We start from the raw sequence: 55975 nt of genomic DNA, 5'->3' as shown, positions 1-55975 counted from the left end.
CCAGGGTCCAGGGATAGGACACGCCGCCGCTGATGAAGTTGTGCGCGACCTTGGCGAAGGGCGCGTCGAGATCCGGCGACGGGTCCCGTTCCTCCTGCAGCGGCGGCCCGCCGCGGAACAGGGTGCGCCAGAACGGCCGTCCGGCGCGGCGGCTCTGCAGCAGGAACTGGGCGGAGGCCCAGACCTCGTCGACCGAATAGGGCATCATCAGCACCGTCAGCACCGTCTGGGCGATGCACAGCAGGCACAGGGCGCCGATGACGGTCGGCTGGATGATGATGAAGCCGACGCTGACCATGCCCAGCGGCACGATCAGCAGGCCGAAGATCAGCACGATCCAGGGCATGGTGCGCCAGCGCCGCCGATCCCCGATCGCGCCGGTCAGGATGTCGAGCAGATAGGCGAAGGCGCCGAAGCCGGCATCGGCGATCGGGAAGGCCTTCGAAACGTCGGAGGTGATGACCGCCGCGGTGCCGTTCTCCGCCCCCGTCGTGCCGCCGCTGAACACCGGATCCCAGACCGAGTCGATATGGCCGAGCTGATAGGCGGCCAGATAGCGCGACACCAGGAGCCCGATCAGCGCCATGGCCAGGATCGGCACGCGCTGGGTGTGGGTCGAGGGCGAATAGGACCAGCCGAGCGGCAGGTCGGAGGGCGAGGCCAGTGCGCCCCGGCTGATCCCCGGCGGCGCCGGCACCATCACCGCGAAGGCGACGACGAAGGCGCCGATCAGCGTGTCCAGCGCATAGGCGGTGGGGCTGACGGTCCAGAACACCAGCGGCGCCAGGGCCAGCCAGATCCCGACCGCGGCCGTGACCCATTGCACCCAGGAGCGCGGCCGCGCCATCGCCAGGATCGAGAGCAGGATGATGGCGGCGCCCGAGATCATGTCGCTGGCGGCCAGCCAGGCGTCGCGGATCTCCGGCGGCGGCAGCGGATGGCCGGCGGCCGGAGGCGCCGGCGCCGCGCCGGGCTCGAACACGCCGTGGGTGAAGGGGCCGATGAGCAGCCAGAGGCCGAGCGCCATGACCACCAGATGCGCCCACAGCGTCCGCATGTGATGCTCGGCGAGATCCGCCTCGACCTCTTCGTGGCTCCGGGCGGCGGGCGCGCCGCTCTGCTCGATCCTGTCGAGCACCGGCTCGGAGGCCGCGACCTTGGCCGCGTTCAGCTTGTTGGCCCGGTACCAGCCGGGCGGATCGGCCTTCAGCGCCGCCAGCATGGCGGGCAGCACGGCTGACAGCGAATGGCGGGGCTGCCAGCCGAGCAGCGCCCGGGCGCGGGAGATGTCGAGCGCGTAATGGTCGCTCGCCTGGTCGATCATCCAGGGCTGGATGAAGGGATCGTGCCCCAGCACGTCCTCCTGCAGCCACTGCCCGGTCTTGGCCAGGGTCTTGGGGATCTCCTGCGTCTCCCAGGCCTCGCCGTGCAGCTCCCTGCCGATGCGGCGCTGGAGGTCGCCGTAGCTCGGCGTCTCCTCCTCGCCGAGCAGCAGGGTCACGTCGGGCGGCAGGTCGCGGCGGCGCTCGACCAGCCGGTCGATCGCGTCGACCAGGTCCTCGAGATGCAGATAAGGCTGCCCCTTGTCGGGATCGCCCGGATACAGGCCGCTGACCGGATGGCGCTCGAAGATGTTGGCGATCTGCTGGGCCAGGAAGGCGGCGTGACACTGCTCGTCATAGACGCCGGCCAGCCGCAGGATCGCGATCGGGACGTCGCCGTGCTGCTGCCGGATCAGCGCCTCGGTGTCGGCCTTCGACTGCGGATAGGGCGTCTTCGGCCGGATCGGCGACTCCTCGTCGATCCGCTCGCCGATGGCGCAGGGCGCATGGACCAGCATGGTGCTGGCGAAGACGAACTGCCCGGTCTCGAACTCCTGCAGCCCGCGCAGCAGCCGCTCGGTGCCGCGGATCGTCACCGCCTCGTATTTCGGACTCGGCTCGCCCGACAGGTCGTAATAGCCGGCGAGATGGATCACCGAGGCGATCCGGCCACCATGGCCGGCGCGGATCCGCTGCAGCGCCGCCGCCACGCTGGCATCCGAGGTCAGGTCGACGCGGATCGCCTCGAAGGATGCCGCGGGTGTCGGCGGCAGGACGGAATCCAGCCCGACCACGTCGTAGCGTTCCGCCAGCCGGCGGATGATCGCCCGGCCGAGGAAACCGCTGCTGCCGGTGACGACGACGGTGCCCTTCGCGCGGGGCGGCTGGTCGGATGGCCGAGTCTGGGGGCCGGGTGGCGTCGCCACGTTGCCTCCGTTGCTGCTTCGCGGATGGGCCGGTGCCCGCACCGAGTCCAATCGCGGCCGGCCGCGGGCGGTTCCCGGAATGATCTCCCGGCGCGGAACAGGACTCGCCAATCCGGCGCAGGCTGCTAGGGTCCGCGCCATGTCCCGATCCATCACCATCATCGGCGGCGGCCCCGCCGGCCTGATCGCCGCGCAGCGCCTGGCCGAGGCCGGGCGGCAGGTGACCGTCTACGACCGCATGCCGACGGTCGGGCGCAAGCTCCTGATGGCCGGGCGTGGCGGGCTGAACCTGACCCATTCCGAGCCGCTGGACCGCTTCGTCGCCCGCTACGGCGCGGTGCAGGGCTGGATGGAACCGCTGGTGCGCGCCTTCACGCCCGACGACCTGCGGGCCTGGAGCCTGGATCTCGGCGTCCCGACCTTCGTCGGCTCCAGCGGCCGGGTGTTCCCGGAGAGCCTGAAGGCCTCTCCCCTGCTCCGCGCCTGGCTGGGCCGGCTGGCACAGCTCGGCGTCGAGGTCCGGACCCGGCATGACTGGATCGGCCTCACCGATGACAACCGGCCGATCCTGCGCGGGCCGGAAGGCGAGTTCGAGGCCGAAGCCGACGCCACCATCCTGGCCCTCGGCGGCGCCAGCTGGCCGCGGCTGGGCGGCGACGGCGGCTGGGCGCCGATCCTGGCGGCGCGCGGCGTCGACATCGCGCCGCTGCTTCCGGCCAATGCCGGCGTCGAGATCGCCTGGTCGTCGCATCTGCGCGACCGCTTCGCCGGCACGCCCTTGAAGCGCATCGCCCTGTCCTTCGCCGGCCGCACCGTGCGCGGCGAGGCGGTGATCGCCGCCACCGGCCTGGAAGGCGGCGCCGTCTACGCGCTCGGAGCCGAATTGCGCGAGGCGGTCACGCGGGACGGCGGCGCGGTGCTGGCGCTCGACCTGCGGCCGGACATGACTGCAGCGGAGATCGCCGGCCGGCTGGACCGCACCGGCAGCAGCGACAGCGCCCCGAACCGGCTGCGCCGGGCCCTGTCGCTGACCGGCCCGGCCTATTCCCTGCTGCGTGAGGGCTTTCCGCCCGAGGCTTTGGCGACGCCCGAAGCAATGGCCGCCGCGATCAAGGCGATTCCACTGCCCATCACCGGCATCCGGCCGCTCGACCGCGCCATCTCCACCGCCGGCGGCATCCGTCTCGACGCCCTCACCTCCAATCTTGAGCTGAAGGCCCTGTCTGGCGTCTTCGTCTGCGGCGAGATGCTGGACTGGGAGGCGCCGACCGGCGGCTACCTGCTGCAGGGCTGCTTCGCCACCGGCGTCGCCGCCGCCCGCGGATTGGTCGGGTCGCCTCCCGCATCGACTCACCCGGGTACAACCGACTAGCCTGGGCCTCTCTCACATCCTGGAAGGATGACGCCATGGCCGACCCGGTTCTGACCGGCACCACGGGCCCGGTCATGACGATCCGGCTCAACCGGCCGGAGAAGAAGAACGCGATCAACCGCGCCATGTACGAGGCGCTGACCGCCGCGCTGCGCGCCGCGGCCACGGCCCGGTCGGTGCGCGTCGTGGTTCTCCGGGGCGGCGACGACTTCTCCGCCGGCAACGACATCGCGGATTTCCTCGCCAGCGGCAGACCGGCCGGGATGCAGCCGGTGCTGGATTTCCTCGATGTCCTGGCCAGCTTTCCCAAGCCGCTGGTCGCCGGGGTCCGCGGCGCCGCGATCGGCATCGGCACCACCATGCTGCTGCATTGCGACGTGGTTCTGGCCACGCCCTCGGCCCGGTTCCAGCTGCCCTTCGTCCAGCTCGGCCTGGTGCCGGAGGCCGCCTCCACCCTGCTGCTGCCGGCAGCCGTCGGCCGGCTGAAGGCCGCCTGGTGGCTCCTGACCGGCGAGGGCTTCGACGCCGAGGCCGCATTGGCGGCGGGGCTGATCACCAAAACCGTCGCCGAGACCACGCTCGACGCCGAGCTCAACGCCCTTGCGGCGCGCCTTGCCGCCATGCCCCCGGCCGCGATCCGCCAGACCAAGGCGCTGCTGCAGGCGCCGCACCGCAGCGCCGTGCGCGAGGCCATGACCCGCGAGGTCGAGGCCTTCGGCGCCCAGCTCAAATCCGCCGAGGCCAAGGAGGCCTTCACCGCCTTCATGGAGAAGCGGAAGCCGGATTTCAGCCGGTTCGACTGAGTCGGCTCGCTATAGCCAATTCTCGAGCCTCAACTCCGGGACCCGGGAGAATTCGCGTTCATTGTCCGTCACCAGCGTGGCATCGATCGCGAGTGCCTGTGCGGCGATCCAGGTGTCGTTCGCGCCGATCGGCGTCCCCTGCCGCTCCAGCAATGCCCGCACCTGGGCATAGCGACGCGTGGTGTCATAGTCGATGCCGACCAGCGGCAATCTTCGGGCCAGGGCTTCGAGGCGCGCGCGGTTCCGCTCTCCTTGCGCGCTTTTCTCCGCACCGAATTCCAGCTCCCCCAGCACGATGGCCGAGAGGCGCAAGGCGCCCAGCGGCATGTCCTCCAACCGCTGCCGCACACTCGGGCTGCCCTTCAACGCGGCGATCAGGATGTTGGTGTCCAGGAGGTGGAGCCCGGCCATGGCTTAGTCGTCCAGCGACGCCACGGTCTCGGCCGGTCCATCCTCCGGCGCCTGCAGGTCGACATCGTTGTCGGACCAGAAATCGCGAAAGGCGTCGGCCGCGACGCCCTGGCGCTCCGGTACCAGCCTGGCCACGACCTTCCCATGCCGGGTGACGGCGACCTCCTCACCCGCCTCGACCTCGGCGAGCAAGGCCGAGAAGCGGGATTTCGCCTCGACCACGGAGACACTCTTCACGGCGTCACCCCAAAATGACCATGTGGCCATAATATGGGGTGCGCCTGCGCCCCGTCAAAGGATCGTCTTCACAGCAGCCCGCGCTTCACCAGGCTGGCCATCAGGGCCCGGGCGCCGAAGGTCCAGGGCGCGATCTTGTCGGTGTGGTTCACCCGGTTCACCAGCATGCCAAGCGTTGGGGTCGAGATGGTGACGATGTCGCCGATCTTGTGGGTGAAGCCCATGCCCGGCGCGTCGCGGTCGTCGGTCGGGGCGAACATGGTGCCGAGGAACAGCACCGCCCCGTCCGGATACTGGTGGTTCGGGCCCAGCAACTGGCCGGCGAGATCGAGCGGGTCGCGGCTGATCTTGGAGATCGAGCTGTGGCCCTTGAGCGTGTAGCCCTCCGGCCCGTGCACCGCCATCGCCAGATCCGCCTTGCGGATGTCGTCGATGCCGAAGCCGCCGTCGAACAGCCGGATGAAGGGACCGATCGCGGAGGAGGCGTTGTTGTCCTTGGCCTTGCCGAGCAGGAGGGCGCTGCGGCCTTCGAGGTCGCGCAAATTGACGTCGTTGCCGAGGGTCGCGCCGACGACTTTGCCGCTCGGCGCCACCACCAGCACGATCTCGGGCTCCGGGTTGTTCCAGGTCGAGATCGGCAGGATGCCGATCTCGGCGCCGAGGCCGACCGAGGACATCGGCTGGCTCTTGGTGAAGATCTCGGCGTCCGGGCCGATGCCGACCTCGAGATACTGCGACCAGGCGTTCTGGGACAGCAGCACGTCCTTGATCCGCTGCGCATCGGCCGAGCCGGGCTTAATCGCGGCGAGGTCGTCACCGATGATCGAGACGATGCGCTGGCGGATGGAGTCGGCCTTGGTGGCGTCGCCGCGCGCCTGCTCCTCGATCACCCGCTCCAGCATCGAGGCGACGAAGGTGACGCCCGCCGCCTTCACCGCCTGCAGGTCGATCGGCGCCAGCGGCCAGGGCTTCGACGTGTCGCGCGAGGTCTCGTCGGCATTGGCCAGCAGGTCGGCGACGCTGCCGATCACCGGGCCGTCGGCCTTGGCCAGCGCGGCCGGGTCGGCGGCCGAGATCAGGTCGGCGACGGTCGGCGCGGCCCGGGTGATGTCGATCACCTGGCCGCCGCGCAGCGCCACCACCGCCGGCCCCTCGACCCGCGGCAGCCAGACCCGGCCGACCAGCGTGGCGCGGTCGGCATCCGCCGGCAGGCAGGTCGCGACGGAGATGTAGTCCTTCATGGGTGTCCCTTCCCGCGTAATCTGGCTGTGCGCTTCGGGCGCACATCAACTTCAACGAAAATCGTAGGTTGGGTTCGCGTTGCGAACCCAACACCAGCATCGCCCTTGCTGCGAGATGTTGGGTTCGCTGCCGCGAACCCAACCTACTCGGCGAGCCCTACATCACTGCGCCGATCTGCCAGGGCACGAACTCGTTGTCACCGAAGCCCTGGGCCTCGCTCTTGGTCTGCGTGCCCGAGGCCACGGCCAGGAACATCTCGAAGATGCGGCGGCCGGCCTGCTCGATGGTCTCGTCGCCGTCGATGATGGTGCCGCAGTTGATGTCCATGTCCTCCTCCATGTGCCGGTACATGGTGGAGTTGGTGGCGACCTTGATGCAGGGCGCCGGCTTGAAGCCCGAGACCGAGCCGCGGCCGGTGGTGAAGCAGACGATCTGCGCCCCGCCCGCCACCTGGCCGGTGGCCGAGGCCGGGTCGTAGCCGGGCGTGTCCATGAACACGAAGCCCTTGGCCGTCATCTGCTCGGCGTATTTGTAGACCTCGACCAGGTTGGTGGTGCCGCCCTTGGCCGCAGCGCCCAGCGACTTCTCCAGGATCGTGGTCAGGCCGCCGCGCTTGTTGCCGGGCGACGGGTTGTTGTTCATCTCGCCGCCGTTGCGGCTGGTGTAGCCTTCCCACCACTTGATCCGGGCGATCAGCTTCTCGCCGACCTGGCGGTTGACCGCGCGCCGGGTCAAGAGGTGCTCGGCGCCGTAGATCTCCGGCGTCTCCGACAGCACGGCGCTGCCGCCATGGCGGACCAGCAGGTCGACCGCGGCGCCCAGCGCCGGGTTGGCCGAGATGCCGGAATAGCCGTCCGACCCGCCGCATTGCAGCGCCACCATCAGCTCGCTGGCGGGCACGGTCTCGCGCCGCGCCTTGTCGGCCTCCGGCAGCATCTCCATCACCTTGGCGATGCAATGGTCGACCGTCTTCCGGGTGCCGCCCAGATTCTGGATGTTCATGGTCTGGAACAGCGGCCCGCGCTCGATCTGATAGGCGTCGAGCAGGAAGTCGATCTGGTTGACCTCGCAGCCCAGGCCGATCATCAGCACGCCGGCGAAGTTCGGGTTGCGGGCATAGCCCCAGAGCGTGCGCTGCAGGTTGTCGTAGCCCTCACCCGAATCCGCCATGCCGCAGCCGGTGGAATGGGTGATCGCCACCACGCCGTCGACATGCGGGAACTGCTCCAGCACGCCGGAGCGCTCGAAATGCGCGGCGATCATCCGGCTGGTGGTGGCCGAGCAGTTCACCGACGACAGGATGCCGATGTAATTGCGGGTGCCGACCTTGCCGTTGGCGCGGCGGTAACCCTGGAAGGTCGCGCGCTCGGCCTCCGGCAGATAGTCGGTCGGCTTGGCGTCGGCGCAGAAGGCGTAGTCGCGCTCGAAATCGCCCATGGCGCAGTTCTGGACATGGACGTGCTCGCCGGTGCCGATCGCCTCGGTGGCGAAGCCGATGATCTGGTTGTAGCGGCGGATCGGCTCGCCCTGCGCGATCGGGCGGGTCGCCATCTTGTGGCCGGCCGGGATGTGGCCGGCGGTGGTCACGCCCTCCTCCGGGATCGGGGTGCCCGGCGTGATGTCGGCGCGGGCGAGGACGACGTTGTCGTCGCGGTTCAGGCGGATGAAGAGGCTGGGGCTGGGCATCGGTTTCGCACGTGTTCTTGGGCTTGCCTGGCGGATCTTGGGCGGCCGCTACTTTACGTCGGACTTTTGGGCCGCGCCATCCTCCTGAAGAGATGGGAACGACATCGGCCGGAGAGGATAGCGGCGCATTCAGTCTGATGAATTGACGATGAAAGAGGATTCGGCGCAACATCGTACCTGAAAGAAATGTCGGACGAGTTTGAATCGTTCGCGGGCGACAGACCCATCAGGGAGGACCCTATGCTGCTTCACCGTTTCGCCGCGGTCGCCGCGGCTGTCATTCTCTCCACCACGGCCCTGACCGCGCCCGCGGCCGCGGCGCCGAAGACGGTGGACGGGCCGGGCTATCTGCCCGAATGCTTCGCGCCCTGGGCCAAGGACACCAGGTTCTTCAAATGGGACGCCCGCCCGGGGCCGTACCGCATCGCGCTGGTCAACGGCTTCGTCGGCAACATCTGGCGCATCCAGATGATCCAGACCGCCAAGGCCTATGCGGCCCTGCCCGACGTCGCCAAGGACATCAAGGAGTTCAAGGTCGTCTCCACCGGCACCGACGCCGCGGCGCAGCTGGGCACGATCGAGGACTTCATCAACCAGGGCTTCGACGCCATCGTCACCATCGCGGTCAGCCCGACCGGCTTCGACCGGGTGATCAAGCTGGCCAATCGCAAGAACGTCGTGCTGATCCCGTTCGACAATGTCCTCGACACCAAAGAGGTGATGCAGATCAACGAGGATCAGACCGAGATGGGGGTGATGTCGGCCAAGTTCCTGATCGAGCACATCCCCAACGGCGGCAAGATCCTCGAGGTCCGCGGCCTGCCCGGCAACTCGGTCGACCGCGACCGGCACGAGGGCTTCCAGAAGACGATGAAGGAAGCGGGCAAGCCCTTCGACATCGTCGAGGTCGTCGGCAACTGGGCGCCGGGCGATTCGCAGAAGGCGACGGCCGACGCGCTGGCGGTGCACGGCCATTTCGACGGCATCTTCACCCAGGGCGGGTCGAACGGCACGGTGCAGGCGCTGATCGACGCCAAGCATGCCTTCGTGCCGATGGCCGGCGAAGGCGAGAACCTGTTCCGCCAGCAGATCGCCCAGTATCAGGGCCAGGGGCTGAAGGGCCTGTCCTACGGCCAGTCCCCGGCCCTCGTCGCCATCGCCACCAAGGCGGCGATCGCCGCGCTGAAGGGCGAGACGATGCCGCAGATGGTGTCGATCCCGATCCCGGTCGCGGACTACAAGACGCTGAAGGACGGCGAGAACTACTGGTCGAACCTGACGGTCGACTTCTTCGCGCCGAACGCGTTCGAGCCCTGCGGCATCACCTTCACGGCGCCGCAGATCATGGCCCAGACCGCCGAGAACAAGTAAGCGCGGTGGCGCCGGACATGAAGGCCGGCGCCGACACGCCGCCGCTGGTGCGCCTGACCGGGGTCAGCAAGCATTACGGCGGCGTGCACGCGCTGCGCGAGGTGGAGTTCGCGGCCCGGGCCGGGTCGATCCACGGAGTTCTGGGCGAGAACGGGGCCGGCAAGAGCACGCTGATCAAGATCATCGCCGGGGTGGTGCAGCCCAGCGCCGGCGAGATGCTGATCGACGACCGCCCGGCCAGCTTCGCCTCGCCGCAGGCAGCGAATGCCGCCGGCGTCGTCTGCGTGTTCCAGGAGCTGTCGCTGCTGCCGGACCTGTCGGTCGCCGACAACATCTGCATCACCCGGCCGCCCCGGCGCCTGGGCCTGATCGACCGCCGGGCCCAGCGGCGGCGGGCGGAGGAGCTGCTGGCGCGGATCGGCTGCTCCGACATCGATCCGCGGCTGCCGGTCAAGGCGCTGCCCCTGTCGCGCCGGCAGATGGTCGAGATCGCCAAGGCGCTGGGGCGCGACCCACGCCTGCTGATCCTCGACGAGGCGACCTCGGCCCTGACCGCGGCGGATGTGGAGAAGGTCTATGCCCTGCTGCACCGGCTGCGGCGGGAGGGGCTGGGGATCCTCTACATTTCCCACCGCATGCCGGAGATCAAGGCGCTGTGCGACACCTGCTCGGTGTTCCGCAACGGCCGGCACATCGACACCTTCCCGGCCGGCGCGCGCAGCGACGACGAGGTGGTGCGGATGCTGATCGGCCGCGAGATCCACAACGTCTATCCGCCGAAGCCGGTGCGGGCCGAGGCGCCGGTCCCGGTGCTGGAGACCCGCGGGCTGCGCTGGGGCCAGCGCCTGTCGGACATCTCCCTGACCGTCGGCCGCGGCGAGATCGTCGGCCTCGGCGGGCTGGACGGCCAGGGTCAGCGCGAGCTGCTGCTGGCGCTGTTCGGCGTGCTGCGCGGGGTCGAGGGCAGCGTGATGGTCGACGGCCGGCCGGTGCGGATCGGCAGCCCGAGCAAGGCCAAGCGCGCCGACATCCGCATGGCGCTGATCCCGGAGGACCGCAAGACCGAGGGGCTGCTGCTGCCGATGTCGGTCGGCGAGAACATCACCCTGGCGGCCCTAGGCGGCATGGCCCGTGGCGGCGTCATCGACCGCAAGCGCGAAGCGGACAGCATTGCCCGCATGGTCGAGGCGCTGCGGATCAAGATCGGCTCCGCCGACGCCGCGGTCGGCACCCTGTCCGGCGGCAACCAGCAGAAGGTGGCGATCGCCAAATGGCTGCTGACCGAGGCCCGCATCGTCCTGCTGAACGACCCGACCCGCGGCATCGATGTCGGCACCAAGCAGGAGATCTACCAGCTGCTGCACGACCTGGCCGCTGCCGGCACCTCGATCCTGTTCTACTCGACCGACTATGACGAGCTGATCGGCTGCTGCGACCGGGTGCTCATTCTCTATGGCGGGCGGGTGATCCGGACGCTGGAGGGCGAGGCCATCACCGAGACCAACATCGTCGCCAGCGCGCTCAACCTCGAAACCAATGGCCAGGCGGCGGAGGCGGTGCCGGCATGATCCCCCTCCTCCACCGTGCCTCGCGCCAGGGCGGCCTGCTGCTCGCCATCGCCCTGTTCGTGCTGTTCTACGGTCTCTACTCCTACCAGCATCCGCGCGGCGGCAGCGCCGACCTGATCGTCCAGAACGCCAACGAGACCTTCACCCTGGCCCTGGTGGCGATGGCCCAGACCGTGCCGGTGCTGCTGGGCGGGCTCGACCTCTCCGTCGGGCCGCTGATGACGATGGTCAACTGCCTGGCCTCGCATCTCCTGACCGGCAGCGGCTGGGAGCTGGCCTTCGGCATCGTGCTGTGCCTGTGCGCCGGCCTGCTGGCCGGCTTCGTCAACGGCGCGCTGGTCGTCTACGGCCGGATCCAGCCGATCATCGCCACGCTGGCGACCGGGGCCGTGCTGATCGGCATCGCCCTGTTCCTGCGCCCGACCCCGGGCGGCGCGGTCGACAGCGACCTGTCCTGGGCCGCCACCAACACGCTGTTCGACGTGGCCGACACCTATGGCTGGTGGGGCGGCGACCTGCCCGGCTGGTTCGTGGCGATCCAGGCCATCCCGGTGCCGATCATCCTGATCGTGCTGGTGGTGCTGCTGGTCTGGCTGCCGTTCAAGAACTCGGTGACCGGCCGCGGCTGCTACGCCATCGGATCGTCGGAGCAGGCGGCCTTCATGTCCGGCGTCGCCATCGACCGGTCGAAGCTTGCCGCGTTCACCCTGGCCGGGCTGTTCGCCGCGATCGCCGGGGTCTACCTGGCGCTGCAGACCGGCAGCGGCAACGCCGACATGCCGATGGCCGGCGGCTACACCCTCAACTCGATCGCCGCGGTGGTGATCGGCGGCACCTCGCTGTTCGGCGGATCGGGCGGCGCCGTGGCCTCGATCGTCGGCGTCATGGTGCTGCGCGCCATCTCCTTCTGCTTCCGCGTGGTGCCGGAGGACAGCATCCTCGGCTTCCTGGCCAACCCGCTGCTGCAGCCGCTGTCCGAGGGCATCATCCTGCTGGCCGCGGTCTCGCTCGGCGCCGCCCGGGTGTTCACGGTCAGGAACCGCCTGCAGCTGTTCGGGTAGCGGAGGACCGATGCAAGCCTATCTCCGCTCCATCGACCGGCCGATCCTGGTGGCCTGCGGCTTCGTCATCCTGATCCTGGCGGCGGGCACCGCCTACACCGCGATCACCCAGGGCACGGCCACCTTCCTGTCGCCGACCTATCTGCTGCAGCAGCTCAAGGTCGCCTCCTTCCTCGGCGTCGTTGCCGCCGGGATGATGCTGGTGATCCTGATGGGCCATATCGACCTGTCGGTGCCCTGGACCGTCGCCGCCTCGGCCATGCTGGCGACCGCGGTCGGCGGGCCCGAGGCGATCCCGGTCGGCCTCGCCATCGGCGCCCTGGTCGGGCTGTTCAACGGGCTCGGCGTCGCCTTTCTCCGGGTGCCGTCGATGATCTTCACCCTCGGCGTCAACACCGTGCTGCGCGGGCTGATGGTGATGCTGACCGGCGGCTTCTCGCCGACCACCATGGCCACCCCGCCGATGCAGTTCCTGGCCAAGACCGAGCTGCTGGGGATCCCGATGGCGGTGTTCGTCTGGGCCCTGCTGTCGCTCGGCATCGTCTTCCTGCTGACCCGCACGCCGATGGGCCGCTATATCTACGCGATCGGCAACCGCGAGGCCGCGGCCTATCTGTCCGGCGTCAACACCCGGCTCGTCATCCTCGGCGCCTTCACCCTGTGCGGGCTGTGCTCGGCCTTGGCCGGCATCCTCCTCGCCGGCTATTCCAGCAAGGCCTATCAGGCGATGGGCGACCCCTATCTCCTGCCCGCCATCGCCGCGGTGGTGATCGGCGGCACCAACATCCTGGGCGGCCAGGGCCGCTACGCCGGCACCGTGGTCGGCACCATCCTGATCGTGCTGCTGCAGAGCGTGCTGTCGGTGATGCAGATGCCGGAGGCCGGGCGGCAGATCATCTACGGCCTCGTTATCATCCTGATGCTGGTGCTGTATGGGCGCGGTGGCCGCTCTACACTCTGACCGATTTTTCATCCGCCGAATCGTTGACGGCTTCCGGCGGGGCGCAACACTCCGGCCAGTTATGTCCGATCAATAGGACCGTCCGGGCGAGGCCCGGGCCAAGGGAGGAAACCGGGATGCTCGACCCCTGTTTCGAGGTGCTGGACAAGCGCTTCGCGGGCTATGTCATGGGCAATGTCCATATCGACGTGCTGGCCAGCGACATCGGGCTGCGCTGGTCGGAAGGGCCGGTCTGGTTCGGCGACGGCCGCTACCTCTTGTGGAGCGACATCCCGAACAACCGGATCATGCGCTGGGACGAGACCGACGGCAGCGTCAGCGTCTACCGCAACCCGTCGAACTACACCAACGGCCACACCCGCGACCGCCAGGGCCGCCTGATCTCCTGCGAGCATGGCGGCCGCCGGGTCAGCCGCACCGAATATGACGGCCGCATCACCGTGCTGGCCGACAGCTATAACGGCCGCCGCCTGAACTCGCCGAACGACGTGGTGGTGAAGTCGGACGACACGGTGTGGTTCACCGACCCCTCCTACGGCATCCTGTCGGAATATGAAGGCCACCAGTCCGAACCCGAGCAGGATGGCTGCCACGTCTACCGCTTCGACCCGAAATCGGGGACGCTGAAGGCCATCGCCACCGATTTCGACAAGCCGAACGGCATCGCCTTCTCGCCGGACGAAAAGCTGCTCTACGTCGCCGACACCGGTGCCACCCATACCCCGGACGGGCCGAAGCACATCCGCCGCTTCCAGGTCCGCGACGACGGCACGCTGGCCGGCGGCGAGGTCTTCGCCGACTGCACCTTCGGCCTGTTCGACGGATTCCGCATCGACCATCACGGCAACATCTGGACCAGCGCCGGCGACGGCGTGCATTGCTACGCCCCGGACGGCGCGCTGATCGGCAAGATCAAGGTGCCGGAGGTGGTGGCCAATGTCTGCTTCGGCGGAGCCAAGAAGAACCGCCTGTTCATCTGCGCCACCACCTCGCTGCGCGCGGTCTACCTGAACACGCGGGGCGTGCAGACGCCCTGACGGCCCTTTAGGCCATGACCGCCCTGCCGCGGACCGCGGCCGCCCCCGCCGCCGGCATGCTGCTCATGCTGGCGGCGATGGGCAGCTTCACCGCCATGGACACCGTGTCCAAGGTGCTGACCGGCGACTATGACCCGATCCAGGTGACCTGGGCGCGCTATACCTTCCATGCGCTGCCGATGCTGCTGATCGCAGGCCCGGCCAGCGTCCGGCGGATGGCGGCGACGGCCCGGCCGACGCTGCAGGCGGCGCGCGCCCTGGCGCTGCTGGCTTCCGCCATGCTCGCCATCCTCGGCTTCAGCCTGATGCCGCTGGCCGACCTGTTCGCGATCAACTTCATCGCGCCGCTGCTGGTGATCGTGCTGTCGGTGCTGTTCCTGGGCGAGCATGTCGGCCCGCATCGCTGGGCCGCGGTGGCGGCCGGCTTCATCGGCATGCTGATCATCGTCTGGCCCAGCGGCGACGGCGTCGGCATCCTCGGCGGCCTGGTCGCCTTCGGGGCGGCGCTGTTCTGGGCGATCGGCCTGGTCGCCACACGGCGCCTGGACGGCGAGGATCCCCGCACCACCCTGTTCATCACCGCGCTGGTCGGGACGGTGCTGCTGAGCCTGGCGCAGCCTTTCGTCTGGACGCCGCCCGACGCGGCCGGCTGGGGCCTGATGCTGGCGATGGGGCTGCTGGGCCTGCTGTCGCACACCCTGCTGATCGCGGCTTTCGGCCAAGCCCCCGCCTCGACCCTGGCGCCGTTCCAGTACAGCCAGCTGATCTACGGCCTGGCCTTCGGGTGGGTCGTGTTCGGCGACGTGATCGGCGCGCGCCCGCTGCTGGGCTGCGCCGTCATTGTCGCCGCCGGCGCCTATGTCTGGTGGCGGGAGCAGCGCAGTCCGGGCTGAGGCTATCCCCTCACATAATCCGGGAAGCGGGCGCGGATCTCGTCGACCTGGGCCAGCGTCCCGGACAGATGCTGCCGCAGCGCCTCCTGCGCCCGGTCCGCGTCGCCCTCGGCGATGGCGTCGAGGATCCGGGCGTGGTCGTCCAGGATCGACTGGGCTTTGCCCGGCGCCGGCAGGTGCAGCCGCCGCAGCCGGTCGAGATGGCCGCTGCGGCTGCGGATCAGCGCCCACAGGCCTGGCACCTCCGCCGCCTCGCAGAGCTGGCGGTGCAGCGACTGGTCGGTCTCGGCGAAGGCCTCGAGATCCTGGGCGTCGAGCATGCTGCGCTGGCGGGCGATCAGCGCCCGCAGCCGCGGCACGAAGGACCGGTCCTCGCGCTGCGCCAGGCTCCGCACCACCTCGAGCTCGACCGACCGGCGCAGGAAATGCGCCTGCCGTGCCGCCGGCAGGTCGACCGGGCTGACCACCGTGGCGTGCTGCGGGAAGATATCGACCAGCCCCTCCTCCGCCAGGCGCAGCAGGGCGTCGCGGATCGGCGTCTGGCTGACCCCGAATTGCGCCATCAGCTCATTGCGGGCCAGCACCGAGCCCGGCGCCAGGACCAGCGCGATGATCTGCTCGCGCAGCCGCTCATAGACCTGCGGGGCCGCCTGCCGGGCGCGGTCGAGCTGGATCGCCGTGACGGTCATGCTGTTGGAATCCTCGTTCTCTCCACCCGCGATTTGAACCGGGCCGGGCCGCGCCCGCAATCGCGATGATAAACTCGGCTTGGCCATCGATGCACTAATGTATTAGTGTTTCACCGACTCGAACCGAGGTGCCCGCAAGAGCCCGAAGCCGGACCAACCGGCCGGGGACCGGAGCGCCGGATGTGGAGGAGACACGGATGAAGTGGATGCGACTCTGCGCAGCCGCCCTGGCCCTGGCCGGGACCTTTGCCGCCGCGGCGCCGGCCCTGGCGCAGGACAAGACCGAGATCACCATCTCGCGCCAGCCCGGCATCCTGTACATGGCCGCCCATGTCATGGAGAAGCAGAAGCTGGTGGAGAAGCAGGCGGCGGCGCTGGGCCTGCCCGACCTCAAGGTCAGCTGGACCACCTTCTCGGGCGGCGGCGCCCAGACCGACGCGCTGCTGGCCGGCGGCGTCGACATCGTCAACACCGGCGTCGGCAACCTGCTGCTGCTGTGGGACCGCACCCGCGGCGGGGTGAAGGGCATCGTCGCCTCCTCCGCCCTGCCCCTGAACCTCCTCAGCCGCAACCCCAACATCAAGTCGCTGCAGGATTTCGGGTCGACCGACAAGATCGCGGTGCCGACGGTCCGCGTCTCGACCCAGGCGATCCTGCTGCAGATGGCGGCCGCCCAGGCCTTCGGCGAGGACCAGTGGGCCAAGCTGGACGGCAACACGGTGCAGCTGGGCCATCCCGACGCGGCGGCGGCGCTGGCCAACCCGCAGCATGAGGTGACCAGCCATTTCTCGGCCCCGCCCTTCGACTACTTCGAGCTGAAGAACATTCCCGGAACGCATGTGGTGCTGCGCTCGCCCGATGTCATCGGCGGTCCGCTGACCCAGGCGCAGTTCTTCACCACCACCCGCTTCGCCGACGCCAATCCGAAGGTGGTCGAGGCGGTGAAGGCGGCAACGCTGGAGGCGGTCGACTTCATCCACAAGGACACGCGCGCCGCGGTCGAGATCTACCGCGAGGTCACCGGCGACAAGACCAGCGTCGACGACCTGATGGAGATGCTGAAGCAGCCTGGGATGATGGACTTCATCGCGGCGCCGCAGGGCACCATGAAGTTCGCCCAGCACCTGTACCGGATCGGCACCCTGAAGACCGAGCCGAAGGCCTGGACCGACTACTACCTGCCCACCTCCCAAGACCTGAACGGCAACTAGGATGGCGTTGCTCGACGTCAGCGGCGTCACGCTGCGCTACAAGACGCCGTCGGTCCAGGTCACCGCGACCGAGCGGGTCAGCTTCCAGGTCGACCGGTCGGACCGCTTCGTTCTGCTGGGGCCGTCGGGCTGCGGTAAGTCCACCCTGCTGAAGGCGGTCGGCGGCTATATGCGGCCGAGCGAGGGCGCGATCCGGATCAAGGACCGCGAGGTGGCGGAGCCCGGCGCCGACCGGATGATGGTGTTCCAGGAGTTCGACCAGCTGCTGCCCTGGAAGACGGTGCTGGAGAACGTGATGTTCCCGCTGCGCACGGCGCGGAAGCTGCCGCGCCGCGAGGCGGAGGACCGGGCCCGGGCGTATATCGAGAAGGTCCATCTGACCCGGGCGGTCGACAGCTATCCGCACACGCTGTCGGGCGGCATGAAGCAGCGCGTCGCCATCGCCCGCGGCATGGCGATGGAGCCGGACATCCTGCTGATGGACGAACCCTTCGCCGCGCTCGACGCCCTCACCCGCCGGCAGATGCAGGACGAGCTGCTGCAGCTTTGGCAGGACACGCGCTTCACCGTCCTCTTCGTCACCCATTCGATCGCCGAGGCGATCCGCATCGGCAACCGCATCCTGCTGCTGTCGCCGCACCCGGGCCGGGTCAAGGCCGAGGTGCGCGACGTCGACCGGGTCTCGGCCGAGGACGGCAGCGCCGGCCGGCTGGAGCGGCAGATCCACGACCTGCTCTTCGCCGAGCCGGGCCATAGGGAGTGAACGCGATGGCCCAGATCCTGATGGCGGACACCGAATCGACCGCCGCCCCCCAGATCGGCGCCGTCGAGCGCAAGCTCGGGATTGTCGAGCTGCTGTGGGGCAGCGCCTTCATCCGCAAGACCCTGCTGATCCTGGTGCTGGCCGCGATCTGGCAGGTCTATGCCTCGATTCTCGACAACCCGCTGCTGTTCCCGACGCTGGGCGACACGCTGTCGGCCATGGTCGACGGCTTCACCCGCGGCCCGCTGGCGCTGCGGGCCTGGACCTCGATCAAGATCCTGCTGATGGGCTATGCCGCCGGCATCGCGCTGGCCGCGACCCTGACGGTGCTGGCCATCAACACCCGGGTCGGCACCGATTTCCTCGAGACCATGACGGCGATGTTCAACCCGCTGCCGGCGATCGCGCTCTTGCCGCTGGCGCTGATCTGGTTCGGGCTCGGCACCGGCAGCCTGGTCTTCGTGCTGATCCATTCGGTGCTATGGGCGGTCGCGCTGAACACCCATGCCGGCTTCCTCGGCGTGTCGCAGACCCTGCGCATGGTCGGGCGCAACTACGGCCTCCGGGGGCTCGGCTATGTCGCCCGCATCCTGGTGCCGGCCGCCTTTCCGTCGATCCTGACCGGGCTCAAGATCGGCTGGGCCTTCGCCTGGCGCACCCTGATCGCGGCCGAGCTGGTGTTCGGCGTCTCCTCCGGCCAGGGCGGGCTGGGCTGGTTCATCTTCGAGAACCGCAACCTGCTCGACATCCCCTCGGTCTTCGCCGGGCTGCTCACCGTCATCGTCATCGGCCTGGTGGTCGAGAACGTGATTTTCCGCTCGATCGAGCGGCGGACGGTGCGACGATGGGGCCTGCAGAATTGAGTCCCAGCCACCGATCCTCTCCAGACGGCAGCGAGCCATGACCGACACGCCCCGCAAGACGCCCGACACTCTCCGCAGCGCCCGCTGGTTCGCGCCCGACGACCTGCGCGCCTTCGGCCACCGCTCCCGCGCCATGCAGATGGGCTACGGGCCCGAGGACTGGGTCGGCCGGCCGGTGATCGCGCTGATCAACACCTGGTCCGACGCCAACCCCTGCCACGCCCATTTCAAGCAGCGGGTCGAGGATGTGAAGCGCGGGGTGCTGCAGGCGGGCGGCTTCCCGATCGAGCTGCCGGCGCTGTCGCTGTCGGAAAGCTATGTCAAGCCGACCACCATGCTGTACCGCAACCTGCTGGCGATGGAGGTGGAGGAGCTGCTGCGCTCGCATCCGGTCGACGGCGCGGTGCTGCTGGGCGGCTGCGACAAGACCACCCCCGGCCTGCTGATGGGCGCGACCAGCGCCGGCCTGCCGGCGATCTATCTGCCGGCCGGGCCGATGCTGCGCGGCAACTGGAAGGGCAAGGTGCTCGGCTCCGGCTCCGACGCCTGGAAGTTCTGGGACGAGCGCCGGGCCGGCAACATCAGCGACCAGGACTGGCTGGACATCGAGGGCGGCATCGCCCGCAGCTACGGCCACTGCATGACCATGGGCACGGCCAGCACCATGACCGCGATCGCCGAGGCGATCGGCATGACCCTGCCCGGCGCCTCCTCGATCCCGGCCGCGGATGCCGGCCATATCCGGATGTCCTCCGCCTGCGGCCGCCGCATCGTCGAGATGGTGTGGGAGGACCTGGTCCCGGCCCGGATCCAGACCCGCGCCGCCTTCGAGAACGCGATCGTGGTGGCGATGGCGATGGGCTGCTCGACCAACGCCATCATCCATCTGGTCGCCATGGCGCGGCGGGCGGGCGCCGATATCGGCCTGGATGATTTCGACGCCGCCAGCCGGGTGGTGCCGGTGATCGCCAATGTCCGGCCCAGCGGCGATCAGTACCTGATGGAGGATTTCTTTTATGCCGGCGGCCTGCCGGGGCTGATGACCCGGCTGCGCGACCACCTGAAGCTGGACGCGCTGACCGTCAGCGGCCGCACCGTGGGCGAGAACATCGCCGGCGCCGAGATCTACAACGAGGATGTGATCCGGCCGATCGACAACCCGCTCTATGCCGAGGGTGCGCTGGCGGTGCTGCGCGGCAACCTGGCGCCGGACGGCTGCGTCATCAAGCCCAGCGCCTGCGAGCCGCGCTTCCTGAAGCACAGCGGCCCGGCCCTGGTGTTCGACGACTATCCGTCGATGAAGGCGGTGATCGACCGCGACGACCTGGACGTCACGCCGGACCATGTGCTGGTGCTGCGGAATGTGGGGCCTCAAGGGGGACCGGGCATGCCGGAATGGGGCATGCTGCCGATCCCGAAGAAGCTGGTGAAGCAGGGCATCCGCGACATGGTCCGCATCTCCGACGCGCGGATGAGCGGCACCAGCTACGGCGCCTGCATCCTGCACGTCTCGCCCGAATCCTATGTCGGCGGACCGCTGGCGCTGCTGCGCACCGGCGACATCGTCACCCTCGACGTCGCCGCCCGCCGCATCGACATGGAGGTGCCGGAGGCGGAGCTGGCGCGCCGCCGGGCCGAACTGCAGCCGCCGCAGCCCCGCTTCGAGCGCGGCTATGGCTGGATGTTCAACCGCCATATCCGCCAGGCGCATGAGGGCTGCGACTTCGACTTCCTCGAGACCGGCTTCGGCGCCCCGGTGGGCGAGCCGGACATCTTCTGACGACCCGAGAGACCGACGCATGAATCGCAGCAGACGGGAGGTGATCATGGCCGGAGCCGCCATTGCCGCCGCATCGTTCACGACCGGGGCCCGCGCGGATTGGGCACCGTCGACGCGCTACCCCGACCCGGCGGTGCAGGTCCTGGATCCCAGCTTCGCGCCCTACAGGCTGTTCAACGCGGCGGTAGAGCGCATCGCCACCGGCTGCCGCTGGTGCGAGGGGCCGGTCTGGTTCGGCGACGGCCGCTATCTTCTGTGGAGCGACATCCCGAACAACCGGATCCTGAAATGGGACGAGGAGACCGGGGCGGTCAGCACCTTCCGCAAGCCCTCCGGCTTCGCCAACGGCAACACCCGGGACCGCCAGGGCCGGCTGGTCACCTGCGAGAATATCGGCCGCCGCGTCACCCGCACCGAATATGACGGCACGATCACTGTCCTGGCCGACCGCTTCGAGGGCAAGCGGCTGAACTCGCCCAACGACATCGTGGTCAAGTCCGACGGCTCGATCTGGTTCAGCGACCCGCCCTTCGGCATCGGCGGCAACTACGAAGGCCGCAAGGCCGAGCCGGAGCTGCCGAGCAACCTGTACCGGCTGGATCCGGAGACCGGCTCGCTCGCGGTCATGGCCGGGGACCTGAACGGGCCCAACGGCCTCGCCTTCTCGCCTGACGAAAAGATCCTTTACGTGATCGAATCCCGGGCGACGCCGAACCGGCTGATCCATGCCTATGACGTGGTCGACGGCGGCCGCGGCATCGCCAACCGCCGGGTCGCGGTCGATTGCGGCAAGGGCACCGCCGATGGCATGCGCGTCGATGTCGACGGCAACCTGTGGTGCGGCTGGGGCATGGGCAGCGACGAGCTGGACGGGGTGATGATCTTCAATCCCGACGGCAAGCCGATCGGCCGGATCGCCTTGCCCGAGCGCTGCGCCAACCTGTGCTTCGGCGGCGAGATGCGCAACCGCCTGTTCATGGCCTCCAGCCAATCCGTATACGCGCTCCATGTGGGCACCCAGGGCGCCGTCGGCGGCTGACCCTTCCGAACGAGGATGATCGAATGACCGGATTGAAACCCGAGACCCGGGACAAGCTGAAGACCGTCAGCACCGCCACCCTGACCACGGCCCTGTTCAAGCGCGGCCTGCGCAACCAGTTCATCCAGGATGTGCACCCGCTGAACCCGTCGGGCGCGCCGATGGTCGGCGAGGCCTTCACCCTGCGCTACATCCCGGCGCGCGAGGACCTGAACCCGCTCAGCGTGTTCCAGGACCGCGCCCACCCGCAGCGCAAGGCGGTCGAGGACTGCCCGCCCGGCGCCGTCTTCGTCATCGACAGCCGCAAGGATCCGCGCGCGGCCTCGGCCGGGTCGATCCTGGTGGCGCGGCTGATGAAGCGCGGCGTCGCCGGCGTGGTCACCGACGGCGGCTTCCGCGATTCGCCGGAGATCGCCAAGCTCGGCATCCCCGCCTATCACAACCGCCCGGCGGCCCCGACCAACCTGACCCGCCACCAGGCGCTGGACATCAACGTGCCGATCGGCTGCGGCGACGCGCCGGTGTTTCCGGGCGATGTGGTGGTCGGCGACGGCGAGGGCGTGGTGATCATCCCGGCGAACATCGCCGACGAGATCGCCGACGAGGCGGTGGAGATGACCGCCTTCGAGGATTTCGTCACCGAGGAGGTGATGAAGGGCCGCTCGATCCTCGGCCTCTACCCCGCGACCGAAGAGCAGACCAAGCTCGACTTCGCCGCCTGGCGCAAGGCGAACGGGCGGTAGGCAGGACCGGGGGCGGCGCGACCGCCCCCTTCCCCCCTCACACCACCGGGGTCAGCAGCGGCTGGCCGGCGAAATGGGCCAGCAGGTTGCGGACCACGAGGTCGGCCATGGCGTTGCGGGTCTCGACCGTGGCGCTGCCGACATGCGGCTGCAGCACCACGTTGTCGAGGGCGTAGAGCGCCTCCGGCACCTTCGGCTCGTGCTCGAACACGTCGAGCCCGGCGGCGCCGAGCCGGCCGTCGACCAGGGCCGACACCATCTCCGGCTCATCCACCACCGTGCCGCGGGCGATGTTGACCAGGATGCCCTCGGGGCCCAGCGCCTCGATCACCGCGCGATTGACGATGTGATGGGTGGCGGCGCCGCCGGGGCAGCACAGCACCAGCACGTCGCTGTCGCGGGCCAGGGCCACCAGGTCCGGATAATAGGGATGGTCGATCTCCGGCTTCGCCCGCGGCCCGTGCCAGGCGATCGACAGGCCGAACACCTGCGCCCGCTCCGCCACCGCTTGGCCGATCCGGCCCATGCCGACCACGCCGAGGCGCTTGCCGCGCAGGCTGCGGGCCAGCGGCAGGCCGCCCTGGGTCCATTTGCCGGCGCGGACGAAATGGTCGCCGACGCAGAGCCGCCGCGCCGTCGCCAGCATCAGCAGGAGGCCGAGATCCGCGACCTCGTCGTCGAGCACGCCGGGGGTGTTGGTGACGCGGACGCCGCGCGCCTTGGCATGGGCGGTGTCGACCTTGTCGTAGCCGACGCCGAAATTGCCGATGATCTCCAGCGCCGGGAACCGGTCCATCAGCTCCGCCGAGACGCCGGGGCCGGTGACGATGCCGCGGACCTCCGGCGCCACCCGCCGGATCAGCGCCTCGCGGTCCTCGGCCTCCCACAGCCGGTGCACGGTGCAGTTCGCCTCCAGCTCGGCGAAGGGGCCCGGCATCAGGCCGGCCAGGGCGAGGACGACGGGTTTGGTCATGGTTTCCTCCATGGCCCCGGTTCGGCGGGCCGGCGCCCAGCCTATCGTACAAGTCCGACGATTCAAGGCCTTCCGGCGACCGTTTTCACCGGCCGTCCCATACCTGCCATGCTGGCGCCACGTTCCGCTGCGCTTGATGTCGCCGAGGTGCCGATACGATACACTGACGGAACAACGACATGAGTCGGCTGTTTTGAGTTCTGAATATACGCAAGAAAAGGCCGGGCCATCTTGACCCCCTTGGAGATCTTCGAGTTCAGCGTATACGGTCTACTGGCCATCGCGCTGACGCTATTATGCCTCCTGTCCTGCAATCTCCTCTGGCTCGCGGTCACCTTCTGGCGACATCAGTCGCAGGGGCAGAGTCTGCCGAGTCAGGGGACGGCCGCGACGCCGGACGCTGACCTGCCCAGGGTCCTGATCCAGGTCCCGGTGTTCAATGAACGGCATGTGGTGCGCCGCATCCTCGGCGCCGCCGCCGCGCTCGACTGGCCGCAGGACAAGCTGACGATCCAGCTGCTGGACGACAGCATCGACGAGACCCGCGAGATCGCCGAGGCGGCGGTGCAGGAGCTGCGCGCCGCCGGCGTCGACGCCCACCGCCTGCACCGGACCGACCGCACCGGCTTCAAGGCCGGGGCGCTGCATGCCGGGCTGGGCGTCACCGATCATCCCTATGTCGCGATCTTCGACGCCGACTTCATTCCGCGGCCGGACTTCCTGCGCCGCACCGTCGGCGTGCTGGAGAACGACAAGCGCCTGGCCTTCGTGCAGGGCCGCTGGGAGCATCTGAACGGTGACGAGAACCGCCTGACCCGCGCCCAGACGCTGATGCTGGACGCGCATTTCGGCATCGAGCAGCCGGCCCGCAGCATGACCGGTCTGCCCCTGCCCTTCAACGGCACCTGCGGCATCTGGCGCCGCGCCGCGATCGACGACGCCGGCGGCTGGAAGGCCGACACGCTGACCGAGGACCTGGACCTCAGCCTGCGCGCCCATCTCAAGGGCTGGCGCGCCCGCTACCTGTCCGACATCACCGTGCCGGGCGAGCTGCCCTCGTCCATCGCCGCCTGGCGGGTGCAGCAGTTCCGCTGGACCAAGGGCTTCGCCCAGGTCGCCTGCAAGCTGCTGCCGACGATCTGGCGCTCCGCCTTCCCGCCAAAGACCAAGGTCGCGGTCAGCCTGCAGCTGCTGCAGTGCCTGTTCTACCCGCTGGGCGCGCTGGCCATGGTGAACACGCTGATGTTCCTCGGCATCGGCTTCGACCAGCCGGTGGCGCTGACCGTGCTGGGCGTGGTCTCGACCGTGCTCGGCATCTCCGGCACCGCCGCCTTCCTGGTCTCCGGCCGCTGCGCCGTGCGGCGGGAGCGGCTGGGCCAGGCGGTGATGGACATACTGGCCACCATGGCGCTGAACGCCGGCCTGTCGCTGTCGAACTCGGTGGGCGTGATCGAGGCCTTCATCGGCCGGCGCAGCGGCTTCGTGCGGACGCCGAAGAAGGGCAGCTCGCGCCGGTCCGGCTATCGCAGCGGCGCCGGCAGCGGCATCCCGGAGACGGCGGCCGGCGCGGTTCTGCTCGGCATGGTGGCGACCGACCTGGCCTGGTACCTGCCGTTCCTGGTCGTGTCCGGCACCGGCCTCCTGATCATGGGCACCGCGCTCCTGGCCGAGCGCTACGACCTGCGGCTCGACCCGCGCGCCCTGCCCCGCACCATGCCGGGCGTGAAGCTGGCGCCGCCGGCGGCCCGGGCGCCGCAGCCGAACTCGCGCAGCTAGCATCGAGGCGGACCGGGTCGTTCCATCCCGGCCCGCCTCTTTTTCGTCCCAAGCTGATACTATCGTCGCCGCGCGATCCGGCCCATGAGGCCCGCGGATGGAGGGGACCATGGCCCTGTGGGACAAGATTGCCGGCGAATTCATCGACATCATCGAATGGACCGATGATACCCAGGACACCATCGTCTACCGGTTCGAGCGGCACAACAACGAGATCAAGTACGGCGCCCAGCTGACCGTGCGCGAGAGCCAGGTCGCCGTCTTCGTCAACGAAGGCAAGGTGGCCGACGTCTTCCAGCCCGGCATGGTCACGCTGGAGACCAGGAACCTGCCGATCCTGTCGACGCTGCAGGGCTGGAAATACGGCTTCGCGAGCCCGTTCAAGGCCGAGGTCTACTTCCTCAACACCAAGCGGTTCACCGACCTGAAATGGGGCACGATGAACCCGGTGATGCTGCGCGACCCGGAATTCGGGCCGGTGCGGCTGCGCGCCTTCGGCACCTATGCCATCCGGGTCAAGGACCCGGCCGCCTTCATCCGCGAGATCGCCGGCACCGACGGCCGCTTCACCACCGACGAGATCACCGAGCAGCTGCGCAACCTGATCGTCACCAGCTTCGCCGGGGCGGTGGCGAAGTCGGGCATCCCCGTGCTCGACCTGTCGTCCAACTACGACAAGGTCGGCCAGGTCATCCGCGACGCGATCCAGCCGGAGTTCGACGCCTACGGCCTGGAGGTGGCGGCGCTGCTGGTCGAGAACGTCTCGCTGCCCGAGGAGGTGGAGAAGGCGCTGGACCGGCGCAGCAGCATGGGCGTGGTCGGCGATCTCGGCCGCTACACCCAGTTCCAGACCGCCGAGGCGATCAAGGCCGCGGCCGAGAACCCGGGCGGGGCCGCCGGCATCGGCATCGGCATGGCGACCGCCGGGGGCCTCGCCTCGGCCATGGGCGGCGCGGTGCAGCAGGCCTCGGCCCCGGCCGCCGGGTCGGCGCCGCCGCCGTTGCCCGGCGCCTATCACGTTGCCGTCGACGGCAAGCAGGCCGGCCCGTTCCCGGCAGCCGAGCTGCAGGGGCTGGTGCGCGACGGCCGCCTGACCCGCGACAGCCTGGTCTGGACCCAGGGCATGGCGAGCTGGGCCAAGGCCGGCGAGATCGCCGCCCTGGCCACGCTGTTCGCCGACCAGCCGCCGCCGCTGCCGCCCGCCTGATCCCGGGTCATGTCGGACCTGGCTTTCGCCTGCGCGTCCTGCGGCGCGCAGCTGGAATACGCGCCCGGCACCCGGGCGCTGAAATGCCCCTATTGCGGACACGAGAACCCGATCGAGGCCTCGCCCTGGACGACCGTCGCCGAGATCGACTACGCGGTCGGCTTGGCGGATGCGGAGCAGCAGGCGCCGACCGAGACCGTCTCGGTCGTCTCGTGCAAGCGCTGCGCCGCCGAATTCCAGCTGGACCCCGCGATCCAGGCGTCGCGCTGCCCGTTCTGCGGCACGCCGATCGTGCTCGAGCCGCGCGACGTGACCCATCTGACGCCCGGCGCGGTGCTGCCCTTCGGCTTCGACGCCAAGGCGGCGCGGGCGAAATACGAATCCTGGCTGTCCGGCCTGTGGTTCGCGCCCGGCGACGTGAAGCGCCTGGCCAAGGCCGACAACGGCTTCATCGGCATGTATGTGCCGTACTGGACCTACGACGCCGCGACGCAGAGCGACTATAGCGGCCAGCGCGGCATCACCGTGGTGCGGACGGTCCGCGACGGCAACCAGACACGCACGGTGACGGAGACGCGCTGGACGCCGTGCAGCGGCCGGGTCGCGCGCGACTTCGACGACGTCACGGTGGTGGCCAGCCGATCGCTGCCGGAAGGCTATCTGGACCGGCTGGAGCCGTGGGACCTGGGGGCCCTGGTTCCCTATGATGGGCGCTATCTGAGCGGCTTCGGGGCCCAGCACTATCAGGTCGGCCTGGCCGACGGCTTCGAGACGGCGAAGACGAAGATGGAGTCGGTGATCCGTGGCGATGTCCGCAGCGACATCGGCGGCGACCAGCAGATGATCAGCTCGCTGCAGACCGATTACGCCGGGGTGACCTTCAAGCATGTGCTGCTGCCGGTCTGGCTGAACAGCTTCCGCTACGGCGGCCGGACCTACAGCTTCGTGATCAACGGCCGCACCGGCGAGGTGCAGGGCCAGCGGCCGTGGAGCTGGGTCAAGATCGGCCTCGCCGTGCTGGCGGTGCTGGTTGCGGTTCTGGTCTTCTTGATGCTCACGAACAAGGGTTGAGCCTTCTTTTTTTGTCATGCCCGGGCTTGACCCGGGCATCCAGGGCGGCCAGAGCAGTTCGCGGCGGCCCCTGGATCGCCGGGTCAAGCCCGGCGATGACAAAAAAAGGGGACCGGTCTCTATCGTTTGCGTGAGCATGCTGGACGTCTCCCACCATCTCTGGATCCTGGCCGCGGCCCTGCTGCTCGACGCGCTGGTCGGCGACCCGCCCTGGCTGTGGCGGCGGCTGCCGCACCCCGTCGCCCTGATCGGCTGGGGGATCGGCTGGCTGGACCGGCGCCTGAACCAGGACGGCGACGCCCCGGCCCGGCGCCGGGCCGCCGGCATCACCGCGACGCTGCTGCTGGTGCTGCTGGCCGGCGGCATCGGCTGGGGCCTGTCCGCCCTGCTGCGCGCACTGCCCTTCGGCTGGGTGCTGGAGATCGTCGTCGCCGCAATCTTCCTGGCCCAGCGCAGCCTGCACGACCATGTCGCCGCCGTGGCCGCGGCCTGTGAGCTGGAGGGGCTGGAGGGCGGGCGCCGCGCCGTGTCGATGATCGTCGGCCGCGACCCGCAGAGCCTGGACCTGGCCGGCGTGTGCCGCGCCGCGATCGAGAGCGACGCCGAGAACACCTCTGACGGCGTGTTCGCGCCGGCTTTCTGGTTCGCGCTGCTCGGCCTGCCGGGGATCCTGGTCTACAAGGTCGTGAACACCGCCGACAGCATGATCGGCCACCGCACCGCCCGGCACGAGGCCTTCGGCTGGGCCGCGGCGCGGCTGGACGACGTGCTGAACCTGGTCCCGGCGCGGCTGTGCGGCGCCCTGCTGGCCCTGGCCGCGCCCTTCGGCGGCGGCCACGTCGGCGCAGCGTGGCGGGCGATGTGGAGGGACGCGCCGAAGCACCGCTCGCCCAATGCCGGCTGGCCGGAGGCGGCAATGGCCGGCGGCCTCGGCCTCGCTTTGGCCGGGCCGCGCCAATACCACGGCACGGTGGTGCCCGACGCCTGGATGGGGGATGGCGGCCGGGCGGAGGCGACGCCGCGCGACATCCGCCGGGCTTTGGCGGTCACCAGCGGCGCCGGGGTGATCATGGTGTTGGTGACGGTCGCAATAGCACTGATTCTGTAGGTTGGGTTCGCGACGCGAACCCAACATCCAACCGCAGGATCGGCGTCGAGATGTTGGGTTCGCAAGGCGAACCCAATCTACGCGGGAAGCCCTGCAATCCGGGCCAGCGCCGCCATGTCCAGATGCCGTTCCAGGTGGTCGGCCAGCCCGTCCAGCGTGGCGTCGACCGTGGCGTCATAGGCCAGGCCGGCCTGTGGGCGCGGCCCGAGCCCGGCCAGGAAGGCGGCGCGGAAGCCGTCGGCGGCGAACAGGCCGTGGACGTAGCAGCCGGCGATGCGGCCGTCGGGGGAGACGGCGCCGTCCGGTCGGCCGTCGAGGTCGAGCAGCGGGCGGACCAGGGCCGGGCCTTCAGTGCGGCCGACATGCATCTCGTAGCCGCGGATTGCCGTGCCGGTCGGCCGGTGGGTGCCGGCGACGGCGACCAGGCTCTTCTCCGGCGTCATCACCGTCTCGAGATCGAGCAGACCCAGCCCGTCGGCGGAGCCGGGCGGGCCGTCGATGCCGTCCGGGTCGTGCAGCCTTCGGCCCAGCATCTGGAAGCCCGCACAGAGGCCCAGCACCCTTCCGCCGCGCCGGACATGGGCCATCAAGTCGATGTCCCAGCCCTGGGCGCGCAGGAAGGCGAGGTCGCCGATGGTCGATTTCGACCCCGGCAGCAGCACCAGGTCGGCATCGCCGGGCAGCGCCTCGCCGGGCGGCACCATGCGCACCGCCACGTCCGGCTCCAGCCGCAGCGGATCGAGGTCGTCGAAATTGGCGATGCGCGACAGCACCGGCACGGCGACGGTGATCGCCCGGCCGTGCGGCGTCTCGATCTCGGCCAGGGCGTTGGCGTCCTCGGCCGGCAGAAGCGACGCCTGCGGCCAGTGCGGCACGATGCCGAGGCCGCGCCAGCCGGTGCGGTGCTCGACGATCCGCACGCCGTCGGCGAACAGCGCGGCGTCGCCGCGGAAGCGGTTGACGATGAAGCCGCGGATACGGGCGGCCTCCGCCGGCCCGATCACCGCATGGGTGCCGACCAGGCTGGCGATGACGCCGCCGCGATGGATGTCGGCGACCAGCACCACCGGCAGGCCCGCGGCCTCGGCGAAGCCCATGTTCGCGATGTCGCCGGCGCGGAGGTTGACCTCGGCCGGGCTGCCGGCGCCTTCGACCAGCACCAGGTCGGCCTCGGCCGACAGGCGGCCATAGCTGTCCAGCACCGCCGCCAGCAGCTGCGGCTTGCGGGCGGCATAGTCGCGGGCCTTCAGCGTGGCGACGCGGCGGCCCTGGACGATGACCTGGGCGCCGGTCTCCGTCTCCGGCTTCAGCAGCACCGGGTTCATGTGCACGGTCGGGTCGACGCCGCAGGCCCGCGCCTGCAGCGCCTGGGCCCGGCCGATCTCGCCGCCATCGGCCGTCACCGCGGCGTTGTTCGACATGTTCTGCGGCTTGAACGGCCGCACCCGCAGGCCGCGCCGGGCGAAGGCCCGGCACAGCCCGGCGACGATCAGCGACTTGCCGACGTCGGAGCCGGTGCCCTGAATCATCAGGGCGGGGACGCGAGACGTCACGGCCGCGTAGGTTGGGTTCGCCGCGGCGAACCCAACATCCAACCGCCTGCACCGGCGTCCCCATGTTGGGTTCGCGTTCCGCGAACCCAACCTACGCATGCGGAGGACATCAGAACTCGATCCCGGCCTGCGCCTTCACGCCGTCGCGGAACGGGTGCTTGATCATGGTCATCTCGGTGACCAGATCGGCGATCTCGATCAGCTCGTCCTTGGCGTTGCGGCCGGTGACGATGACATGGGTGTCGGCCGGCTTCTCGTCGCGCAGGAAGGCCACCACCTCGTCGACCGGCAGGTAGTCGTAGCGCAGCACGATGTTCAGCTCGTCCAGCAGCACCAGGCGGTAGGACGGATCGCGGATCATCGCCTTGGCGGCCTCCCAGGCGGCGCGGGCGGCGGCGATGTCGCGCTCGCGGTCCTGCGTCTCCCAGGTGAAGCCCTCACCCATCGCGGCGATGGTCACGAGGTCCGGGAACCGCTCCAGCACATGGCGCTCGCCGGTGTCCCAACTGCCCTTGACGAACTGCACCACGCCGGTGCGGAAGCCGTGGCCGATGGACCGCAGCACCATGCCGAAGGCGGCGGTCGACTTGCCCTTGCCCTTGCCGGTGTGGACGATCAGCAGGCCCTTCTCGATGGTCTTGCCGGCCAGCATCCGGTCGCGCACCGCCTTCTTCTTCGCCATCTTCTCGGCGTGGCGGGCGTTGATCTCGTCCTCGGTCATGCCGTCGGTGTTCATCGGCCGGGCTCCTTCGTCAGCGCATCGAGCTCATGGTAGACGGCATTGGCGCGCGGCTGCCACAGGCCACGATCCAGCGCCTCCTGCAGCCGCTCCGCGATCTCGCGCGCCGCCGCGGGGTTGGCCTGCTCCAGGAAGGCCCGCACCTCGGGGTCGCCGAGCATCGCATCGTAGACCAGGTCGAACTGGTGGTCGGCCACGGCGTCGGTGGTGGCGGCGAAGGCGAAGAGATAGTCGACCGTGGCCGCCATCTCGAAGGCGCCCTTGTAGCCGTGGCGCATCACGCCGCGGATCCATTTCGGGTTGACCACCCGGGCCCGGACCACGCGGGCGATCTCCTCGCGCAACGTCCGGATCACCGGCCGCTCGGGCCGCGAATGGTCGTTGTGCCAGACCGCCGGCCGGGCGCCGGAGAGGTGGTGGATCGCCGCCGCCAGCCCGCCCTCGAACTGGTAGTAGTCGTCGGAATCGAGCAGGTCGTGCTCGCGGTTGTCCTGGTTGTGGACAACGGCTTCGACCTTTTGAAGCCGGCGGGCGAACAGGTCGTGCGCCGCGGCGCCCTCGGCGCCGTCGCCATAGGCCCAGCCGCCCCATTCCAGATAGGCGCGGCCGAGATCGGCCTCGTCGCGCCACAGCTTCTCGTCGATCAGCGCCTGCAGACCCGCCCCGTAGGCGCCCGGCTTGGAGCCGAAGACCCGGAAACCGGCGCGGCGGCGGGCCTCGACCTCGGGCATCCCGCCCTCGACCAGCGCCGCCGTCTCGGCCCGGACGCGGGCGGCCAGCGGGTTCGCCTCCTCCGGCTCGTCCAGCGCCGCGACGGCACGGACGGCGCTGTCGAACAGGTCGATCTGGCTGGGGAAGGCGTCGCGGAAGAAGCCGGAGACGCGCAGGGTCACGTCGACCCGCGGCCGGCCCAGCACCCCTTCCGGCATGATCTCGAAGCCGGTGACGCGGCGCGACGCGGGATCCCAGCGCGGCTGCACGCCCAGCAGCGCCAGCGCCTGGGCGATGTCGTCGCCGCCGGTGCGCATGTTGCTGGTGCCCCAGGCGCTGAGCGCCATGGTGCGCGGCCAGCCGCCATGCTCCTGCCGGTGCCGCTCGACCAGCAGCGACGCGGATTTCCAGCCGAGATGCCAGGCCGCCGGGGTCGGCACCGTGCGGCTGTCGACCGAGTAGAAGTTGCGGCCGGTCGGCAGCACGTCGAGCCGGCCACGGGTCGGCGCGCCGGAGGAGCCGGGCTGAACAAAACGCCCATCGAGGCCGCGCAGCAGACCGTCGATCTCGGCAGCGCCGGAGCGGTCGACGGAGGGGGCGACCGAAGTTTCGATCTCGGCGAGGACGGCGGCGGTGGCGGTCCAGCCGGGCTCCAGAGGCCGGTTGCCGGCGACAAGATCGCGCGCAATCTCCTCCAGCCGCTCGACCGTGTCGCCATGGGTCCGCCAGCCCGTCTCCGGCCCCAGCACCGCCGGCCGCGGCCCGGCCCAGGCGTCGCCGAAACGGCAGTCGAGCGGGTCGAAGCCGAGGCCGAGGTCATTCGCCAGCGCCCGGATCAGCGAGGCGTCGCCGGCCTGCCCCGCCCCGCGCGGCACCCGGGTCAGCGCCACCAGCAGGTCGGTGCGCTGGTCGCCCTGCGGCGAGCGGCCGAAGATGTGCAGCCCGTCCCGGATCTGCATCTCCTTCAGCTCGCAGAGATGGTTGTCGATCTGCGCCAGGGCGGAGTCGGAATCGGCATCCGCCGCCACGCCGCAATCGCGGTCCAGCCCGGTCGACCGGGCGAGATCGAGGATGCGGTCGCGCAGATGCTTGAGCCGGCGCGGGTCCATGCCGGCGGCCTCGTAATACTCGTCGACCAGCGCCTCGAGGTCCTTCAGCGGGCCGTAGCTCTCGGCCCGGGTCAGCGGCGGCGTCAGGTGGTCGATGATCACGGCGGCGGCGCGGCGCTTGGCCTGGGTGCCCTCGCCCGGGTCGTTGACGATGAAGGGGTAGAGATGCGGCACGGGGCCGAAGGCGGCCTCCGGGAAGCAATCCTGCGACAGCGCCAGCGCCTTGCCCGGCAGCCATTCCAGGTTGCCGTGCTTGCCCATATGGACGATCGCCTGGGCGCCGAAGCCCCGCCGCAGCCAGGCGTAGAAGGCCAAGTAGCCGTGCGGCGGCACCAGGTCGGGATCGTGATAGGTGGCTTGCGGGTCGATGTTGTAGCCGCGCGCCGGCTGCACGCCAATGACGACATGGCCGAAGCGGTGCACGGCCAGGCGGAAGGCGCCGCCCTCGACGAAGGGATCGGCTTCCGGCGCGCCCCAGCGGGTCGTCACCACGGTGCGAACGGCCTCGGGTAGGCTGTCGAAATAGGCGCGGTAATCGGCCAGCGGATAGGCCTCGCCACCGGCCCGGTCGGCACGGGACTCCAGCGCATTGGTCGGCCCGGCAGTCACCCGGGCCATCAGCGCCGCCGCATCCTCGGGCAGATCCTCGATGGCATAGCCGGCGGCGGCCAGGGCGCACAGCACCTCGACGGTTCCGGCCGGGGTGTCGAGGCCGACGCCGTTGCCGAGCCTTCCGTCGCGGTTCGGATAGTTGGCCAGCACCAGCGCGACCTTGCGCCCGGCCGGCGGCGTGCGGCGCAGCTCGGCCCAGGCGGCGGCGAGGTCGGCGGTGAAGCCGATCCGGTCCGGTACCGGGCGGTAGGACACCACGGTGCATTCGGTCACCTTGTCCCAGCGTGCTTCCGACTTGAAAGACACGGCGCGGGTCAGCACCCGGCCGTCGATCTCGGTCAGGGCGACGTTCATCGCCAGATCCTGGGCCGACAGGCCGCGCGTGCCGTCGCGCCAGGCCGCCTCGCCGCCGCCGGCGAACACCACCTGCAGCACCGGGCAGTCCGCCGCGTCGAACGGCGTCGGCTGGGCTGGCCCGCCGGGGCTGGACACGGCGAAGCTGGTGGCGTTCAGGATCACCGAAGGCGGGTGACGGGCGAAGGCATCGGTTATCAGCTCGGCCGAGACCGCATCCTTGAGGCTGGAGACGAAGACCGGCAGCGGGTTCAGCCCGCGCCGCCGCAGCGCCGCCGCCAGCGCGTCGACCGGCGCCAGGTTCCCGGCCTGCACCAGGGCGCGATAGAATACCAGGCCGATGACGGGGGCACCGTCCTGCCACCGCCCGGCGATCTCCGCAAACGACGGATGGCGCAGGTCCGGCCAGTACAGCCCCGCCCGCAGCAGCGGCCGGGGCTCGGCCCAGGGCAAATCGTGGCCGGCCAGGGTGGCGGCATAGGCCAGGAAGCTGCGGGCGTTCTCGATGCCGCCCTCGACCAGATAGCGCCACAGCCGTCCCCTCGCCTCCGCCGGCAGGGTCGAGAGGCTGTCGAGATCGGCGTCGGGCTTGTCGTCGCCCGGCAGCACGGCCAGCGCGATGCCCTCGCGCCGGCAGGCGGCGTGCACCTGCTCGATGCCGTAGCGCCAGTACCCTGCCCCGCCCAGCAGGCGCACGACCACCAGCTTCGCCCGGCCCACCACGTCGTCGACATAGGTGTCGACCGACAGGTTGTGGCCGAGCTGCAGCAGGTTGGCCAGGCGCAGCCGGGGAAAATCCTCGCCGAGACCGGCCCGCGCCGCCGACAGGCAGGCGAGTTCGGTGTCCGCCGCGGTCAGGACGACGATATCGCCCGGGCTCTGGCCCAGATCGACCGCCTCCGACCCGTCGGCGATGCTGCCCGGCCTGGCGGCGAGGAGATGCATCAAGCCGCCAGCGCGGCGGTGATGGCGGCGCGGTCCAAGCCGCGCTCGCCGATCACCACCAGGGTGGTGCCGCGCGGCTCCTCGGTCCGCCAGGCGCGGTCGTAATAGTGCTGGATACGGCCGCCCACTGCCTGCACCACCAGGCGCATCGGCTTGCCCGCGACCTCGGCGAAGCCCTTCAGCCGCAGGATGTCGTGCGCCTCGATCACCGGCTTCAGCTTGCGCGCCAGGGCGTCCGGGTCGGACACCACGCCGAGGTCGACATGGAAGCTCTCGAAATCGTCGTGGTCGTGCTCCTCCTCCGCATCGTGATGCGAGGGGCGCGCCGCCAGGTCGTCCTCGGCCGCGGCGCCGAGGCCCAGCAGCACCGCGGCGTCGATGGCGCCGTGCCGGGCCTTGACCACCTTCACACCCGGCCGCAGCTGGGACGCGAGGTCGGACGACACCGTCGCCAGTCCGGCCTCGTCCAGCAGATCGGTCTTGTTCAGGATCACCATGTCGGCGCAGGCGAGCTGGTCCTCGAACAGCTCCTCCAGCGGGCTGTCATGGTCCAGCGCCTCGTCAGCTGCGCGCTGGGCCGCCAGGGCCGCCTCGTCCGGAGCGAAGCGGCCTTCGGACATGGCGGCGCCGTCGATCACGGTGATGACGCCGTCGACCGTCACCCGGGTGCGGATCTCCGGCCAGCCGAAGGCCTTGACCAGGGGCTTGGGCAGGGCCAGGCCGCTGGTCTCGATCACGATATGCTCCGGCGGGTCGGCGCGGTTCAGCAGCTTCTCGATGGTCGGGATGAAGTCGTCGGCCACGGTGCAGCAGATGCAGCCATTGGCCAGCTCGACCACATCCTCCTCGCGGCAGGTCGCGTCGCCGCAGCTGCGCAGCAGGTCGCCGTCCACGCCGACATCGCCGAACTCGTTGATGATCAGCGCCAGCCGGCGGCCGTTCGCGGTCTGCAGCAGGTGGCGGATCAGCGTGGTCTTGCCGGCGCCGAGGAAGCCGGTGACGACGGTCGCGGGGATCTTGGCGGGCATGCGGGGTCCTCAGGCGGATTTCAGGGTCAGGGGAAGGCCGGCGGCGACGAAGACGACGGCGGGCACGACGGCGGCCACGGCCTGGTGCAGGCGCCCGGCATGGTCGCGGAAGGCGCGGGCCAGGGCGTTGTCGGGGACGATGCCGAGCCCGACCTCGTTCGACACCAGCACCACCGGGCCGGGCGGGGCCGCGAGCCAGCGCACCAGCCGGTCGGTCTCGGCGGCGATGTCGCGGTCGGCATGCATGAGATTGGACAGCCAAAGGGTCAGGCAGTCGACCAGCACGGCACGGCCCGGGCCCGCCACCTGGCCGAGGGTCGCGACCAGCTCCAGCGGCGCCTCGACCGTGCGCCAGCGCGAGCCGCGCTGCGTCTGGTGGCGGGAGATCCGCTCCACCATCTCGGCATCCCAGGCCTCGGCGGTGGCGAGATAGAGGCAGTCGCCGGGCTGGCTCTCGACCAGCGCCTCGGCATGGCGGCTCTTGCCCGACCGGGCGCCGCCCAGCACCAGCGTCGCCGCCGGCAGCTCAGACATCAGTCGGTCGATGCAACACGCCCTCGCCCCTCGCTCGGCCGGACAGGGCTTGGACGCCGGAGACGGCACCGAAGGCGCCGCGCATCCCGCGCCACCGGTTCACCCCGCCCGGCGGTTCGCACGCATCGCCTCGCCGGCAGGTCTCCTGGCTCGCGGGTCGTCGCCTGCCTCCGCCTTCCCGGCCATCGGCCAGTGGCTGTCGGAGGTGGGCTCGCCGCCTACAGTTGCGGGGGCAGCCGCGGATCAGGCCTGAAAGGACAAGACCATCCCGCGTTCCCTTTTCACCCCTCTGGCGTCCGCCTTCGGGGAACCGGTTGCGCGATGGCGGCACAGTAGGCGGCGTGGGACGGGCGGTCAATCGGCGCCGCGGCTCAGGCCGCGGCCAGGCGCTTGCTGAGGGCTTCCAGGATCAGGCGATGGGCGCGCTCGACGATGTCCTCCATCGACCGGGTCTTGGCGAACATCGCGGTCGCGCGCAGGCGGATCTCGTCCCGCGTCGGGAAGCCCGGGACATGCGCCTTGGCCAGCAGATCCACGGTCTTGTGCTGCGCGGTCGCCAGGGCGTCGCGGATGTCGGCCAGGGTCGGCGCATGGGCGTGGGCCCGCGCCTCGTGCAGCGCCGCCGCGATCCGCTCGACCGGGAAGGTCGCCGCCAGTTCGGCCGCCGCGCGCTCGATGATCTTGGTGCCGAGCCGCTGCTCGTTGCGCAGCACGGCCTCGGGCGGGGTTTTCAGGTTCCAGACCACGCCGCACCAGGACAGGGCCTTGAGGATGTAGAAGGTCGGGTCGACCTCCCACCACCGGAAGCCCTGGCGCACGCTGCTCTGATAGGCGTGGTGGTTGTTGTGCCAGCCCTCGCCCATGGTCATCAGGGCGAGCAGCCAGTTGTTGCGGGAATCGTCGCCGGTGACGTAGCGCTTGCGGCCATGCACATGGGCCAGCGAGTTGATGCAGAAGGTGCCGTGATAGACCAGCACCGTGCTCCAGACGAAGCCGACCACCAGCCCGGGCCAGCCGCCGATCAGGAAGGTGATCGCGGCCAGGATGACGGCCGGCGTCAGCTCGTATTTGTGCAGCAGCATCAGCTCGGGGTAGCGCGTGAAATCGGCGATCTTGCTCAGATCCGTCGTGCGGTGGCGGGTCGAGAAGATCCAGCCGAGATGGGCGTAGACGAAGCCTCGGTGCCGGGGGGAGTGCACGTCATGCTCGGTGTCGGAATGCAGGTGGTGGTGCCGGTGCTTGGCGGCCCACCACAGCGTGCTCTTCTGCGCCGTGCTCTGCGACAGGAAGGCCAGGATGAACTGGAAGACCCGGCCTGTGGAATAGGCGCGATGGGCGAAGTAGCGGTGGTAGCCGGCCCCGATCGCGAAGATGCGCAGGAAATACAGGACCACGCAGATCACGACGGACTGCCAGGTGACGCCGGTCCAGATCGCCGCGAAGCTGGCGAGATGGAGCAGGACGAACGGGCCCGCCTCCGGATACAGGATGTCCTCGTGGTCGTCCGTAGGCGCGGCCGGGCCGGTCTGCGAGGTGGCCATGGGCTCCGTCATCTATGCTCGTCTCTGGTGCATCGACCTCGACGAAAGGGCGCCGGGCGTCCCCTAGATAGGGATCGGCGCGACGCCGTCAAGCGGGCGTAGCGCCGCGCACCGTCCGCAGGCGCTGAGCGTAGACGTTGATCACCAGGGCCGCCAGCAGGATCAGGCCGCGGATCAGGATCTTCAGGAAGCTGTCGATGTCGACATGGTCCAGGCCGTTGTTCAGCACGCCCAGGATCAAGACGCCGATGATGGTGTTGCCGATGCCGCCGCGGCCGCCGAACAGGCTGGTGCCGCCGACCACCACCGCGGCGATGGCATCGAGCAGGAAGGTGTCGAACTCGTTCTGCTGGGCGCTGCCGAAATAGGCCACGCCGAGCATGCCGGCGAGGCCGGAGCAGACCGCCGAGATCACCAGCACCGCGCCGATGATGACCCGGACGTTGACGCCGGAGAACTCCGCCGCCTCGCGGTTGCCGCCGACCATGTAGACGTAGCGGCCGAAGCGCGTATAGGTCAGCACCAGATGCGCGACCAGCAGCGTGATCCCGGCCACGATCACGATCCAGGGGATGCCGCCGATCGACCCCGACCCGAGGGTGACGAGGATCGGCGGCACGGCATAGGCGATCTGGCCGCGCACCAGCATGGCGCAGATGCCGGCGCCGATCTGCATCATCGCCAGCGTCATGATGAAGGACGGGATGCCGATCCGGGTCACCCCGAAGGCGTTGATCAGGCCCAGCGCCACGCAGCTGGCCAGCGCCACCAGGATCGCGGCCCAGCCCGGCAGCGGCACGTTGGCGATGTTCACATAGGATTCCTGCAGCGTGAAGAAGGCGACGACGATGCCGGCGGCATTGGCGATGGCGGCCACCGACAGGTCGATCTCGGCGCACAGGATGACGAAGGTCAGGCCGACGGCGATGATCGCGGTGACCGAGACCTGGTTCAGGATGTTGCTGAAATTGTCGACCGTCAGGAAGGACGGGCTGGCGACGCCGAAGAACACCAGCAGGGCGATCAGCGTGATGAAGGGCGCGATGTTGCGCAGCTGGCTGCCCAGCATCGCGCCGATCCGGGCGCCGGGGCCGGGGGTGGTCTGTGTGGTCTGCGCGCCCATCAGGTTTCCGTTCCTCGTCACGCCGCCTCGAGCAGGCGGTCCTTGCTGACCGTGCCGTCCGCGAATTCACGGGCGATCTCGCCTTTGCGCATCACCAGGATGCGGTCGGCCAGCGCCAGCACCGTCTCCGGCTCGGCCGAGACCACCACGACGCCGATGCCCTGGTCGCGCAGGCCGCGAACGATGCCGACCACATCCTCCTTGGCGCCGACATCCATGCCGCGGGTCGGCTCGCTCAGGATCAGCACCCGCGGCGGGTAGGTCAGCCACTTGGCCAGCGCCACCTTCTGCTGGTTGCCGCCCGACAGCGCGCCGATCTCGGCATCGACATGCGGGGTGCGGATGCGCAGCGCCTCGACATGCTTGCGGGCGATGCCGCGCTCGGATTCAGGCTTCAGCAGCCAGCGCGAGATCCGGTCGAGGATGCTGATCGAGACGTTCTTGTAGATCGGCTCGTGGTGGAACAGCATCGCCCGCCGGCTTTCCGGCACGAAGGCGATGCCGGCCCGCCGTGCCTTGGCGGTGCTGGACAGCCGTGCGGGGCGCCCGGCGACCGAGATCCGGCCGCTGTCGGACGGCAGCTTGCCGAACAGGGTCCGCGCCAGCTCGAGCTGGCCGCAGCCCATGAAGCCGTAGATGCCCAGCACCTCGCCGGCCCGCACCTCGAGCGAGATGTCGCGGTAGCGGCCGGCCAGCGACAGCCCGTCGACCGACAGCACCACCGGGTGGCCGGGCTTCGGGTCGAGCCGGAACTCGCCGGTGTAGCTTTCCTCCAGCTCGTCGTGGCCGGTGCCGATCATGCGGTCGATCAGCATCATCTTGTCGGTCCCGGCGGCCGGGGCGGTCGTGACGCGCTGGCCGTTGCGGAACACCGTCACGGTGTCGGAGATCCGCAGGATGTCGTCGAGGAAATGCGAGATGAAGACGAAGCTGCGCCCCTCGTCGCGCAGCCGGCGCAGTACGCCGAACAGCCGCTCGATCTCCGGCGGCGACAGGGCGGAGGTCGGCTCGTCCAGGATGATGATGCGGGCGCCGGAGAACAGCACCCGGGCGATCTCGATCAGCTGCTGCAGCCCGATCGGCAGCGCGCCGGCCGGGGTGCGCGGGTCGAGATCGATGCCGAGGCGGCGCAGCTGTTCCCCCGCCGCGCGGCGCATGCCGGCCCAGTCGACGACGCCGAGCCGGGTCAGCGGCTGGGAGCCGAGGAACACGTTCTCGGCGACGCTGAGGTCCGGCACGATGCTCAGCTCCTGATGCACCATGCCGACGCCGGCGGCCAGGGCGTCGCGGGCCGAGCGGAAGCGCGCGTCGCGGCCGTCGATCCGCATCCGGCCCTCATAGTCCGAATGCACGCCGGCGATGATCTTCATCAGGGTCGACTTGCCGGCGCCGTTCTCGCCGACCAGGCCGTGGATCTCGCCGGCCTGGAGCGCGAAGTCGACATCCCGAAGGGCCCGGACGCCGCCGAACGCCTTCGAGATTCCGCTGAGCTCGAGCACAGGGGTCTGGGTCATCGTGCGGGTCTGCATGTTGCTGTTCGGCCATGCTCGCCGGGCAAACGAGCCACTCCCCCACTGTCATTGCCGGGCTTGACCCGGCAATCCAGAGAGCGTCGACAGTCTCTGGATGCCCGGGTCAAGCCCGGGCATGACAGCTTGGGACTGAGAGTTCGGCTCGGGAGCCGACTGCCTGCTTGCATTTGCTCGCTCGACCGGACAGGCCGCGATCAGATCAGGAAGTGATCCTGCATCCACTGCATCCCGGCCGCGTTCGCCTTGGTCACGACCGGGCCGTCGGTGACCACGGATTTCGGGATGCCGCCCGGCCCCGTCTTCTCGCCGCCGACGACCGCCGCGACGCCGGCGATCACCGCGCCGCCATGGATGCGGCAGGACGGGTTGCGCACGGTGGCGTACATGCGCCCGTCCGCCACCGCCTGGATCGCCGGCGGCATGGCGTCGACGCCGCCGATCAGGATGTCGGTCCGGTTGCGGGCCTTCATCACGTTGTAGGCGGCCAGCGCCATGTCGTCGTTGTGGAAGAAGGCGGCGCTGATCTTCGGATACTTGGTCAGGTGCGTCTCCCACAGCCGGGCCGTCTTCGACACGTCCCAGTCGGCCGGGTCGGTGTTCAGCACCTCGACCTTCGGGAACTGCTTGACCACCGATTCGAAGCCGCGCGCCCGCCCCTGCGCCCCGGTGTGGCCGAGCGCGCCCTGGGTCATGATGATGGTGCCCTCGCCGTTGATGGCGTTGCACAGCGCCTGGGTCACCGACGCGCCCATGAACTCGTTGTCCGGGGCCAGGAAGGAGTGAACGTTGATCTGGTCCAAGGGCGCGATCAGCGTGTCCATGTCGATCACCGGGGTGCCGGCGTCGATCATCTTCTGCACCGGCTGGGTCAGGGTGCCGATGCCGAAGGCCTGGATCGCCACGAAGTCCCATTTCTGGGAGGCCATGTTGTCGATCGCGGTGCGCTGCTTCGGCGCTGCCAGCTCGCCGTCGAACCAGGTGATCTCGACGTTGAACAGCTTGCCCCAGTATTCCGCCGCCTGCTTGCCCTGGGCGCACCAGGTGGCCTGCAGCCCGGCGTTGGAGAAGGCCGCCTTCAGCGGCTTCTCGGACCGGCCGACGGCTTCCGCCGCCTCGGCCGCCATCTTGAAATCCAGCCCGCCGAGCGCGGCTGCCGCACCCGCCGTCGCCGCCGCGGCCATGATGAAATCACGCCTGCTGCGATGCTCATGATCGCCCATGGACGTCCTCCCCGATATCGTGCTGTCGAAACAACAGTCACCCGGGGCTTCTTGCGAGCCCCGATGAAACTCTGGCAGCGCTCGGGAAGCGGCGCAACGGCTATTTGTCAGACAGTTTGCCCGCGCGGCCTGCTCTGCCCGACCCGGGCGGCCAGGACCGAGAAGGACGGCGCCGGCTCCTCCGCCGCGGCCTTGTTGGCCATGCGCAGATAGCGCAGCGGGAAGCAGATCGCCTCGACATTGGCGGCGCTGACCTCGGCCGGGCGCCGGACATCGGCAACCAGGCCGGCCTCCGCCTTGGCCAGCGCCCGGTCGATCTCGTCCTGGTCCAGCAGCCCCTTGTCGCGAAGTGCCGTCATCAGCGCCGTCAAGGCGGCATAGACGCCTTCGAGCTGGAGATTGGCGGTGTTCATCTGGCACTCCCGGCTGGACGACGATATCCGATCATAGCGCGAGATAGCGGTCCCGTATGCCCTCGGCTGCGGCGAGCTCGGCGCTGGTGCCGCTCCACGCCACCCGCCCCTTCTCGATCACCGCGTGGCGCTGGGCCAGGCGCAGCAGGGCGTCGAGGGTCTTGTCGACGATCAGAATCGACTGGCCCTCGCGCTTCAGCCGGTCGAGGCAGTCCCAGATCTCGGCCCGGATCAGCGGCGCCAGGCCTTCGGTCGCCTCATCCAGCACCAGCAGCTTGGGGTTGGTCATCAGCGCCCGGCCGATCGCCAGCATCTGCTGCTCGCCGCCGGAGAGCTGGCTGCCGCGGTGGCGCCGCCGCTCCGCCAGCCGCGGGAACACGGCGTAGACGCGGTCGAGGGTCCAGGGCGCGGCCCGGCGGAAGCGATCGGCGGCGGTGGCGACCAGGTTCTCCTCGACCGTCAGGGTCGGGAAGATCTGCCGGCCCTCCGGCACCAGCCCGATGCCGGCCTGGGCGATGCGGTAGGGCGGCAGGCCGGTGATGTCGGCGCCGTCGAAGCGGATGCGGCCGGCACCCGGGCGGAGCAGGCCCAGCAGGCTGCGGATGATCGTGGTCTTGCCCATGCCGTTGCGGCCGAGGAGGGTCGCGATCTCCCCCGCCGCCACGGTCAGGGAGACGCCGAACAGCACCTGGGCGCCGCCATAGCCGGCCTCAAGCCCCTCGATCTCCAGCAGCGCGGTCACGCCGCCTCCTCGCCGAGATAGGCGGCGCGGACCTCCGGGCTGGCGCGGATCTCGGCCGGCGTGCCGGTGGCGATGACGCGGCCGTAGACCAGCACCGAGATGCGGTCGGCCAGGGCGAAGACCGCGCTCATGTCGTGCTCGACCAGGATCATCGGCAGCGTGCCGGCCAGGCCGCTCAGCAGCTCGACCAGCCGGACCGTCTCCTCGCGCCCGGTGCCGGCCATCGGCTCGTCCAGCACCAGCAGCTTCGGCTCCAGCGCCAGGGCCATGGCGAGCTCGAGCTGGCGCTTCTCGCCGTGGCTCAGGGCGGAGGCCGGTATCTCGGCCCGGGCGGCGAGGCCGGTGCGCTGCAGCAGCGCCCGGGCGGCCGCGTCGATCTCCCGCTCGCGGCCGACCGGGCGGAGGAAGCGGAAGCTGGAGCCGCGGCGGCGCTGCACCGCCGTCGCCACGTTCTGCAGCGTGGTGAAGCCCGGCAGCAGCCGGGCGATCTGGAAGGTGCGGGCCAGGCCGCGCTGGGCCCGGCGATGCGTCGGCAGGCGGGTGATGTCCTCACCGAGGAAGCGGATGGTGCCGGCATCGGGCACCAGGCGGCCGCAGATCTGCTGGATCAGCGTGGTCTTGCCGGCGCCGTTCGGGCCGATCAGGGCGTGGATCTCGCCAGGCCGGACATCGAAGCCGACGCCGTCGGTGACGGTCAGGGCTCCGAAGCGCTTGCTCAGATTCTCGACGGCGAGCACCGGATCAGTCATGCCGCACCTTGCCCAGCAGGCCGCCCAGCCCGCCGCGCAGGAACAGCACCACCAGGATCAAGAGCGGCCCGAAGATCAGCCGCCAATGCTCGGTGACGCCGGACAGCAGCTCCTCGGCCAGCAGGAAGGCGGCGGCGCCGACGATGGCGCCGTGCAGGCTGCCGATGCCGCCCAGCACCACCATCACGATCAGCTCGCCCGAGCGCTGCCAGGACATGTAGGCCGGGCTGACGAACTCCGCCTGGATCGCCAGCAGCGCCCCGGCCAGGCCGGCGATGGCGCCGGCGATCACGGTGGCGGCCAGGCGGTAGGCGAAGGGGTCGTAGCCGAGGGCGCGCATCCGCTCCTCATCCTCGCGGCAGCCGCGCAGCACCCGGCCGAAGCGCGACCGGGTGACCGCGTGGCACAGCGCCCAGGCCGCAACCAGCAGGAGCAGAACGATGTAGTAAAAGGCTGACCGGTCGTTCAGCCAATCAAAGCCGGCGACCAGCGGCCGGGACCACAGCGTCAGCCCGTCATCGCCGCCATAGGCCGACAGGCTGGTCATGGTGAAATAGGCCATCTGGCCGAAGGCCAGGGTGATCATGATGTAGTGCACGCCGCGGGTCTTCAGCGACACCGCGCCGGTCAGGAGGGCGAAGAGCGCGGCGGCCAGCATCGCCGCCGGCAGCAGCACCAGCCCCTCCTCCAGCCCCGCATCCATCAGGACGCCGACGGCATAGGCGCCGAGGCCGATGAAGGCGGCGTGGCCGAAGGAGACCAGCCCGCCATAGCCGAGGATCAGGTCGAGGCTGACCGCGGCGATGGCGAAGATCATGATCCGGCCGGCCACGGTCAGCGGGTAGCTGCCGCCGAGCAGCGGCGCCATGACCGGCACCAACGCCAGCATGGCGAAGATCAGCAGCGCCGGCCAGACCGAGCGCAGCGCCGACGGGGATGTGCCGATTTCCGCTGTGCTCATCGCGTCACTGGCCATGGGCGGGGAACAGCCCGGCCGGGCGCCAGAACAGGATCGCGGCCATCAAGAGGTAGATCAGCATCGAGGCCAGCGCCGGCCCGACCTGGTTGGCCGCGGCGGGCGCCAGAACCAGGCGGAACAGGTCGGTGGCGAAGGACCGGCCCAGCGTGTCGACAAGGCCGACCAGCAGCGAGGCCATGAAGGCGCCCTTGATCGAGCCGATGCCGCCGATGACGATGACGACGAAGGCCAGGATCAGGAAGTTGTCGCCCATGTTCGGCTCGACCGCGAAGATCGGCCCGGCCAGGGCGCCGGCGAAGCCCGCCAGCATGGTGCCGACGCCGAACACGATCATGAACAGGCGGCGGATGTTGACGCCCAGGGCCGAGACCATGTCGGCGTTGCTGGCCCCGGCCCGGACCCGCATGCCGACCCGGGTGCGGGCGATCAGCAGCCAGAGCAGCAGGGCGACGCCGAGCCCGGCCGCCAGCACGACGAGGCGGTAGATCGGGTACAAAAGCCCCGGCATCAGCGCGATCGACCCCGACAGCACCTCCGGCATCGGGATGCTCAGCGGCGACGAGCCCCAGACCGCCCGCACCGCCTCGTTGAAGAACAGGATCAGCCCGAAGGTGGCCAGCACCTGGTCGAGATGGCTGCGGCCGTAGAGGTGCCGGAACACCAGGATTTCGAGCACCAGGCCCAGCAGCAGCGCCGCCGCCAGCGCCAGCAGCAGGGCCAGCAGGAAGTGCCCGGTCAGCCCGTAGAAGGCGACGGCGAAATAGGCGCCCAGCATGTATTGCACGCCATGCGCCAGGTTGATGAAGTCCATCACCCCGAAGACCAGCGTCAGCCCGGCCGCGATCAGGAACAGCAACACGCCGAGCTGCAGCCCGTTCAGGGCCTGGACGACCAGGAGGGTGGTGCTCACCGGCCGGCCGCCATTCCGCTCAATCCATCGAGCACTGGTCGGCGTAGGCGTCGCCGTACCGCGGGAACACGGTCTCGACCCGGCTGGTGACGATCTTGCCGTCGTCGCGTTTCACCACCTCGGTCAGGTAGAAGTCCTGCACCGGGAAGTTGTTCTTGTTCCAGGCGAAATCGCCGCGGACGCTGGTCCACTTCGCATCGCGGATGGCGGTCTTCAGCGTCTCGGCGTCGGTCTTGCCGCCGGCCTGGCGGATGGCGGCGTCGATCAGCCTGGCGGCGTCGTAGCCGTTGGCGGCGTAGAGCGCCGGCTCGTAGCCGTATTCCTTTTCGAAGGCGGCGACGAAGGCCTTGTTGGCGGGGTTGTCGAGATTCGGCGCCCATTGCGCCCCGGCGAACAGGCCGAGCGCCGCGTCCTTGGTGGCCGGCAGCGTGGTCTCGTCGACGGTGAAGGCGGACAGGAACGGGATGCGGTCGGCCAGGCCGGCCTGGCGATACTGCCGCACCAGGTTGACGCCGGAGCCGCCGGGCATGAACACGAACACCGCCTGCGGCCCGGCCGCCGCGATCTTCGCCAGCTCGGCCGAGAAATCCTGCTGGTTGACCTGGGTGTAGATCTCCTCGACCACCTCGCCCTTGTAGTGGCGCTTGAACCCGGCCAGCGCGTCCTTGCCGGCCTGGTAGTTCGGGGCGATCAGGGCGACCTTGGACCACCCTTTGTCCTGGGCGTATTTGCCCATGACCTCGTGGTTCTGGTCGTTCTGGTAGGAGACCGAGAAGAAATACGGGCTGCAGCCCTTGCCGGCCAAGGGCGACGGCCCGGCATTCGGGCTGATCAGGATCTTTTCGGCGCCGGTCACCGGCTTGGCGATCGCCATCATGACGTTGGAGAAGACGACGCCGACGACGATGTCGACCTGGTCGCTCTCCAGGAGCTTGCGGACCTTGTTGACGGCGATGTCGGGCTTCAGCTCGTCATCCTCGACCACCACCTCGGTCGGCAGCCCGCCGAGCTTGCCGCCCAGCTCCTTGACCCCGAGCTGGAAGCCGTCGCGCATGTGCTGGCCCAGCGCCGCCGGCGGGCCGGAGAGCGTGGCCATGAAGCCGATCTTGAGCTTGCCCTCCTCGGCCTGCGCCGCGAACGACACCGCCGTCAACAGCGCGGCCGCCAGCAGGGCCGGAACGCGTCTCGCCATGATGCTCTCCCCCGTTTCTTGTCGGGCGCCGGCGGTGGCCGCCGGTCGCGCCGCCAGTCTTTCACGCGCCTCCGTCGGGCGGAAGCGATTGCATCCATCTAATCATAGATGCTTTAAGTTTAAAACAGATTCAGGTTGAGGTTGCGGCTGTCGCGGCCAGGACTATGGTCGGGCCGATGCCGAAATCCAAGACACACCGCCTCCCCTCCGCGATGCTGCTGGTCGGCGGCATGTTCACCGCGGCCGTGGTGCTGCTGACGCTGCTCGCCCGGCACTTGTACTGGACCGAGCGGCGCCCTTCGACCGGGCTGATCATGGTGGTCGCCTTCGACTGGGCGGTGGCGGCGATGGTGGTGTCGATGATCCTGGTCTCGCTCACCTCGGGCCGCGGCCGCCGCACGGCCAAGGCCCGGAGAGGCCGGGTAACGGTCGAGCTGCAGGAGAGCGAACCACGCCGGACGACGCGGCTGACCGGCCCGGGCGCCGAGATGGCCGCTTCCGCCGACATCAAGGTCGGCAGCCGCCTTCCCGCCCTGTTCCTCTACGCGGCCTCGGCCGGGCTGGCCGCCTTCGTCATCTGGTTCCATCTGGACGGCCAGTCGACCTGGATCGGCACCGGCTTCTCCCTGGTCCTGGCCTTCTATGTCGGCAACTGGGCCCGCAACGCCTGGCCGCGGCCCGAGACGGGATCCTAGCCGAGCGCGGCGGCGAGCCGGGCGAAGCCATCGCCCGGCAGGCCGAAGCGCAGCAGCGCCGGCCGGTCCGGGAAGGGCCGGACCAGGATGCCGGCACGGCCGAGACGGTCCCAGACCCTTGCCGCCTCGGGGTGCTCCACCAGCCGGAACAGGCCGGTGCCGCCCCGATCGGAGAAGCCATGGTCGGTGAGCAGGTTGGTAAGCCGCGCGGCATCCGCCGAGAGGCGCGCCCGCGTCTCGTCCTGCCAGCCCCGGTCCGACAGGGCCGCGATGCCGACCTCGATCGCAGGGCCCGGCACCGCCCAAGGACCGAGCCACCGCGCCAGCCGGTCGATCTCCGCCGTCGTCCCCAGGGCTAAGCCAAGGCGGATTCCGGCGAGGCCGAAGAATTTACCGAACGATCGGAGAATCAGCAGCCCGGGGCGACCGGCCGCGACCGCGACGCTGGCGGCCGGCGCCACCTCGGCGAAAGCCTCGTCGACCACCAGCAGGCCGCCCCGCGCCGCCAGGTCGTCGGCCAGGGCCAGCAGGTGCTTTGATCCGATGATTCGGCCATCCGGATTATTCGGGTTGACCAGCACCACGACCTCGGCCGCCGCGGCCTCCTCAAGCGAGCCGACGGTTGCCGCCGACGCGCCCTCCGCGGACCAGCAGGCGGCGTGCTCGCCATAGGTGGGCCCGAGGATCGCCACCCGGGCGCCCGGCCGCAGCCGGGGCAGCAGCTGGATCAGGATCTGGGTGCCCGGCGCGGCGACGATCGGCGCGTCCGCCGGGGCGCCGTAGCAGGTTTGAGCGGCTTCCAGCAGCTTGCGCAGCCGGTCATGCTGCGGCAGCCGGTGCCAGGCGGCAGGATCGATCGGCGGGATCGGATAGGGCGCCGGGTTGATGCCGGTGGAGAGGTCGAGCCAGCCCTCGGCGGGACGGCCCCAGCGGGCCTCGGCCGCGGCCAGATCGCCGCCATGCGGAACCATGCTCATGCCCGGTCGATCAGGTGGAAGAAGGAGCCGAAGACGGAGCCGGCGCGCCGGCCGAGGCGGCCGAGCGGTGCGCCCTCCGCGTCCCAGGCCTCGAACAGCGCCTCGCCCGGCCCTTCGGACAGGATCGAGGCGTAGTGGAACTCATGACCGCGCCAGGCCGCGCCGGCGTCGCCGAGCGGCGTCGCGGCGGCCAGGGCGGCACGGCGATAGCCCAGATGCAGCCTGCGCTCGGCGAAGGAGGTCTCGACCGGCAGCAGCCCGGCCATGGCGTGGCGGGTCCCCTCGGCATCGGTGAGGCCGGTGCCGAGGACCATGTAGCCGCCGCATTCGCCGTAGATCGGCCGGCCCTGCCCGGCCGCCGCGCGCAGCCCGTCGAGGAAGCGGCGGTTGCCCGCCAGGCGGCCGGCCTGGAGCTCGGGATAGCCGCCCGGCAGGTAGATCGCGTCGGCGGAGGGGTCCGGCGCCGCGTCGGCCAGCGGCGAGAACGGCAGGATCTCCGCCCCCGCCGCGCGCCAAGCGGCGAGGAGGTGCGGATAGGCGAAGGCGAAGGCCGTGTCCTGGGCGATGGCGATTCGCTGGCCGAGGGATGGGATATTCGTAGGTTGGGTTCGCGTCGGCGAACCCAACATGTCTCCGCCGGAGCCGCCCAGTTGTTGGGTTCGCGACTCGCGAACCCAACCTACTCGGAGCAAACTCTCCACATCCACCCCCGCCCCGACCGCCTCGCCGGCTGCCGCGAGGAAAGCCTCCAGCGCCGCGTGCTCGCCGGCCTGGACCAGGCCGAGATGGCGGGAGGGCAGCGCCAGAGCCGGCAGCCGCGGGACCAGGCCGAGCACCGGCAGGCCGGCATGGGCGGCGGCGCGGCGCAGGATCGCCTCATGCCGGGGGCTGCCGACCCGGTTGAAGATCACGCCGGCGATCCGGACGTCGTCGCGGAAGCTCTTGAAGCCGGCCAGCACCGCGGCGGCGGAAAAGCCCTGGCCGCCGGCATCCAGCACCAGCACCACCGGCCAGCCGAAGCGGGCGGCGAGGTCGGCCGCCGAGCCGTCCCCGACCGAGCCGGGCCCGGGCGCCCCGTCGAACAGCCCCATCGCCGCCTCGACGATCAGCAGATCGGCGTCCTCGGTCTGTCGCGCCGCCAGCGAATCGAGCGTCTCCGGCCGCATCGCCCAGCCGTCGAGGTTGACGCAGGGCCGGCCGCGGGCCGCGGCATGGAAGGCGGGGTCGATATAGTCCGGCCCGGACTTGGCCGTGGCCACGGCGACGCCATGGTCGCGCAGGTGCCGCAGCAGGCCGAGCGTCACCACCGTCTTGCCGCTGCCGGAGGCGGGCGCCGCGATCATCAGGCCAGGGCAAGCCCTCATGGTCAGGGGGCCGCCTCGCCCTTCGAGCGGGTGCCGAGCGGGTCCGGGGTCAGGGCCCGGCCGTCGATCGCGCCGAGCCAGTCGAGGGCCGCGCGCAGCCGCACCACCTCGCCCACCACCACCACGGCCGGGGCCTCCATGCCCTGGGCCGCGACATCCTCCGCCGCCCTGGCCAGTGTGGTCTCCAGCACCCGCTGCTGCGGCGTCGTCGCCCGGCTGATCACCGCCACCGGCTCGGCGGGCGACCGCCCGCCTTCGATCAGATGGGCCGCGATCCGGGCGATATGCTTGATCGCCATATAGACCACGATCACCGGCGAGCCGCGGGCGATCGCGTCCCAGGCGACCCCGGCGGTGACGTCGCCGGTGGCGTCGTGGCCGGTCAGGAAGGTGACGGCGTGGTTGGTGTCGCGATGCGTCACCGGGATGCCGGCATAGGCCGGGCCGCCGACGCCCGCGGTGATGCCGGGGACGATCCGGAACGGGATGCCGGCCTCGACCAGGGCCAGCCCCTCCTCCCCGCCCCGGCCGAAGACGAAGGGGTCGCCGCCCTTCAGGCGCAGGACGCGTTTGCCGGCCCGGGCCAGCTGGATCAGCTTCGCCGTGATGTCGGGCTGCTTCGGGGAGGGCTTGCCGCCGCGCTTGCCGGCGAATTCCAGCGCGGCGCCCGGCGCCGCCAGGCCGATGATGGCGTCGGACACCAGCGCGTCATAGACCACGACATCGGCCGAGCGCAGCGCGTGCAGCGCGTGCAGGGTCAAGAGGCCGGGATCGCCGGGGCCGGCGCCGACCAGCCAGACCCAGCCGGGCTCGAAGGCCGGAAAGGACAGAGGAAGATCAATCATCAGCGGAACCTTAAAAGCCATGCGGCAAGGCCGCTAGGCAGGTTGCGACGCATCCTGTATCGAAACCCGTATGGCCCGTAAACCAGCCGAAACACCCGAGGGGGGACCGCTGCGGCGCGGCTGGACCACCGGCGCCTGCGCCACCGCCGCGACCGCCGCCGCCTATACCGCGCTGCTGACCGGCCGCTTCCCGGACCCAGTGGCGATCACCCTGCCGCGCGGCGAGACCCCGTCCTTCGCCCTGGCGCTGGAGGGCCGCGGCGCCGGCTGGGTCCGTGCTGGCATCATCAAGGACGCCGGCGACGACCCGGACGTGACCCATGGCGCGCTGGTGATCTCCGAGGTGCGGCGCGGCGTGGCCGGGTCGGGCGTGCGGTTCCAGGCGGGCCCAGGGGTCGGCACCGTCACCCTGCCCGGCCTGCCCATCCCGCCCGGCGAGCCCGCGATCAACCCGGTGCCGCGGCGGATGATGACCGAGGTTGTCTCCGCCATAGCCGCCGAGCACGGCGATCCGGGCGATGTGGTGATCGAGATCTCGATCCCGGACGGCGAGAGGCTGGCGCGGAAGACCTGGAATCCGCGGCTCGGCATTCTGGGCGGCCTGTCGGTGCTGGGCACCACCGGCGTGGTCGTGCCGTTCTCCTGCTCCGCCTGGATCCATTCGATCCATCGCGGCATCGACGTCGCCCGGGCGCTGGGCCTGACCCATGTCGCCGGCTGCACCGGGTCGACCTCCGAGGCCGCGGTGGCGGCGCGCTACGGCCTGCCGGACACGGCGCTGCTCGACATGGGCGATTTCGCCGGCGGGCTGCTGAAATACCTCAAGGCGCATCCGATCCCGCGCCTGACCATCGGCGGCGGCTTCGCCAAGCTGACCAAGCTGGCGCAGGGCTTCCTCGACCTGCATTCCGGCCGCAGCGAGGTCGACTTCGACTGGCTGGGCGACCGGCTGGCGGAGGCCGGCGCCCCGGCCGCGATGGTCGAGCAGACGCGGCGCGCCAACACGGCCAAGCAGGTGCTGGACCTGGCCTCGGGCATCGCGCTGGCAGACCTGGTGGCGCGACGGGCCCAGGCCACCGCGCAGTCGGTGGTCGAGGGCCGCGGCGTCGCCGTCGAGATCCTGGTGTTCGACCGCCAGGGCGGGCTGGTGGGGGCCGCCGATGGCTGGTAGGCGGGTGCTGATCCTCGGCGGCACGACCGAAGCGGCGGCACTGGCCCGCGCATTGGCACAGGCTGGCGAGTGGGAGGTCACCACCTCGCTGGCCGGCCGCACCCGGGCGCCGGCGGCGCTGCCGGGCGCGGTGCGGATCGGCGGCTTCGGCGGCGCCGACGGGCTGGCGACGTATCTGCGGGCCGAGCGGATCGACCGGGTGATCGACGCCACCCACCCCTTCGCCGCAACCATGTCGGCCAATGCCGCGGCCGCCTGCGACAGGCTGGGCGTGCCGATGCTGCGGATCGAGCGGCCGGCCTGGACGCCGGCGCCGGGCGACCGCTGGATCGACGTGGCCGATGCCACCGAAGCGGCCGACTGGCTGACCGGAGCGCTGCCGGCCGGCTCGGCCGTGCTGCTGACCCTGGGCCGGCAGGAGGTGGCGCCGTTCAAGCGCTGCCCCGCCCTGCGCTTCGTGCTGCGCTCGATCGAGCCGCCGGCAGCGGAGGACCTGTCGCCGGACTGCCTGCTGCTGAGCGAGCGCGGCCCGTTCACGTTGGACGGCGAGCGCGCCCTGATCGCCCGGCACGGCATCCGCGGCATCGTCGCCAAGAATGCCGGCGGCGACGCCACGGCGGCGAAGCTGGCGGCGGCGCGCGAGGCGGCGATCCCGGTGGTCATGATCCGGCGTCCGGCGCTCCCCGCGACGCCGGCGGTGCCGGACATCGCCGGGGCGCTGGACTGGCTCAGCCGGCCGCGATGACCACGCCGGCCACGGCAATGGCGGCGCCCAGGGCGCGCTCCACCGGGGCGAAGCGCAGTCGGTTCAGGCCCAGCGCCGCGCCGATGCCGATGCCGTGCAGGATCGCGGTCGCCGCGATGAAGCCGAGTCCATAGGTCAGGGCCGAGGAATCCGGGTGCATCTCGGCGCCATGGGCATAACCGTGGAACACGGCGAAGACCCCGGTCACCGCCATGCCGATCCAGGCCACCGGCCGCACCGCCAGGGCGATCAGCGCGCCGAAGACGATGATCGACCCGGCGATGCCGAGCTCGACCATCGGCAGGCCCAGGCCCTGGATGCCGGCGATGCCGCCGACCGCCATCAGGGTCAGGAAGGCCAGCGGCGCTTGCCAGATATAGCGGCCGCCGACCTGGCCGGCCCAGATGCCGACCGCGACCATGGCGAGGATGTGGTCGAGGCCCGAGAACGGGTGCTCGAAGCCGGCCGAGAAGCCGGTCACGTCATGTCCCGGATGGGCATAGGCCGCCACCGGCAGCAGCGTCGCCAGGGCGGTCAGGGCAAGGGTCTTGGCGAGTTTCATCGAGGGTCTCCAGGGTCAGAACGTCAAGGTCAAGCAGAAGCAACTTTCGTGCCGCGCTTCGGGCGCAGCACATGGACATGCGCCGGGTCGTAGAGGGCGCTGTCGGTGAATTCGGTGTCGCCCAGCACGCGGCCGACCAGGATCAGCGCGGTGCGGGTGATCTTCGCCGCGCGTATCTTGGCGCCGATATCGGCCAGGGTGCCGCGGATGATCTGCTGGTCCGGCCAGGTGGCGCGGTAGACCACCACCACCGGGCAATTGGCGCCGTAGTTCGGCTCCAGCGCCCGGCGCACCGCCGGGATGTTGCGGATCGAGAGGTGGATCGCCAGCGTCGCGCCGGACCGGCCCAGCGTCTCCAGTTCCTCGCCCGGCGGCATCGCCGAGGCCTTCATCGTGGTCCGGGTCAGGATCACGGTCTGGCTGACGTCCGGCAGGGTCAGCTCGGTGCCCAAGGCGGCGGCGGCGGCTGCGAAAGCCGGCACGCCGGGGGTGATGGTGTAGGGGATGCCCAGCGCCTTCAGCCGCCGGATCTGCTCGGCGATCGCGCCGTACAGCGACGGGTCGCCGGAATGCACCCGGGCGACGTCCTGGCCCTTGGTATGGGCGGCCTCGATCTCGGCGATGATCTGGTCGAGATGCAGCGGCGCGGTGTCGATCACCCGGGCCTTCGCTGGCGCATGCGCCACCACCGCTTCGGGCACCAGCGAGCCGGCATAGAGGCAGACCGGGCAGCGGGCGATCAGGTCGCGCCCCCGCAGGGTCAGCAGGTCCGGGTCGCCGGGCCCGGCGCCGATGAAATGCACGGTCATGCCCGTTGCGCCTCCGGCTTGTCGCCATAGCCGCGCGGCGTGTAGACGCGCGGGGTGCCGTCGCCGAGCACCAGCGCCCGGCTTTCCGAGGAGCCGACCAGCACCAGGGTCAGCATGTCGACCATCTCGACCGTCAGCTCGCCGAGCGTGGTGACGGTCAAGGTCTCGCCGTCGCGGCCGAGATTGCGGCCCAGCACCACCGGGGTCGCCGCCGGGCGGTGCGCCAGCAGGATCTCGCGGGCCCGCGCCAGCTGGAAGCGGCGGCGCTGCGACACCGGGTTGTAGAAGGCGACGACGAAATCGCCCTGCGCCGCTGCCGCGATCCGCCGTTCGATCGCCGGCCAGGGCGTCATCAGGTCGGACAGCGAGATGGCGCAGAAATCGTGGCCCAGCGGCGCGCCGATCCGGGACGCGGCCGCCTGCATCGCCGAGATGCCGGGCACGGTCGTGACCTCGACCCGGCGCCAGTCCGGCCGGCCGCCGCGCTCGATCAGCTCCCACAGCAGGCTGCCCATGGCGTAGATGCCGGCGTCGCCGGAGCAGATCAGGGCGACGTCCCGCCCCTCCGCCGCCAGGTCCAGCGCGGCGCGCACCCGCAGTTCCTCCTCGCCGAGCTTGTAGTCGTGCCGCGCCTTGTCGGCGGCGGCCGGGCCGAGCAGGTCGATGTACAGGCTGTAGCCGACCAGGTCGGTGGCCCGGGCGATCAGCCGGTCGGCCTCCGGCGCCCGCCAGTCGGCGCGGCCCGGGCCCATGCCGATCAGCGCCAGCGTGCCGCGCTTGCGGCCGATCCGGTCGGGGTCGAGGATCGCCGGCGCTTCGGCCACGGCGCAGGTGGCGCGGCGGGACTTGCGCTTGGCGACGACGAGCCGGCCCTGCGGACCGGAAGCGGCCAGCGCCGCGGCCTCGGCCACGCCATGGCAGCCGATCTCTCGGAACACCAGCTCGGACGGGTTGGCCAGGCGCGGCGTCTCGGCCTCCAGCGTCGCCGGATCGAACACCCGCAGCGGCAGGCCGAGCGCCCGCGCCGCCGCCTGCAGCCCGGCCTCGTCGGCCTTGAGGTCGACCGAGACCAGGGCCGCCACGGCCTCCAGGGCCAGCCCGGCCCCGGCCAGCGTCTCACGAATCAGCGCCTCGATCTCCGCCGCCTCGGCGCCGCGCTCGCAGCCGACGCCGACCGCCAGCACCGCCGGGTGGAACACCAGCCGGTCGGGGTCCGCCGGCAGGGCCCGGGGGCTGGCGACGATGGCCTTCCGCGCGGCCGGGTCGAGCGGAAGGCCGGCCTCGGCCAGCCAGGGCAGGTCGCCGTCGAGGCGGACGGTCTCGCCGGCCAGAAGATCGGCGGCGAAACTCTTGTAATCGCTGGCGTCCGACAGGCGCCAGCCGGGTGGCGGATCGTCCAGCGCCACGCCGAAGCGCAGGTCGCCGGCGGTGGTAATGGCCGGGGCGATGCCGAGGATCTGCGCCACCTGCCGGGCCAGGTCGTTGGCGCCGTGATGGCCGCCGAGCAGCGGCACCACGGCGCTGCCATCCTCCGCCACCGCCAGCACCGGCGGCTCAGCGCGCTTGTCGGACAGCAGCGGCGCCAGGATGCGGATCAGGGCGCCGGCGGCGCAGAGGCCGATGATCGGCTCACCCGCCGCGAACAGGGTGCGAAGATGGTCGGCCAGCTTGCCGAAAGTGATGTCGGCGCCGGTGACGCGGCAGGACGGCGCGTGGATCGCCGCCCCCGGCAGCGCCGGCTTGAGCCGCTGGGCGGTGGTGAGCCCGCCCGGGGTCAGGGTGATCAGCGCCGTCATCGCCACGCCGCCCCGCGCCGATGCGCCAGGATCATCGAGAAATAGGGCACGGTCTCGGGGTCGACCTCGCTCAGCTTCAGCACGCGCTGATGGCCCAGCGTGGCCCGCTCGACATAACGCGCATTCTCATACAATCCAGTTTCTTCAAGCAATTGCGATATTTTCTTGAAGTGTCGGCTGAGCTTCATGACCGCCACGGCCTCGGCGGCCTGCAGCCTCGGCCGCAGCTCGTCCTCCGGCAGCGGAGCCGGCAGTACCGTCAGCACGTCGTTGCGGGCGGCCAGCGGCAGGCCTGTGGCGGCGGCACAGGCGGTCAGCGAGGAGACACCGGGCACCACCTCGACCCGGTGGCGCTCCGCCAGCCGGCCGAACAGGTACATGAAGGAGCCGTAGAAGAACGGGTCGCCCTCGCACAGCACCGCCACGTCGCGGCCGGAATCGAGATGGCCGCCGATCTCGACCGCCGCGGCGTCGTAGACCGCCTGGGCCGGGGCCGGGTCGACCCGCATCGGCACGCGGATGGGGATCTCCGTCTGGCCGCCCTGCAGATGCGGCGCTACGATCGTACGGGCGAAGCTGTCGCCGACATCCGGCGCCGGATAGGCCAGGACCGGGGCCGCCCGCAGCAGCCGCAGCGCCTTCAGCGTGACCAGCTCCGGATCGCCCGGCCCGACGCCGAGCCCGTAGAGGGTGCCGGTCATGCGGACCTCCGAAGCAGACCGGTCGAGCCGAACTTCCTTTTGCCTCTCCCGCTTGCGGGAGAGGTCGGAGACGCGAAGCGGCTCCGGGTGAGGGGAGTTCGTCGAGGCCTGGGCCAGCCCTTGTATCTGGAGTGCAGCCCTCGCTGAGGTAGAAGAGAGGGCAGGACAGGGGCCGGTGGCCACCGGCCCCTGTCCTTGGCGGTTGGCGCCC

At 70.4% G+C, this 55975-nt stretch carries 50 protein-coding genes and 1 riboswitch (1 of these 51 cut by a window edge); of the genes, 21 read left to right on the top strand and 29 right to left on the bottom strand.

The genetic code is table 11. The features are described from left to right. A protein-coding gene (locus ACFW16_RS23450; protein ID WP_380309546.1) for an NAD-dependent epimerase/dehydratase family protein crosses the window boundary here: on the bottom strand, nucleotides 1-2248 show its 5' portion. The gene continues 326 nt to the left of window position 1, outside the view; 2248 of the gene's 2574 nt are visible here — the first part of the coding sequence; the start codon lies at nucleotides 2246-2248; its stop codon lies off the left edge, out of view. Nucleotides 2249-2387: 139 nt separating this feature from the next. Here ACFW16_RS23450 and ACFW16_RS23445 point away from each other — a divergent pair, with 139 nt between their 5' ends. After that, nucleotides 2388-3620: a TIGR03862 family flavoprotein gene (locus ACFW16_RS23445; protein WP_380309544.1), complete on the top strand. Its 1233-nt coding sequence runs from the start codon at nucleotides 2388-2390 to the stop codon at nucleotides 3618-3620. Nucleotides 3621-3655: 35 nt separating this feature from the next. After that, nucleotides 3656-4423 carry an enoyl-CoA hydratase-related protein gene (locus ACFW16_RS23440; protein ID WP_380309542.1) on the top strand — a complete coding sequence of 256 codons (768 nt, stop codon included), beginning with the start codon at nucleotides 3656-3658 and terminating at the stop codon, nucleotides 4421-4423. A 9-nt stretch (nucleotides 4424-4432) separates the two neighbouring features. Here the strand turns inward: ACFW16_RS23440 and ACFW16_RS23435 are convergent, their stop codons facing one another. The 4 genes from ACFW16_RS23435 to ACFW16_RS23420 all read right to left on the bottom strand — a co-directional run bounded on the left by ACFW16_RS23435 (nucleotide 4433) and on the right by ACFW16_RS23420 (nucleotide 7999). Further along, on the bottom strand, nucleotides 4433-4834 hold the full coding sequence (locus tag ACFW16_RS23435) for a PIN domain-containing protein (RefSeq protein ID WP_380309540.1): 402 nt from the start codon (nucleotides 4832-4834) through the stop codon (nucleotides 4433-4435). Nucleotides 4835-4837: 3 nt separating this feature from the next. Then, nucleotides 4838-5071 carry a type II toxin-antitoxin system Phd/YefM family antitoxin gene (locus ACFW16_RS23430; RefSeq protein ID WP_380309538.1) on the bottom strand — a complete coding sequence of 78 codons (234 nt, stop codon included), beginning with the start codon at nucleotides 5069-5071 and terminating at the stop codon, nucleotides 4838-4840. A 68-nt stretch (nucleotides 5072-5139) separates the two neighbouring features. Next, nucleotides 5140-6312, bottom strand: coding sequence for a fumarylacetoacetate hydrolase family protein (locus ACFW16_RS23425; RefSeq protein ID WP_380309536.1), 1173 nt, complete (start codon nucleotides 6310-6312; stop codon nucleotides 5140-5142). 157 nt (nucleotides 6313-6469) lie between these two features. Continuing rightward, entirely contained in the window at nucleotides 6470-7999 is a 1530-nt protein-coding gene (locus tag ACFW16_RS23420) for a UxaA family hydrolase (protein WP_380309534.1), read from the bottom strand. 240 nt (nucleotides 8000-8239) lie between these two features. Here ACFW16_RS23420 and ACFW16_RS23415 point away from each other — a divergent pair, with 240 nt between their 5' ends. The 6 genes from ACFW16_RS23415 to ACFW16_RS23390 all read left to right on the top strand — a co-directional run bounded on the left by ACFW16_RS23415 (nucleotide 8240) and on the right by ACFW16_RS23390 (nucleotide 14890). Beyond that, nucleotides 8240-9370 (top strand): sugar ABC transporter substrate-binding protein, encoded by a 1131-nt coding sequence (locus tag ACFW16_RS23415; RefSeq protein ID WP_380309532.1) that lies wholly within the window; start codon nucleotides 8240-8242, stop codon nucleotides 9368-9370. Between the two features lie 17 nt (nucleotides 9371-9387). After that, complete coding sequence (locus ACFW16_RS23410) at nucleotides 9388-10938, top strand: sugar ABC transporter ATP-binding protein (RefSeq protein ID WP_380309530.1); 1551 nt, start codon at nucleotides 9388-9390, stop codon at nucleotides 10936-10938. Next, nucleotides 10935-11999 carry an ABC transporter permease gene (locus ACFW16_RS23405; RefSeq protein WP_380309528.1) on the top strand — a complete coding sequence of 355 codons (1065 nt, stop codon included), beginning with the start codon at nucleotides 10935-10937 and terminating at the stop codon, nucleotides 11997-11999. Before ACFW16_RS23410 ends, ACFW16_RS23405 begins: the two co-directional genes overlap by 4 nt. Before the next feature lie 10 nt (nucleotides 12000-12009). After that, nucleotides 12010-12960, top strand: a complete 951-nt coding sequence (locus tag ACFW16_RS23400) for an ABC transporter permease (RefSeq protein ID WP_380309527.1) — start codon at nucleotides 12010-12012, stop codon at nucleotides 12958-12960. A gap of 116 nt (nucleotides 12961-13076) precedes the next feature. Next, nucleotides 13077-13997 (top strand): SMP-30/gluconolactonase/LRE family protein, encoded by a 921-nt coding sequence (locus tag ACFW16_RS23395; protein ID WP_380309525.1) that lies wholly within the window; start codon nucleotides 13077-13079, stop codon nucleotides 13995-13997. 14 nt (nucleotides 13998-14011) lie between these two features. Beyond that, entirely contained in the window at nucleotides 14012-14890 is an 879-nt protein-coding gene (locus ACFW16_RS23390) for a DMT family transporter (protein ID WP_380309523.1), read from the top strand. A gap of 2 nt (nucleotides 14891-14892) precedes the next feature. On the opposite strand, the gene ACFW16_RS23385 is transcribed toward ACFW16_RS23390, so the two are convergent. Next, nucleotides 14893-15579, bottom strand: a complete 687-nt coding sequence (locus ACFW16_RS23385) for a GntR family transcriptional regulator (protein WP_380309520.1) — start codon at nucleotides 15577-15579, stop codon at nucleotides 14893-14895. 197 nt (nucleotides 15580-15776) lie between these two features. Between ACFW16_RS23385 and ACFW16_RS23380 the strand changes: the two genes are divergently transcribed. From ACFW16_RS23380 to ACFW16_RS23355, 6 genes are read left to right on the top strand one after another with little or no spacing between them, the layout of a single operon-like run. Beyond that, a complete protein-coding gene (locus ACFW16_RS23380; RefSeq protein WP_380309518.1) occupies nucleotides 15777-16790 on the top strand; it encodes an ABC transporter substrate-binding protein in 1014 nt (337 codons plus the stop codon). 1 nt (nucleotide 16791) lies between these two features. Next, nucleotides 16792-17553: an ABC transporter ATP-binding protein gene (locus ACFW16_RS23375; protein WP_380309516.1), complete on the top strand. Its 762-nt coding sequence runs from the start codon at nucleotides 16792-16794 to the stop codon at nucleotides 17551-17553. 5 nt (nucleotides 17554-17558) lie between these two features. Beyond that, a complete protein-coding gene (locus ACFW16_RS23370) occupies nucleotides 17559-18416 on the top strand; it encodes an ABC transporter permease (RefSeq protein WP_380309514.1) in 858 nt (285 codons plus the stop codon). Nucleotides 18417-18453: 37 nt separating this feature from the next. Then, nucleotides 18454-20196 (top strand): L-arabinonate dehydratase, encoded by a 1743-nt coding sequence (gene araD / locus ACFW16_RS23365; protein WP_380309512.1) that lies wholly within the window; start codon nucleotides 18454-18456, stop codon nucleotides 20194-20196. Between the two features lie 46 nt (nucleotides 20197-20242). Next, entirely contained in the window at nucleotides 20243-21235 is a 993-nt protein-coding gene (locus tag ACFW16_RS23360) for an SMP-30/gluconolactonase/LRE family protein (protein WP_380309589.1), read from the top strand. A 23-nt stretch (nucleotides 21236-21258) separates the two neighbouring features. After that, nucleotides 21259-21978 carry a ribonuclease activity regulator RraA gene (locus tag ACFW16_RS23355; protein ID WP_380309509.1) on the top strand — a complete coding sequence of 240 codons (720 nt, stop codon included), beginning with the start codon at nucleotides 21259-21261 and terminating at the stop codon, nucleotides 21976-21978. Nucleotides 21979-22015: 37 nt separating this feature from the next. Here ACFW16_RS23355 and ACFW16_RS23350 read toward each other — a convergent pair whose 3' ends face one another. Further along, a complete protein-coding gene (locus ACFW16_RS23350) occupies nucleotides 22016-22951 on the bottom strand; it encodes a 2-hydroxyacid dehydrogenase (protein ID WP_380309507.1) in 936 nt (311 codons plus the stop codon). A gap of 231 nt (nucleotides 22952-23182) precedes the next feature. Here ACFW16_RS23350 and ACFW16_RS23345 point away from each other — a divergent pair, with 231 nt between their 5' ends. From ACFW16_RS23345 to cbiB, 4 genes are all read left to right on the top strand, one after another. Beyond that, complete coding sequence (locus ACFW16_RS23345) at nucleotides 23183-24727, top strand: glycosyltransferase (protein ID WP_380309506.1); 1545 nt, start codon at nucleotides 23183-23185, stop codon at nucleotides 24725-24727. A 109-nt stretch (nucleotides 24728-24836) separates the two neighbouring features. Beyond that, a complete protein-coding gene (locus tag ACFW16_RS23340) occupies nucleotides 24837-25934 on the top strand; it encodes an SPFH domain-containing protein (protein ID WP_380309504.1) in 1098 nt (365 codons plus the stop codon). Between the two features lie 9 nt (nucleotides 25935-25943). Continuing rightward, nucleotides 25944-27005: a hypothetical protein gene (locus tag ACFW16_RS23335; RefSeq protein WP_380309502.1), complete on the top strand. Its 1062-nt coding sequence runs from the start codon at nucleotides 25944-25946 to the stop codon at nucleotides 27003-27005. Nucleotides 27006-27141: 136 nt separating this feature from the next. After that, entirely contained in the window at nucleotides 27142-28113 is a 972-nt protein-coding gene (gene cbiB, locus ACFW16_RS23330; RefSeq protein WP_380309500.1) for an adenosylcobinamide-phosphate synthase CbiB, read from the top strand. Nucleotides 28114-28190: 77 nt separating this feature from the next. Here the strand turns inward: cbiB and ACFW16_RS23325 are convergent, their stop codons facing one another. The 15 genes from ACFW16_RS23325 to ACFW16_RS23255 all read right to left on the bottom strand — a co-directional run bounded on the left by ACFW16_RS23325 (nucleotide 28191) and on the right by ACFW16_RS23255 (nucleotide 46099). Then, the gene (locus tag ACFW16_RS23325) at nucleotides 28191-29642 is read right to left on the bottom strand and encodes a cobyric acid synthase (RefSeq protein ID WP_380309498.1); all 1452 of its coding nucleotides are present in this window, start codon (nucleotides 29640-29642) and stop codon (nucleotides 28191-28193) included. Nucleotides 29643-29775: 133 nt separating this feature from the next. Next, entirely contained in the window at nucleotides 29776-30402 is a 627-nt protein-coding gene (gene cobO / locus ACFW16_RS23320; protein ID WP_380309496.1) for a cob(I)yrinic acid a,c-diamide adenosyltransferase, read from the bottom strand. Beyond that, nucleotides 30399-34136 carry a cobaltochelatase subunit CobN gene (gene cobN, locus ACFW16_RS23315; protein ID WP_380309494.1) on the bottom strand — a complete coding sequence of 1246 codons (3738 nt, stop codon included), beginning with the start codon at nucleotides 34134-34136 and terminating at the stop codon, nucleotides 30399-30401. Before cobN ends, cobO begins: the two co-directional genes overlap by 4 nt. After that, nucleotides 34136-35164, bottom strand: coding sequence for a cobalamin biosynthesis protein CobW (gene cobW, locus ACFW16_RS23310; RefSeq protein ID WP_380309492.1), 1029 nt, complete (start codon nucleotides 35162-35164; stop codon nucleotides 34136-34138). Before cobW ends, cobN begins: the two co-directional genes overlap by 1 nt. A 9-nt stretch (nucleotides 35165-35173) precedes the next feature. Beyond that, nucleotides 35174-35698, bottom strand: coding sequence for a bifunctional adenosylcobinamide kinase/adenosylcobinamide-phosphate guanylyltransferase (gene cobU / locus ACFW16_RS23305; protein WP_380309490.1), 525 nt, complete (start codon nucleotides 35696-35698; stop codon nucleotides 35174-35176). A 117-nt stretch (nucleotides 35699-35815) separates the two neighbouring features. Continuing rightward, nucleotides 35816-36028, bottom strand: a riboswitch (cobalamin riboswitch). A 41-nt stretch (nucleotides 36029-36069) separates the two neighbouring features. After that, entirely contained in the window at nucleotides 36070-37251 is a 1182-nt protein-coding gene (locus ACFW16_RS23300; RefSeq protein ID WP_380309488.1) for an acyl-CoA desaturase, read from the bottom strand. A gap of 76 nt (nucleotides 37252-37327) precedes the next feature. Beyond that, on the bottom strand, nucleotides 37328-38383 hold the full coding sequence (locus ACFW16_RS23295; protein WP_380309486.1) for an ABC transporter permease: 1056 nt from the start codon (nucleotides 38381-38383) through the stop codon (nucleotides 37328-37330). Then, on the bottom strand, nucleotides 38380-39876 hold the full coding sequence (locus ACFW16_RS23290; RefSeq protein WP_380309484.1) for a sugar ABC transporter ATP-binding protein: 1497 nt from the start codon (nucleotides 39874-39876) through the stop codon (nucleotides 38380-38382). Before ACFW16_RS23290 ends, ACFW16_RS23295 begins: the two co-directional genes overlap by 4 nt. A 212-nt stretch (nucleotides 39877-40088) precedes the next feature. Continuing rightward, on the bottom strand, nucleotides 40089-41114 hold the full coding sequence (locus tag ACFW16_RS23285) for a sugar ABC transporter substrate-binding protein (RefSeq protein ID WP_380309482.1): 1026 nt from the start codon (nucleotides 41112-41114) through the stop codon (nucleotides 40089-40091). A 107-nt stretch (nucleotides 41115-41221) separates the two neighbouring features. Then, entirely contained in the window at nucleotides 41222-41527 is a 306-nt protein-coding gene (locus ACFW16_RS23280; protein WP_380309480.1) for a hypothetical protein, read from the bottom strand. A gap of 31 nt (nucleotides 41528-41558) precedes the next feature. Beyond that, the gene (locus ACFW16_RS23275) at nucleotides 41559-42260 is read right to left on the bottom strand and encodes an ABC transporter ATP-binding protein (RefSeq protein WP_380309587.1); all 702 of its coding nucleotides are present in this window, start codon (nucleotides 42258-42260) and stop codon (nucleotides 41559-41561) included. A 5-nt stretch (nucleotides 42261-42265) separates the two neighbouring features. Further along, a complete protein-coding gene (locus ACFW16_RS23270) occupies nucleotides 42266-43018 on the bottom strand; it encodes an ABC transporter ATP-binding protein (protein WP_380309478.1) in 753 nt (250 codons plus the stop codon). After that, nucleotides 43011-43979 (bottom strand): branched-chain amino acid ABC transporter permease, encoded by a 969-nt coding sequence (locus ACFW16_RS23265; RefSeq protein WP_380309476.1) that lies wholly within the window; start codon nucleotides 43977-43979, stop codon nucleotides 43011-43013. Before ACFW16_RS23265 ends, ACFW16_RS23270 begins: the two co-directional genes overlap by 8 nt. A 4-nt stretch (nucleotides 43980-43983) precedes the next feature. Beyond that, entirely contained in the window at nucleotides 43984-44907 is a 924-nt protein-coding gene (locus tag ACFW16_RS23260) for a branched-chain amino acid ABC transporter permease (protein WP_380309474.1), read from the bottom strand. Nucleotides 44908-44926: 19 nt separating this feature from the next. Further along, entirely contained in the window at nucleotides 44927-46099 is a 1173-nt protein-coding gene (locus ACFW16_RS23255) for an ABC transporter substrate-binding protein (protein ID WP_380309472.1), read from the bottom strand. A 176-nt stretch (nucleotides 46100-46275) separates the two neighbouring features. On the opposite strand from ACFW16_RS23255, the gene ACFW16_RS23250 reads away from it, so the two are divergent. Continuing rightward, nucleotides 46276-46794, top strand: coding sequence for a hypothetical protein (locus ACFW16_RS23250; protein ID WP_380309470.1), 519 nt, complete (start codon nucleotides 46276-46278; stop codon nucleotides 46792-46794). Here ACFW16_RS23250 and cobD read toward each other — a convergent pair. Genes cobD through cobA form a run of 3 tightly spaced genes read right to left on the bottom strand, consistent with a single transcriptional unit; the run spans nucleotide 46791 to nucleotide 49980 of the window. Beyond that, complete coding sequence (gene cobD / locus ACFW16_RS23245; protein WP_380309468.1) at nucleotides 46791-47771, bottom strand: threonine-phosphate decarboxylase CobD; 981 nt, start codon at nucleotides 47769-47771, stop codon at nucleotides 46791-46793. The genes ACFW16_RS23250 and cobD overlap by 4 nt on opposite strands. Continuing rightward, nucleotides 47768-49135, bottom strand: a complete 1368-nt coding sequence (locus ACFW16_RS23240) for a cobyrinate a,c-diamide synthase (RefSeq protein ID WP_380309466.1) — start codon at nucleotides 49133-49135, stop codon at nucleotides 47768-47770. The genes cobD and ACFW16_RS23240 overlap by 4 nt, the downstream gene beginning before the upstream one ends. A gap of 2 nt (nucleotides 49136-49137) precedes the next feature. After that, the gene (cobA, locus tag ACFW16_RS23235) at nucleotides 49138-49980 is read right to left on the bottom strand and encodes a uroporphyrinogen-III C-methyltransferase (RefSeq protein WP_380309464.1); all 843 of its coding nucleotides are present in this window, start codon (nucleotides 49978-49980) and stop codon (nucleotides 49138-49140) included. A gap of 70 nt (nucleotides 49981-50050) precedes the next feature. Between cobA and ACFW16_RS23230 the strand changes: the two genes are divergently transcribed. Both ACFW16_RS23230 and ACFW16_RS23225 read left to right on the top strand, forming a co-directional pair. Then, nucleotides 50051-51151, top strand: a complete 1101-nt coding sequence (locus ACFW16_RS23230; protein WP_380309462.1) for a cobalt-precorrin-5B (C(1))-methyltransferase — start codon at nucleotides 50051-50053, stop codon at nucleotides 51149-51151. Beyond that, a complete protein-coding gene (locus tag ACFW16_RS23225) occupies nucleotides 51141-51896 on the top strand; it encodes a cobalt-precorrin-6A reductase (protein ID WP_380309460.1) in 756 nt (251 codons plus the stop codon). Before ACFW16_RS23230 ends, ACFW16_RS23225 begins: the two co-directional genes overlap by 11 nt. Here ACFW16_RS23225 and ACFW16_RS23220 read toward each other — a convergent pair. From ACFW16_RS23220 to cobI, 4 genes are read right to left on the bottom strand one after another with little or no spacing between them, the layout of a single operon-like run. After that, nucleotides 51880-52458 carry a HupE/UreJ family protein gene (locus tag ACFW16_RS23220; RefSeq protein WP_380309458.1) on the bottom strand — a complete coding sequence of 193 codons (579 nt, stop codon included), beginning with the start codon at nucleotides 52456-52458 and terminating at the stop codon, nucleotides 51880-51882. The two genes, ACFW16_RS23225 and ACFW16_RS23220, sit on opposite strands and share 17 nt — an antisense overlap. A gap of 29 nt (nucleotides 52459-52487) precedes the next feature. Further along, the gene (gene cobM, locus ACFW16_RS23215; RefSeq protein WP_380309456.1) at nucleotides 52488-53267 is read right to left on the bottom strand and encodes a precorrin-4 C(11)-methyltransferase; all 780 of its coding nucleotides are present in this window, start codon (nucleotides 53265-53267) and stop codon (nucleotides 52488-52490) included. Then, complete coding sequence (gene cobJ / locus ACFW16_RS23210; RefSeq protein WP_380309454.1) at nucleotides 53264-55063, bottom strand: precorrin-3B C(17)-methyltransferase; 1800 nt, start codon at nucleotides 55061-55063, stop codon at nucleotides 53264-53266. Before cobJ ends, cobM begins: the two co-directional genes overlap by 4 nt. Then, entirely contained in the window at nucleotides 55060-55764 is a 705-nt protein-coding gene (cobI, locus tag ACFW16_RS23205; RefSeq protein ID WP_380309452.1) for a precorrin-2 C(20)-methyltransferase, read from the bottom strand. Before cobI ends, cobJ begins: the two co-directional genes overlap by 4 nt. Between the last annotated feature and the right edge of the window lie 211 nt (nucleotides 55765-55975).

The organism is Inquilinus sp. NPDC058860 (assembly GCF_042743185.1).
Lineage (GTDB): Bacteria > Pseudomonadota > Alphaproteobacteria > DSM-16000 > Inquilinaceae > Inquilinus.
This window is presented reverse-complemented; position numbering and strand designations above follow the sequence as displayed.

Bases quoted from the DNA above. Each gene is read 5' to 3' on its own strand.
- ACFW16_RS23445 (WP_380309544.1), top strand. From the start codon at position 2,388: ATGTCCCGATCCATCACCATCATCGGCGGCGGCCCCGCCGGCCTGATC.
- ACFW16_RS23440 (WP_380309542.1), top strand. From the start codon at position 3,656: ATGGCCGACCCGGTTCTGACCGGCACCACGGGCCCGGTCATGACGATC.
- ACFW16_RS23435 (WP_380309540.1), bottom strand. From the start codon at position 4,834: ATGGCCGGGCTCCACCTCCTGGACACCAACATCCTGATCGCCGCGTTG.
- ACFW16_RS23425 (WP_380309536.1), bottom strand. From the start codon at position 6,312: ATGAAGGACTACATCTCCGTCGCGACCTGCCTGCCGGCGGATGCCGAC.
- ACFW16_RS23420 (WP_380309534.1), bottom strand. From the start codon at position 7,999: ATGCCCAGCCCCAGCCTCTTCATCCGCCTGAACCGCGACGACAACGTC.
- ACFW16_RS23415 (WP_380309532.1), top strand. From the start codon at position 8,240: ATGCTGCTTCACCGTTTCGCCGCGGTCGCCGCGGCTGTCATTCTCTCC.
- ACFW16_RS23410 (WP_380309530.1), top strand. From the start codon at position 9,388: ATGAAGGCCGGCGCCGACACGCCGCCGCTGGTGCGCCTGACCGGGGTC.
- ACFW16_RS23405 (WP_380309528.1), top strand. From the start codon at position 10,935: ATGATCCCCCTCCTCCACCGTGCCTCGCGCCAGGGCGGCCTGCTGCTC.
- ACFW16_RS23400 (WP_380309527.1), top strand. From the start codon at position 12,010: ATGCAAGCCTATCTCCGCTCCATCGACCGGCCGATCCTGGTGGCCTGC.
- ACFW16_RS23395 (WP_380309525.1), top strand. From the start codon at position 13,077: ATGCTCGACCCCTGTTTCGAGGTGCTGGACAAGCGCTTCGCGGGCTAT.
- ACFW16_RS23390 (WP_380309523.1), top strand. From the start codon at position 14,012: ATGACCGCCCTGCCGCGGACCGCGGCCGCCCCCGCCGCCGGCATGCTG.
- ACFW16_RS23385 (WP_380309520.1), bottom strand. From the start codon at position 15,579: ATGACCGTCACGGCGATCCAGCTCGACCGCGCCCGGCAGGCGGCCCCG.
- ACFW16_RS23380 (WP_380309518.1), top strand. From the start codon at position 15,777: ATGAAGTGGATGCGACTCTGCGCAGCCGCCCTGGCCCTGGCCGGGACC.
- ACFW16_RS23375 (WP_380309516.1), top strand. From the start codon at position 16,792: ATGGCGTTGCTCGACGTCAGCGGCGTCACGCTGCGCTACAAGACGCCG.
- ACFW16_RS23370 (WP_380309514.1), top strand. From the start codon at position 17,559: ATGGCCCAGATCCTGATGGCGGACACCGAATCGACCGCCGCCCCCCAG.
- araD (WP_380309512.1), top strand. From the start codon at position 18,454: ATGACCGACACGCCCCGCAAGACGCCCGACACTCTCCGCAGCGCCCGC.
- ACFW16_RS23360 (WP_380309589.1), top strand. From the start codon at position 20,243: ATGGCCGGAGCCGCCATTGCCGCCGCATCGTTCACGACCGGGGCCCGC.
- ACFW16_RS23355 (WP_380309509.1), top strand. From the start codon at position 21,259: ATGACCGGATTGAAACCCGAGACCCGGGACAAGCTGAAGACCGTCAGC.
- ACFW16_RS23350 (WP_380309507.1), bottom strand. From the start codon at position 22,951: ATGACCAAACCCGTCGTCCTCGCCCTGGCCGGCCTGATGCCGGGCCCC.
- ACFW16_RS23340 (WP_380309504.1), top strand. From the start codon at position 24,837: ATGGCCCTGTGGGACAAGATTGCCGGCGAATTCATCGACATCATCGAA.
- ACFW16_RS23335 (WP_380309502.1), top strand. From the start codon at position 25,944: ATGTCGGACCTGGCTTTCGCCTGCGCGTCCTGCGGCGCGCAGCTGGAA.
- cbiB (WP_380309500.1), top strand. From the start codon at position 27,142: ATGCTGGACGTCTCCCACCATCTCTGGATCCTGGCCGCGGCCCTGCTG.
- ACFW16_RS23325 (WP_380309498.1), bottom strand. From the start codon at position 29,642: ATGATTCAGGGCACCGGCTCCGACGTCGGCAAGTCGCTGATCGTCGCC.
- cobO (WP_380309496.1), bottom strand. From the start codon at position 30,402: ATGAACACCGACGGCATGACCGAGGACGAGATCAACGCCCGCCACGCC.
- cobN (WP_380309494.1), bottom strand. From the start codon at position 34,136: ATGCATCTCCTCGCCGCCAGGCCGGGCAGCATCGCCGACGGGTCGGAG.
- cobW (WP_380309492.1), bottom strand. From the start codon at position 35,164: ATGCCCGCCAAGATCCCCGCGACCGTCGTCACCGGCTTCCTCGGCGCC.
- cobU (WP_380309490.1), bottom strand. From the start codon at position 35,698: ATGTCTGAGCTGCCGGCGGCGACGCTGGTGCTGGGCGGCGCCCGGTCG.
- ACFW16_RS23300 (WP_380309488.1), bottom strand. From the start codon at position 37,251: ATGACGGAGCCCATGGCCACCTCGCAGACCGGCCCGGCCGCGCCTACG.
- ACFW16_RS23290 (WP_380309484.1), bottom strand. From the start codon at position 39,876: ATGACCCAGACCCCTGTGCTCGAGCTCAGCGGAATCTCGAAGGCGTTC.
- ACFW16_RS23285 (WP_380309482.1), bottom strand. From the start codon at position 41,114: ATGGGCGATCATGAGCATCGCAGCAGGCGTGATTTCATCATGGCCGCG.
- ACFW16_RS23280 (WP_380309480.1), bottom strand. From the start codon at position 41,527: ATGAACACCGCCAATCTCCAGCTCGAAGGCGTCTATGCCGCCTTGACG.
- ACFW16_RS23270 (WP_380309478.1), bottom strand. From the start codon at position 43,018: ATGACTGATCCGGTGCTCGCCGTCGAGAATCTGAGCAAGCGCTTCGGA.
- ACFW16_RS23265 (WP_380309476.1), bottom strand. From the start codon at position 43,979: ATGAGCACAGCGGAAATCGGCACATCCCCGTCGGCGCTGCGCTCGGTC.
- ACFW16_RS23255 (WP_380309472.1), bottom strand. From the start codon at position 46,099: ATGGCGAGACGCGTTCCGGCCCTGCTGGCGGCCGCGCTGTTGACGGCG.
- ACFW16_RS23250 (WP_380309470.1), top strand. From the start codon at position 46,276: ATGCCGAAATCCAAGACACACCGCCTCCCCTCCGCGATGCTGCTGGTC.
- cobD (WP_380309468.1), bottom strand. From the start codon at position 47,771: ATGAGCATGGTTCCGCATGGCGGCGATCTGGCCGCGGCCGAGGCCCGC.
- ACFW16_RS23240 (WP_380309466.1), bottom strand. From the start codon at position 49,135: ATGAGGGCTTGCCCTGGCCTGATGATCGCGGCGCCCGCCTCCGGCAGC.
- cobA (WP_380309464.1), bottom strand. From the start codon at position 49,980: ATGATTGATCTTCCTCTGTCCTTTCCGGCCTTCGAGCCCGGCTGGGTC.
- ACFW16_RS23230 (WP_380309462.1), top strand. From the start codon at position 50,051: ATGGCCCGTAAACCAGCCGAAACACCCGAGGGGGGACCGCTGCGGCGC.
- ACFW16_RS23225 (WP_380309460.1), top strand. From the start codon at position 51,141: ATGGCTGGTAGGCGGGTGCTGATCCTCGGCGGCACGACCGAAGCGGCG.
- ACFW16_RS23220 (WP_380309458.1), bottom strand. From the start codon at position 52,458: ATGAAACTCGCCAAGACCCTTGCCCTGACCGCCCTGGCGACGCTGCTG.
- cobM (WP_380309456.1), bottom strand. From the start codon at position 53,267: ATGACCGTGCATTTCATCGGCGCCGGGCCCGGCGACCCGGACCTGCTG.
- cobJ (WP_380309454.1), bottom strand. From the start codon at position 55,063: ATGACGGCGCTGATCACCCTGACCCCGGGCGGGCTCACCACCGCCCAG.
- cobI (WP_380309452.1), bottom strand. From the start codon at position 55,764: ATGACCGGCACCCTCTACGGGCTCGGCGTCGGGCCGGGCGATCCGGAG.